We start from the raw sequence: 54639 nt of genomic DNA, 5'->3' as shown, positions 1-54639 counted from the left end.
AGGGAGATGAGCAGAAAAGATCGTTACGACCACTCCCCAAACCTACATACTCAAAGCCCCTGCAATCGCGGGGGCTTTTTATTTCTTCAACGACTTCCCTATTCGCTTAAAACGCCATCCGATACCTGGCACCACTGACTTGCACATACTGAATTAATATTAGAGAGCATCCTTAACCAATCAATATCACATTGGCTCCTCAAATCTATAAATTATATTGATAACAATAGACAGAAATAAAGGGCGATGGTATAATAATAAAAGCCACTAAAAGTAAGTGTCAGAAGATCAACTCAAGGCATTCATTGCCAAAGTTCAAGCCGATACTTCACTGCAGGAACAGCTCAAGGCAGAAGGCGCTGATGTTGTAGCTATTGCTAAGGCTGCTGGGTTCACGATTACCACAGAAGACCTAAACTCTCAAAGCCAAGACCTGTCTGATGAAGAGCTGGAATCCGCTAGCGGCGGAATATTTTTGACGATGTCCCCTTTTAAAATAGGAAGGTGCGGGCCAAACTATACAGGTAGGTCAGGCCCACTTAAAAACATAAGGTTATGTTGAATAACAACCCACAGGCTACACACGCAAAGCCCTCAGGGGGTTTTTTATTTCTTTAAACGCCTCAAAATTTGCTCAAAACGACATTTGATACCTAGTACTTTAAACTTACAAACAACAACCAATCTCTAAACCAATGAGCGAAGATCAACTCAAGGCATTCATTGCCAAAGTTCAAGGCGATACTTCACTGCAGGAACAGCTCAAAGCAGAAGGAGCTGATGTTGTTGCTATTGCAAAGGCTGCTGGGTTCACGATTACCACAGAAGACCTAAACTCTGATCGCCAACAAAATCTGTCTGAATTAGAGCTGGAAGCTGTGGCTGGGGCAGGCTGGGTGTACCGCACAAACAAGTGTACTGCTGCGCCAATTTGTTCTGCTGTTGCTGATGATGGTCGGATTGTCTGTGGGGCAGGCTGGTATGCGAACCAATGCAATTACGCGACGAAAAATATACCTTCAGCATGACACAGCCTACACACTCAAAGCCCTTGCATTAGCAGGGGCTTTTTATTTCTTCAATCACCCCAAAAGCCCATCAATCAGCCTCCAATACCTGGCAATAATTAATACTTAGCCCCGCCACGAGCGAGGTTTTTTAATGGCTTTGGTGTCTGCAGTTAAGTCTCTTACTGGGATCTGAGCAGTTCACCAGAAGCTCACCAGAACCTCTTGGGGTCTACACCAGAGCTGTGTAGTGGAGATCACCAGAAAGGCTGAGATCTTGTAGGAGTCGAGGGGAAACAACCCAACACAACTCACACACTTATCACCTTTAAAACAATGACTACTATCAACACTGACTACAACAACACTGAACTGCTCGATCAAGAGCTGACTACAGCTGAACTATCAGAAGTATCTGGAGGCTGGTGGAACAATTATAATAGATCTTCCAGGTTCACCAAAGCACTCTTTAACTGGGATCTGAGCGGTTTGACTACAAACCAGTCACGAACCTAGACTACAACAACACTGAACTGCTAGATCAAGAGCTGACTACAGCTGAACTATCAGAAGTATCTGGAGGCTGGTGGAACAATTGGCCTGGAATCCCATGGGCGACGCGGAAATATATGACTACAATAGGGAGGCTGGGAGTCATAGGATGTGAGGGTCTACAACCTCAGGTGACCGCACCAGCCTAAAACACACGCAAAGCCCCTGATAATGCAGGGGCTTTTTATTTCTTTAACCACTTCCATATTCGCTTAAAACGACATCCGATACCTATAAAGAACTATCAATGTTCTTCTTACCATCTACTAGCTGTGGATTCCTTTCCCTACTAGTTTGATCTAAGAAATAGCAAGTCTGGCTCCACCCTAACCAGACCTGCTAAAAGCAATAACACCCTAAGGTGTTGGAGGTAGAGCTTTTAAAGACATTCATACCATTGGTCTAACAGTTAACGCTGTACCTTTAGACATACTTGGTTATTACTGCTAACGCAACACGGAGCGGAACGAAGTGGAGCGGAGTCTAAGCTAACCCTTATGTCTTCTTTACTACTTCATTGGAGTAGTTAGTTAGAAGTAATTGAAAGATGGGTGCTCTCGAACTTCGTTCGTTCGCCAACCCATAGGTAAATTAAGCTAACAGTAGTTTTGTGTCTTATGTCGCTACTACTCTTTCTAGTCTGTTGAGTGTTTTGTTTTGTAGAAGATAGATTTGTCGTATCTTTGTCTGATTGTCGTGAAGTTCAGCCTCTTCAATCATCTTATCCATTACGATAAGACGGTCTAAAAGTGTTTGACAGACAAGATCTCTAGCTAATTCTGTTGAGTGATTTTGCATGTGAGTTTGAAATGTTTGTCTCTCCTACTACGTAGTAGAGAGGTGTGAGCATAATTTCAGTAATAGCAATGCTTCTCAGAGCAGGTCGTCAAAGAATCCTTCTATCCGGTATCTACGTAGTTGAGCTTTTATGATCTCCTCTCTTCTCTCATCTATATCCTTTAACTGCTCATCCATAGACCTTCCTTTGTATTTAAGTGGGTGAGGTATTTTACGATTACTTTTGGCAGGTTTATTCTTTTCGTACTCATGTTTTTCCATCAACATCTCTTCTAACTCTCTTTCTAGCTGCTCAGTCTCCTCCTCAGTCAAAGGTGTCTCTTCTTTTAGTTCAATTTCAGCTGCTTGCCTCGCTTCTTCATCTGTTAGATCCCAGCCGCTTAATTGATAACGTAGTATCTTCTCCTCAAGTTTATTAAGTGACTCTTTCTCTACCTCTTGACTTATAAGTTGTTCTAGTGCGTCATGCTGATCTAATCCTTCTTCTAAATCTATTCTAGCTGCTTCCCAGCTCAAGCCAGGATTACATTTAAGGTACTCTCTTATGTTTTTGTTTCTGATTTCAGTGTCCCTGCGTCTCTCATCTCGCTCTTGCTCCGCCTTTTCTATTCCCTTTTGCTGAGCAATTAGTAATGGCTTAATACTAGATTCCTTGTTTGGGTTAGATCTAGACCAATCCCTCATCACCTTTAGTTCACTTACGTTTTTGGTATTGGTTAGTTTGATTGAATCATCATTTAGACCCAAGCTTACCGTTATAACAGCTAGTCTAATTAATTCCTTATCTGTAATCTCTAATTGTTTAGCAGTTTTCTGTGCTAGTTCCTTCTCTGCTTTAGGTAGAGATAGCGTGCCTTTCCTATCACGACTTGTATGCCCTTGCTCTTTGCTGGTTGATTTAGCATATACATAGCATTTATCTAGAGCAGCCTTTGGGTCCAAGCACAGTTCATGGAGAGCAACACGTAAGGCTTCACGTTTGTCGCATTGGAGATGATTTGACAGTCCTACAACTATCAACTCCTCCTGCTGACTGAACATAGTAACCATCCGATTAGAGCAAGCTTCCTTTGATTTCATTACTGGATGCTTACTTACATCTTTACGGGCTGCTCTGAATGGCCAATTACTTAGTGCACTGGTGCTCTTATTAAACTTTTGTCTATTCTTATCTATAGGGTTGTTTTTCATAGGTTGTTATTGCTTTTGTTAGTGGACTCTGCATGCCCTTGTACCACGTCCTTGCGGTGCTTTGGTGGGATTGGATCCTTGAGGTGGTTTAAGGACGATTACAGAGCCTTCTAGAGGCCTTTGGAGGGCATATATGCATAATGTAGCTATCAATTGAACATAATCAAGAGCTAATCTTTATTGATTGATCCATTCACAAAAAAAATACCAGCCTTACGACTGATAAGTAATTTCAGAAGAGAAACCCGAATGATGAAGTGGCAATCAGGACATAAGTCAATGCCTGCTTTTCCTCCTGTAGTGCTTGTATCAATTTGGCTTTACTTGAGAGCTGCTCATCTTGGAGTGAGATGAATTCTTTAGCTGCCTCGATGATTGCTGCTTTAGTACTTGCTTCGTTGATTACTTGCTTAGGTGAATGGGTGTGTGTTGATGACATGGTGGGTTTAAAGGGCTTCCTCAGTAGAAGCCAAAGCCATTAGTTGGGTATGATCCAATAGAAAAGCTTACTTCTAATGGCGGTTATTGATTAATTTGAAATGCTTTGGTGAAGGCTAGAGGGTCTCGATAGCCTGACCAAGCACATAATAACCCATTGGAAGCCTATAGACACCTTTAATGATGCATATCTTCACAAAAAGACCCTAAAAACCTGCATTTCTGCGTGCTTTTAGGTGTATTGGTGTATGGGTTGCAGTTATGAGAGTGAATTAATTGCTAAACAGTTCAACCTTTATATCTTGTTTCTTAGTTTTGCCAAATGGTAAAGCCGTCAATTCTTCTGCTCGCTCCCTAATGTCCAGACGTTCGTAATGTTTAAGCAACACTTTTGCATCATGACCACATATTCTTGATAATAGAAACAGGTCGCAGCCTTCTAGTAGTTTATTCTCGACGAATGTAGAACGTAGTGAATATAGAGTGTAGTTGTGATTGCTGAATTTGTGTCCCTTTAACCTGTCTTCTGCATTACTTCTAATAGTAGCCCAACTTATAACATATGATTTCTTGTTGTATTCTTTACCATCATTATTGACGTTCCCAAATACCAAATCATTACCAGACACCTGCTTATTAAACTTATGCTGCTCATAATATTGGTTTAGATAATCACGCCACCTGATAAAAGCATATCCTATGCTGGTAGGTATTTCCCTTGATTGTCCTGTTTTGCCAGATGTGACATTTACATAAGCTATCAATCTTTCTTCACGACCTAATGCTTCTGGATTAGTAGCCCAAGCATAGTTATCATCGTTACCGTCATCAATAACCTCAATGCCTTCTGCCTCTAATTCTTCTATCTCTTCCTGCTTTTTCCTAGCTGAGATTCTTCCAACATCCCTTATCTCAACATCTTTCCATCGTAGCTTTCGTAATTCCTCCCCTCTTGCACCTGTGTTTTTAGCTATGAGTGTGTAATGCCAAAACAATGTTCTCCATAGGTGCACCCGATGATTGGGATGTGAAGCACCATGTGATACCCATGCTCTGATTTCCTTATTGATAACAGTCCAATCGTCTGCATTTATAGCAGGATTAGCCATTAAGTCATCCTGACGTATCTTAATTGTTGGGAAGAGGTTCTTGTCTGCTACGACCTCAGGTTCAATCAACCTATGTTTCAACAACCAGTTAGATAGAAAATCCTTAATTATCACTATTTCAGCTTTCCACGTTAGCTTCTTCATTCCTTTACGGTATATCAAGTAGTTTTGGAATGTCATCTCATTAATCTGCCTTGTCTTAGTTATGCCTTCTTCTTGTAAGTAGTTTAATAGATGCTTTCTTAGCGTTACTTCCTTGTGTTCATAGGTTGCACGTTTGATAATATCACTTTCTGCTCTTTTCTTTTGATAGTTAAGATAAGACTCAATTGCCTTCTCTATTGCCTGTGTCTTTAGAGTTCTATCTATTGCATCTTGTTCTTTCTTATTTGCAGATGTAGTTTTACCAGCAAACTGAAATGCTACCTCTAATGCTAGCGTTTTTGCATCTTCTATGTTCCTAGCACCTTCTAATCTCTTGCTTCTGTATGCTCGACGCTCCTTTATCCACTCTCTATACACATAAATACTTGGCTGATGCTTATAAGCAACAACCTCACCTCTTCCGTCTAGGACCTTCTCTTTGATGATCACGCTAGGCATAACTACCTACCACCTTGATGGCTTGCTAGTTTAATGCCAGTTTAGCAGGGATCCTAAAATGAGAACCTAGTCATTACAACGCTTTTGAACTAGTCATCCTGCTTGTGCGAAGAAAGAGAAAGCTTCGCCGCTGAAGCCTCCGCCCTAGGTTGGCACCTACTGCTAGAGAGTCTCGAACGCTAATCATTTGACAGCTTCTGGCGTCATCCTTGCGACGAACCAATTCTCTGCTTAAAAGGTCTGGGCTTTAACCCTTTTGCAAAAGGCCAGTCCGCGATATCTCTGGTATGTGCCACCCGGCTCAAATGTCATCACCCACCCCCTGAAAGTAACTATCCCAACGGAGAGCTGATGAGCCTTGAAATTGTTGCTGAGTACCCACGTCCGCCAGCTCTTGTGGCCTGCTATGACCACGTCATTGTGGAGGCCCTCGGTACGCGTATCTGTGAAACGCATGACTGCCTGCGTGTGCTGGAGACATTCCATCCGCCCACCTACTATCTTCCTCCAAAGGCGATGCGGAAGGATCTACTGATACGCAGTCGACGCAGCAGTTTCTGCGAATGGAAGGGAATCGCCAACTACTGGGATCTGGTGATCTCAGACAAACGTCTCGAGGGAGCAATCTGGTCGTATCCAGATCCCACCCCAACATTCAGGGCCCTTACGGGCTGGTATGCGCTATACCCCGGACGCATGGATCATTGCAGCGTCAATGGAGAGACAGTGATCCCCCAACCCGGACAGTTCTATGGAGGATGGATCACATCCCAAGTGGTCGGTCCATTCAAAGGTGATCCTGCACATCCGCAATTAATTTGATCCATGAGAGCACCTCAAAAGAAATCGAGGCTGAGTGCAACCATGGTGACTCTGCATCTAAGTCAGCAGCAACTACTCCCTAGGCATTGATAGTGATCCACCATTGCAGTAGCGAGTTGCCCACAACTTCGAAACCAACTGTGGATCCGTTGGGAAAGTCCTGCGGTCCCAACGAAAGGACTCTTGAAAACATCCATTCCATCGGGCTGCCTGCCTGGAGATTGGAACAAGTGACCAGGCAATCACGATAAAGCTAACAGTACATAAAGTAGCCAAAACTACATATGAGTGAGATCCAAACCCTTCAATCGGATTGAGGTTCTGTCCTTTACGGTCGGGGTCTTGCATCGATGCAGAGACGTTGTCTGAGACAGGTTTTTGAACGGTCATCGGTGGATGCCAACTATCACTCATTGCTCTAATCGAGACATCGGATAAAGTTATATACTTAAAATATGGCTAGACAACAGCTTACAACCCGTAGGTTTCTGCTCTGTTAAATGATTTCTATGAAACGTATAGCATACTGTCTGCTTCCTTGCCTTTTCATAACGCTCATCGCCATTCACAGTAATCCTGCCATGGCATTCACTGGAGAAGGAACGTTATCCGAATGTGCAGTTAACACGAACTGTGTGCTTGTTGAATGGGAATTCAACAACGTCAAAGAGATGCATGAACAAATTGTAGACGTTGCATCTCATCTGCCAAGGACGAAAGCAATTGAACAAACTGACAATTATTGGCATGCAGTAGTCAGAAGTTTAATCTTTCGTTTTCCAGACGACCTAGAGATCTTGCAAATACCAAGCAAAGGTATTATCCAAGTTCGCTCCGCATCAAGAGTAGGAGTTTCAGACCTAGGGGTCAATAGAAAAAGAGTTGACACTCTATTCTCTAGATTAACTAAGGATTAGAGCAGCAAGCAATCCCGCTACAAATATCGAGAGGAATAGTAAAGACTTATTATTAATCAAAACAGGTCTAAACAAAAATCATTCATTAAGCCTATACACCCCATTCTCCAACCACTACAAGCGATCGAAACGGGCTAGGCCTCGAAGAACACACTGTCAAGACTGAAGATCTTGAATAGCTCTTTGGCCGCTAGTCATCACACTGATCTTTAGGAATGCTGATGCGTCGTTCAATAATAAGGTCTCCTTTTTCAATTCGCTCCACGCACTCCAGGCAACTCCCACCAGCAATCAGCGCCTCGACCTCCCATTCATATGTCGACGATATGGGCATTCCACAGTATCGGCATCTGATAATACTAGTCATAGGCCTCGATGAATACACCTCCCTTCTAGCCAGAGATCGCTGGTTCAACAGTTGATCAAAACGAACAACTTGAGAACCTTGCCTGTAAAGAGCATGCCCCCTCAAGATAGGTGCTGGACAGGTAGAAAGCCATCAAAACCATCAACGCTGTTTATCAAGCATTGAAATGCAATCAGAAGGTAGGCTTTTAAAAGAAAATAAGCAGAAACTCGTCAAAGCATTTGAAGAACAGCATGAGAGGCAATCAAGCTGATCAGAGGAAGTGCTAGCAAGGCACTATTCAAGGAGCTTTTGCTATCAGTGCGTCTGGCAGGGGCAGGGGCAGGGGAAGATCGCCAGGGGAATCATCTGTTTAGCAAAATTCGGTCTGAGACGAACCAATCCATGGCTGGACAGATGGATAGCACTGGGTGCAACAAGAGGCGAGTCGAGCAGAGCCTATGAGCACCGCAACGGAAAACCACCAAAAGCTACGACGGTTAGAAACAGTTCAGACACAACCAAGAGTTTCCTGCCTAATCATGGGTATCGAACTCCGTAAGCCATGGCCTCGCCAGTCGAACAGGCACTATCTCTCTTATCGACAATCAAGCATCCCGTGGAAGGGATGGCCTACCTCTTCTATTTGGCTCTAATCGTTCGCTGGAGGTGGCCAAAGGCTTGGAATAAATTCCTTGATCGATGTAAGGCACGTGAAGAGTTCAAATCCCTATAGATAGCCATGCCATCAATACTGAGCTAATTTCTATCATCTGAAAACTCTAGCTGCTACACCTATCAATAACTGGAAGAAAAAAGGTTGCCGGCCTATTGATATCTAAGCATTTGTCAGATTAAAATACTTAGCACTTAAAATATGATCTTCCAAAACAAGTGGGGTTTTCAATTAATCAGCAAATCTGCCTAACAGACGAACTAGAGGGGCAAAATAATCAATACTTTTGAATAATACTTTTGAATAGCATCTTATGGCAAAGCATGAGTGAGTAAGCCCTATCAATACTGTTACAGAGCAGAATTACATTGGTACTTATAGAGGATATCTCTTGGGCTAAGGTTTTTTCGGATAGAGACTGGCTATCTTTTTTGCTCTCATCTCATCCTGATAGGCTTTGCTGCTTTTATCTGGGTTAAAATCATCACTTTTAATCAAAAAGAACGGAATACAAAAGGTAAAGACAACGCCAAAAGTCAAAAGTGCGATACCCCAAGGAGAGAAGGGATCTAAGCCATTTGAAAGATCAGGCACAAGCAAGCTTGATTGAATCAGGCAACAATTCTAGCCGTGAATCTGCTTGAACAACATCGCTGTGAATCGGCAGCCAAGACCCATCAGGAATGGGTAAAAACCCCTATATGCTATAAAGGCCTCCATCTCAGGACATGAAATGCAGTCAACAGGTTCACTGTCTGAAGCCTCTCTGAAGGAACGTATCACCGCTTTTGGAAATCAGAGATGGGAACGCCTTACTGATCCCCAAAAGGCTTACGCCAAAAAGGCGTGGGGGGTCCTGACCTTCAAATGGCGTTGGCAAATCGCGATGAACATTCCCTACCTGGCTATTTTTATTCTGGATCGCACCATTCCAGCAGTCCACAAGTTCAATATGGATCTTCTTTCTTCGCTCATGGCTAGGCTGCCCATCCCGGAATTCTTATCTTCAATGGTGGCAGCTGGCTAGAGGGTAAGAAAAGCCAATACAAAATCACAATAATTGCAAGCAAGTAAACACTTAAAAGCTCACCTTAACTAAACCATGATCTAATAACTTCATCCAGTATTGCATGATGCTCATAGAGACTCGGATCAAATAGACTCAAAAGTCTGTATTGTTCATTGATGGCATCTATCACACCATCGCCAGAAAAAGTAACGTTACTTGGATTAGAATAACTAGTCAAAGGAACTCACTCAATTTAGACCCAAGCAGAGCTCTAAAGATTCTCTTGATGGCTAAGACTTTCCCCCTAAAATCTATGTAAAACTCATGCCTATTAAAAAGTTGAGTGCTGCCCCCCCACGATAAGAAATCATACGCCATCTCCTCTCAGAGAAGCCAAGTCAAGCAACTCCCCTGATCGCAAATAGATGAAGAGCAATGATATGCAATACTCGCTCTGATTTGCAAAATGCTTCATGGCTAAGGGTTACTGGCTTATCAATAGCACCGTTACGAACCCTGAAGGCTTTGCTGAATATGCAAAAGCAGTTGTGCCTTGGATTAATTCAGTAGGCGGCCGCATCATTGCTAAAGACTTAGAATCTGATATCCGTGAAGGCCTCGGTGGACAATTGGGAGTAATCATCGAGTTCCCTTCTAAACAAGATGCTCAAAAGGCTTATGAAGCTCCTGAGTACCAAGAAGTCATGAAGCTCCGCTTGTCCAATTCCTCAGGCACCACTCTCTCGATTATTGAAGGCCTGATCTAACTCAAAGGTTGATCCTTTCCGGATCAGAAAGGTGATGTGCCTGCTGCGCTAAATACTAAGACTGACCAAAAGGCAGCATCTAATCAAAAGGGGTATAGACGATGCATGATCTGACCTTTACTACAGAACAAGGAAACTTAAACAACCATAGCAATAGACCTATGCATCAACTTAGATGATTCTTATGCCTCCATAGATTTTAATTGCAAAAATAAAGATTAGAGGCCGATGTCAACCCATTAAAACAAATCTTAGACGAACAGAATCTGTTACCAAAACAACTACAAGCTTAAATCAGCCGAGTGACTAACTTTATTTATTCTGCAGCAATCATTCCTTCTTCACAAAACAGAGCCACTAAAATCTACACGCCCTCTGCATGCATCCTTCAAACAGCCAGGATTAGGAATAGCCCTAAAATCATTTCATAATATATGATTAAAGCAACAAAAAAAGATCCTGGCTGATGCTCCCTCGCGAGTTGTGACGATCACATCCAAAGCAATCTCCCCAACTAAAGAGGCACGCTCAATTCCTGCAACTTAAGCCATAAACAGTGAGATTGCGTTTACTTCCTTGGCATTGGTAGTGAACCACCATTGCAGTAGCGAGTCGCCCACAACTTCGAAATCGGTATGGACTCCTTTGGGAAGTCCCTACGTTGCCAGCGTAAGGATTCCTCAAAACATCCGTTCCAGCGGGCTGCCTGTCTAGAGATTGGAATAAGCGACCAGGCGATCACAATGATGCTGATAGTACTTAAAGCAGCCAAGACGGGAAAAGCATGGGCTCTAACCATTTCGCGTAGGGGCAGTTTCTTTCCTTCCTGGTAGGGGGCACTCATCGATGCAAGGGAAACATCACTAGCAGTATCAACCTTGAGTGGCACCAATCAGGCCTCCTTGTCAACGACATCGGCTCCTGAGCCAACATCATCCCCAGAAGTGGCACTGCCTGGTCGCCAACCACTGGACCAGATCGCTCTGGTCTTGGCATTAAGGGCTTCACGGTCAAGCCCCCAACTCTTAACCACCTTTGTCAGATCTTCCTGCAAGTCCATCGCACCTGGGAAACCGTCGTAACGGTTGAGAAGCATCGCTGCCGTGGTGAGCTGGTCTTCGTTGGGATGACCCTTGTGCCCTAAGAGAGCATCAACTCGATCACGATCACTCGCATAGAGGGGGTGGTTTTGATCTGGAGCTGAAGTCTGCGCTTGTTTTTTCTTTTCCATACCAACAGGCTATTTGGATGGGCCTTTGCAAAAGCCTGATTTGTATTGATCCATCTCTAGTTAGTAGGCCTAAAGCAGTTAACGCAATAGAGATTAGGATTGCTTGAGGTTGAGTCCAAGATGGTCAGATCAGATCAACCTTGATGTGATCGGGAGTTTAATCAGTCTTTGGAGGCTACTGGGGCCTTTGATTTTTTGTTCGATGAGATTCGAAAAAACATCTAGTAGCAGAATCTCTGCATAGCAAATCAGTTCAGAGGTGAATTGCGATGACCACAATTTCCTGTTGCTACAAGGGCAATCTGCGCTGTGAAGCCCTACATAACCCCTCTGGGGATCGTCTTACCACCGATGCCCCTATCGATCACGAAGGTAAGGGCGAGGCCTTCTCGCCTACAGACCTAGTCGCAACAGCTCTTGGTACCTGCGTGCTCACCGTGATGGGCATCACTGCCCGACGCAAGGGCTGGAACATCGAGGGTGCAGCAGTTGAGGTCGAGAAGATCATGACCAGTGAAGGCCCGCGCAGTATCGAAGCCCTGAAACTTCGAATTGCCATGCCGCCTGAACTGAGCGATGAACAGGTACAGCTGCTTCAAAGGGTGGTTGATACCTGCCCGGTAAAACGGAGCCTCGAAGAAGGTATCGCAATGGACTTCAGCTGGAGCTGATTGACGTCCCTAGTACTACAAGCCTGTCTAAAGCAGTTGCAAGCATTGGATCCACTGCTGCGACTTCACTGCACTCCCATATAAGTCTTCCGTGAAACTCCACAGGCAAGGTTCTTCGACGCATATGTGCAAGCCTCAAACCTTACTGATGTTGTGAAGCCTCGAAGTTGAGCAGCTTCACATCCTGATGAGCCTGAATTTGAGCAGTATTGAGCAGTACTGCTTACATCACCACCAAACAGATCACAACCTGGTCATAGGAGGGCGGCACAAGCTCACTCTGCTCATCACCCTTGTGGTCGCTAGAGCACCAGAGGGTGCATCATCAAGACCAGCAATGGGAGCTCTGTCATTACCCGTCTGCAACTAGCAGCGAATGATCTTGCAGCATTCTTCACTGCACCAAGAAAACTGAATACAATGTGCTCTAGGAAGCGACTAGATCGATGAGCCGTCGCCGTCCAACATTTCTCGATCGATTCATGCATCAGTGGCGACGCGTTCGACGGCATGAGTTGACTCGTACCCTGCGTCACATGCATTACCAACAAAAGCGAGCTGCTTACGTAATGACCTATGTGGAGAAATCCTTGAGCTCACTAGATCGAGCAGAGGGCAAAATTCAAGCCGATCAGCAGGACTCCCTAGCGGATCAGGACTACTTCGACGAATGGTCCTAACCAAGTTGTTAAAGGAGTGATGGAGAAACTAAGCCGCAGAGAAAATGACTTTAGCTATTTATCTAAACAAAAACATTAAAAAGCAACAACCTGCCCTAGGCATCATTGCATTACTACAATGAAAAAAGAGAATGATATCTTAGAGAGTTAATCTCAAAGAAGACATATGAAAACGTCTAATGAAGATCAACGATCAACTGAATGATACCATCCAACGGTGTCTTCATTAGGCCTACCCTCAAAAGGATCGACCTTGACAGGAAGGCCAATGGGAAAAGGCTTATTTACTCAGCTCAGAATAAATTCTTTTATGCCATCTTACCAAGAGCCTTCCAAAGGTATGCAGAAAAAATACCAATCTCAGCCGACAAGCTCAAGAACTTGTTCTTAAGTCTAAATTCATAGAAATAACAACAGAGCCATAGCATTTAAGAAGGTGATTGATCGCAGATAGAAAGCTGCTCATAGGCTACATTTTTCTGCATCTGATCTTCCAATGTGCTCAAGGCTGCCTTAATTGCTTCTAATTCACGCTCCATACGTTCACGTCATTAGAGCAATACCCCAAGGCGTTTTTTCAAATCCAGATGACGAATCTCACGGTAGTCAGCTTTAAGGGAATAGTTTGTTGAATAACAACCTGATTTTCTTGGTTTTAGTTCATTATCTGAGCTTTGGATTGCCATTGCTTAACTCCAACCGTTTTAAGCGGGGGCCCACAAAGTAGGCCCCTAAAGCCATACAGGACCGACCTCTCCATCCATCACCCTGCCCTTGGCTCTAATTAAGTTTTAGTCAGTAGCAAAACGAACGTCATGAGTGGATGCGCTGGAGTGTTTACACCCCCCCAGGCACCACCGATGGTGTTTTGGCGGGCTGGACGGGTTATAAAAAAGCATGCGCTCAAAGCCGACTAAGGCAGATTCAACACATCCATGGCTAAAGCACCCGACCAGATGAGGACGATAGGGGCATAGCGATAGGAACGTGTTGCCGAGCACACCCATAATGCAAAGGCCTGGAACTAACCATTTGCGCCTCATTCAAGGGATTTTTAGCAGACCTAAAAAAGTCGTCGCCCTGCAACGGATCGACCTTTCACGCAATGCTGACCCAATTCAGTCTTTGCAAGCTCGACTAGAGAGCCTCGAGCGGCAAATCGGCGAAACCAGCCGAGCACTCATTCAAGCTCAAGCGGTCAGTGTGCGCTCAATGTTCTCTGGCTCCTCAGATTTCTTGGGGGGTGTGCAGAAAAAGATCGTTGAATCATCAGCTCGCAACTCAGTCTCCTGGCATCAGACCCGTCTGCTGGAAATGACTCAGGAGCGGAGGGAGCTACAGGATCAGCTGGATCGACTGACCGGGCAAGTATGGCCGAAAAGGGTGCGTCGCTGGTTACTTTGGGCTGGAATCGGAGCCGCTCTGATTGTTGCCTGCACTATTTTCATAATGGGGCTTTTCACCGCTCTGTATTTATTACCAATCTGGGGAACACTGTTGTTGGTATTGTTCTTATTCCAAAGGAAGCGGTGATGAAGCTGTAAAGCATACACAAATAGAAGAATATTAGCTCTGAACAGATTGAGATCTCGCCGATTTAGATCATCAAGACTTGATAAGTTCATCTTAGCAGGATCTATAACTGACAAGTCGTCCTCTTCTCAGATATTAGAGAACACTCCGAAAGCTTGCTCCCTATAGATGTCGAACTGATGTTTGCTTGCATCCAAGCGTTTACGATGAGGTGAGGGCGGGGAGGGATCTGATTAGCGCCAAACCACAGTAACAATATTCCAAAAGCTAGCTCTAAAAGAGCACAAAGATGATCTAAGACTACTTAGCTCAAGATTAATCGATAGCTAGAGCATATCAACAAGTCCAGGACTACTCTGATAGGTCAGCCAAACTCAAAGAGCTCTGCAATGAAGGCCCAATGCGAAGGCAATAGTACTAATTATAAATTCTCTACAAGCATGATTCCATTAGCCTGTTAGGTAAGCATTCATTTAAGTCAGTTCGTGGCAGGGAAGGCAACAAAACATCTGCAGTAGACAATAAAATATCAGCAAGGCGGTAATTCAAGATAATTAAATAGCAAAAGATAGAATAGTTTTGAGTAAAAGCTTCGTCACCTTTCAGAGTGATGACTTCCACCGATCGTGGTAGTTGCTTAAAAGATCTCCAATACTCATTCCAATATTCACATAGTCTTGATCTGGTAGATTTGCCAACGATATTCTAATAGTCATTGTTGGCGCATCGAATCCACCTCCATCCATCAGAACAATACCCTTCTCCTCAGCTAAGCGCCATATAAAATCAATCGGTTCGTGATTCTCTACGATCCATTTTGAGAAATCACTACCATATCGTTCAGAAGCAAGACGAGGAACATCAATCGTGGTGTAATAATGTGCATTATGAGGTATATCAGGGCTCGAAATACCTAAAGCTGAATACAAGTCATGAAATCTTTTAGTTACAATATCCTGTGTACTCTGCTTGTAATTACCCTCTGTATCCACTAGGCAAGAAAGAGACAGCAATGTCATAAAGACCTGCTGTGGGGTTGATAGTCCGGCAGTATGGTGAAGTGCTACGGTACGACTATCGGAAACCATACGATCAATAAATTTTGCCTCTTTGGGGTCTAGAAATACTTTGTGATAACGATCCGAGAGAGCTTGCTGATCAGGCCTAGGAAGTGCTGAAATTGCCGTATCGAAGATATTGTTTTGAGCAAGTCCTATAACTCCTAACCGCCAACCAGTAGCGCCAAAATATTTAGAATAGGAATAGACGAGAATCGTATTAGTAGGGGCAACAGTTGCTAAGGATTGAAACCCATTGACAAAGGTACCGTAAACATCATCAGTCAAAATGATAAGATCGGCACGTCGAGTGGCAATCATCTTGTGGATAGCTTTTAATGATTCCGGGTGTATAGCAACTGAAGTTGGATTAGAAGGATTTACCACAAAAAAAGCTTTTATATCAGGGTCAGCGAGTTTTTCAATCTGCTGGGGTGAATACTGCCAGCCACGATCTTGCTCCTGCATAAGCTCTATTTCAACAAGCTCGAAGTCGTTCAGAAGCGGAATCTCCATATACGGAGAGAAGATCGGTGTTCCCAATGCGATCTTGTCTCCTTTGGTCAAAAGCTTATTCTCAATCAAACTATTAAAGACATAACTCATCGCAGCCGTGCCACCTTCGGTAGCGAAGAGGTCAAATGCCTCAATAGAAGGCTTACCACTCCCCATCTCCATTACGAGGTAGTCACGCACGATCTGTTCACTACAACGAAGCATCCGATCAGGAACGGGGTAATGATCACCCAGAATTCCATCGACCATCTCAAGTAAAAAATCAGCCGGGTCAATATCCATCTCGTCCTGCACAAGCGCAAGACTTTTCTTAAGCAGAGAAATCCCTGGTTCTAGGGAGCGTTTAACGAGAAAATCATCAAATCGAGAAGCGATCCCAACACCATTCGGGATGGTTCCAATCCCGGGTCGAATCAGATGTCGTTCTGACTCCGCTAAGGCAAAATGACCTAGCTGAAAAAAAGCGTATCTAGGTTCTAAGGCGACCCAATTTGGATTGCCTCGTCCAGCATTAAGCATCCTCTTTTCGTTTCTAGAAGAGGCCAGTTCAATTAACTTGTTCTTGAGCTCAAAAGGGCTGAGGCCTTCGTAGAGTTTTTCATCCTGACTGGTCACGTGCTAATCCAGGGATAGATACATTCAGATTAATAGCTTCCATGATCAAAGGGCTGGCCAAATTACTGGCATAGTCACCTTAATAACGAATGAGGCTATCGAAAGTGTTCATTCCATACTGGAAACAGGCAGACTTACCATCAAAAAAGATTTCGTATCCTTAGAGAGGTCCCCTAGAAATTAGTCGAGACAAATACAAAGGTGGGCCTTGAATACTCGTTGTAATTAAACTGAAAAGTATTGCCCCCCTTGAAACAGCAGTGGGGACAATCAGAAAGATAATAAATTTACTTTATTGATATGATTTACTATGTAGCAAAAACTAATAACAATGAATAGATGATTGAATATAAAGGGACTATACGTATAGCATTGAATGCGAAGCGAGTTTCTGCATGCATACATTCTCGAACAACAAATAAGACTAGAATGTTATAATGGCGAATCTCAAGAGAATCGCATTGTGAAAATCTCAAGGGATCAACCTTGGCGTGTTTGGGCATTTGTCATTGGTCTGAACTTAGTTGGATTTATTGGCTGGTATTTGATACAGGGGTATGATCTACATCAATAACCAACACAAGCCCCGTAGCGATAGCAGATGCGAAGGATTGAAGGCTTGAGAGAAAGTAGATGAGCAGGACACCAAGGCTGTTTCATCCACTGGGCCAGAAACCTCTAAATCACAATTTCTGCAGTTGATAGGGCCGTCTGTTATCGAAAAAAGAAGCTCAGTAATTCTGTGGTAGAGACAATCAAATCATCATCCCAAAAACAATGGCGTATCGTTATGGTTGCTAACTCCGCGAAGACAAAAATACTTATCTCTAATCGAGATAGTTGAAGGGACTAACTGGGCTAACAAGACTGACACCTCTAGAGAAGGTAAACTTAACCTAGAGTTTATTGGAGGAAACAGATTGCTGATACTATCTACACAAAGCTGCGTCGACTTATAACCAACAGCCCAATACTTTTGGCATTATATACAAAAATCACGCAGACAGAAGCAGGAATAGGCAAGCTGTTCCTAGCAAGTATCGAGTTGCAAATTTATCATTTGACTAACAAAGGTAGTGTTGATTGGATTAATATCAAAAACTAACATCAGCTCAACCAATTCACCATCATCTGTGCCAATATCATCCTTGTACTTAAGACACATATCAGAGCAAACATGAAAGTCGGTTTCGTTACCATTATTGTTCTCGCCGCTGGGGTGATGCTTTTTTTATTTTTCACTAGTTACCGTTCAGCCTTTGAAGCAGACCAAGCCTGCCACTTCATGAAATGGGAATCCTACAAGGAAAGCCTTGAATTTGGCTGTGATCATGACATAGAAACGAACCAATGGATCCTCTATCAAGAGGGTTCTAACCATCAACCAGCAAAAGTAGTTAAACGCTTCCGCTATTAACAAGAGCGTTAAGATTTTAAGGATTAATATTTTACTAAAAAGCTTAACATTATAGATTCAACTTCATCAAGGAGCCTCAAAAGAACTCTAGGGATGATGAGCTAGTAATTGATAATGATTGACACAATTGCAGGCATGAATAAGGACTACAAGTGAAAGACATTAACCTTTCTTAAGAGCTAACTATTGAAATTTAACTCTTAGCGCTCCATCAAACAACTCAACAGTTCCTCTGGGTTCAGGTCGGTATTCCAAACCACGCTCATGCCGTCTTCCCTGATATAAACCCCGTTGTGACGACAAACACCATCGCCACCATAGTGGTAACCGATAGCACATACATAATGGTCATGATGATGTTTTACGGCTGCGGATATCAGCAATCAGACGAAAACAAATGTTTTAGCCAAGGCAGATGTCAGGAGTTTGATCATTTCCATTCGTTGTCCAAAAAGGTTGGCGATGCAACTGTTCAGAGGGATGGTAATATTGTCAAAAGAATACTAGAATTATAGAAATTAACTGCTGACACTTTGAAAATTAGATGGTTATTGATCCCTCGGATATCAGATAACCATGAAACAGTTAAATCATTGTCATGATGCTAAACGAAGCGGAATTACTACTAGCATCTGTATACAAGTCTACTCTGAAACAATCAGGTTATCGATGGTCGGGGAGATTAACCTTCAAAACCTGACCAGCTCTGCACCCATCAAGCAGACTAGAAGCAACTGATATTCGAAATCTCGGTAAGATTCATTTGTTGTAGTTATGTGATGGCAATTTTTCAAACCATCAACAAGGAAGATCACCGATGACTCTTCACTCATTGGAGCTAAAGACATCTTCGGGAACAGCGTGCCTGCACAAACCAGTCGAGAAAGACGGATTGAAGATTTGGTCATGAGGCCCCTAAATACATTCGGTTTATAATTGATATGTGAATGCATTAACGGAGTAATCGGCGATCCAGTATCACCAGCGCAATTGGGAATACTGGACGATTGTATGTTCCAAATCAGACTGGTGGCCCCCTAGCTAGGATGGGAGAGATCCAGTTCTATAAAATAGCGAAAACGTCGGGCATCGAACTAAAGGTGATGTACTACGGCGCGTTTCTTGCTATAAGCATGATCACTCCGGACCAGCATTAGCGAAAGATCGAGATGAGGGCACCCATCCATTTCTACCAGATGCATTCTGGAATCACAGAAATAATGACGGTCACCGACAAAGGGAGAACAAGGATACCTTGGAGATCATTTCAATAATGCGCCTATTCGTTCAGGTTGACTTCGGAGTTGATACGCAACAATCAGCAAGTATCATTGATCTAAAGCTTACATTATCAGGTGCATCTGTGAAGCAAAATCGTAAGGATTTTAGGTCTTGACAAAAGAACTGGGTGGCAATGAAAAGACTCAGATCCTTATGTCTTACAATTAAAGAAATCCAGATTTTTTCCTGAATAGACAAAATGACGTTCAAAGCGACTACTCACAAAGGTTGAAATAAGCTAAAAGGAAGCATGACCAAAGAAACAACCCCGGACTTTTTCGAAGACCGACGACGCCTGGCGATGGAGCTCCGCGATGCCTTGGAGAGCCTGCGCTCTTTATTTGTCGCGGCTGTCTCACTGGTGATCACCATTGCAGGATGGAGGCCACGATCAGAAGCGTCTAAATCAACGACTAGCAACGATTACCAGATCCCTCAAATGCAAGCAATTCCTGCCTCTTCATATCCAATCCACACCTCTCAATCGAGTCATGACTCACAGCCAAGATCTAACTCGCAAACAAAACTCAAATCAGATCTAATCCCTACCTCGCAACCGCGATTTGACTGGAAGGCAATTGAGGCTTCCCCAAAATTCGTCCAGCCAGAGCGTCGAAAAGTCAACAACCGTGAAATTGCCAAAGATCTCGCCTACACAGTGATGGCGGCAATCAGCACGATCGCCCTAGTCGTTGGTGTCTCAAGGCTTGAGCCGATTGCTGAAAGGCTTGAGCCGATCGCTCGTTGGGCTAAATCACAGAATGAATGTATTGAATCTACTTCCAATAGTGATGGAATGAATAAAGCTAATCTTCCGATAAAAGTGATGAGTTGTAATGGTGGCCACGAATAAATGTGAAATCAACTATCTATCTGTACAGAATAAGCATTCCTCAATAGAAAGGCTAAAACTACAATAAACTACTTACAGATTGATTAGGCAAAGCAATGCACTACGCCCAAATCGAGACTCATACCAGAGAGAGTCCAGATCAGCCATTGGTTATCAACTAAATTTAAATTCAAGGTCTCCTTTTGAATCAGTTTAGCTAAAAAGCTTGATTATTATATCTACAAGAGAAGCCTTCATGAGGTGACCATATAAACGGAAACTATCCATTAATTGTTTTGAATCTCAGCATTTATTTCTGAGGTTTTAAGATTGGAATAGATTATATGCAGGCTAAATGAGGAAGACTATGAGAATCTCACTATTAATAAAAGCAAGCAATGGAAAGAGTATTATCTCTGGACATCATGTGCGCATCCATCTCCCTCATACAAATCACTGTCGTAATATCCATTTCTAGTTCCAAAATAAAGCGTTATCAATACAAATGGGAGAGAAACCCATAGAAGCACTGTTGACAAGTCCATGGCGTTAACGAATGGCTGGTTCCGTATCAGACGATATTAAACGAATCCGAGCTGTGGTGCCTAATACTTATAACGCAACAAATTGCTCTTATGGCAAGCCCTCCTTCCGCGTACTGTCAGCAATAGAACACAAACAAACAATTTGAGGGTATCTCCTCAGGTTAATGATGGGCTAGTAAATAACCTTAATTGGGGAATAGAGATGCTTGATTTCATTTTCCTATCTTCAAGACAGGCATGAAAGTCTCGTCTCTCTAACCCAAAAGATACTTGTTAATAAAGTGATCGAAGCACTGCCCGCTACCCAGTAAGCAGGACTAATTGGATTTCCACTTCCCTGAATCAACCAGGTCGCTATTAAGGGTGTTGTGCCACCAAAAATTCCCATAGAAGTGTTGTAGGCAAAGGCCAGGCCGGTACATCGAACCGACTTAGGCATTAGCTCCACATTCGCGACATTTAATCCTCCGGAAAGAGTTGCGAGTGCAATCACAAATCCAAGCTGCCCGAAGAAAATTCGTAAAGGATCAGTGGTGTGAATCAATTGAAAAAATGGAATCGAGCCAAACATCAACATGCCACCACCAGCGACCAACAAGGGCTTACGTCCAATGCGGTCTGAAAGCCAAGCGGTTAATGGATAAAGTATTAAAAGTATTGCCATAGAAACTGTATTTATATTCAGAGCTATTCGTTCGGGCACCATATCTATTTCCTTGACGTAACTCACAACATACACAAAAGCTGCATAGAAGCCAACACCGCCACCAATATTAAGCAAGAACAAGCGTAATACCTGCATACGGTATTGTCCGAAAACCTGTTGTACTGGGTCTATGGCCTCTTCAGTACATACATCAGTGACAAGACCACGTCGTATTAAAAGTCCTATTAATGCGACAAGTGAACCGAGTGCAAAAGGCACTCTCCAACCCCAGATGTCTAGCTGTTGAGGGTCAAGAATATTGGCAAGCAAACTGGCTATGGCAGAAGCCAAGAGGATTCCCAATACTGCTCCCCATAGACCCCAAATAGCAAAGAAGCCTCGTCGTTGATCAGGGGCATTCTCAACGAGATAAACAATTGATGTTGTGTACTCGCCGCCGACTGATAATCCTTGGATAATACGCAACAAAACGATTATAATCGGAGCTGCTATGCCAATCCTGCTGTAGTTGGGCATACAGGCCATCAGCACTGTTGGAATAGCCATCGCCAGCAAGGTAAGGATAAGCGCCTGTTTTCGTCCCAGCAAATCAGCAATACGTCCGAACAAAAGCCCTCCGAAAGGACGAACTAGAAAGCCGACAGCAAACGCTCCGAAAGCAGCAATTAGAGAGACTGAAGGATTACTAGAGGGAAAGAACTGTTGCCCAATAACGCTGGCAAAGTATCCATACAAAGCGAAGTCATACCATTCGATCACGTTGCCAACGAGACCAGCGAGTATCACACGTAAGTTTGATGTCTCTTGGGCCTTTACGGTCATGCCAAAGAACCAAAGCAATGCTGTGTCAAGGTGAATCTCTAGTCATTAATAAGCAAGTAATTCTGATCTAAGACTCAATCATAAATGGTGCAATTGAGATTCAAAAGACAGCAAAGGTGCTGCCCATAAGTCGCTACAAAAAAATCGTTCAATGTACTCTTCGTATCCTACTTAAACATATCCGCAAGCGCTGACGTCTCTTAACTCTGTGTTCAAATCATAATTCAATCATTGATGACAACCAAAGCTCTAAAAAGGTAAAGACCTGAAATTGATCAGAAAAAAGTTTTTTGGTATCAATGTTCATTTTCGTTGATCCAATCAAGGGAATGATGTGATTTTCACACACCAAATCCTCAAAGGAATGTATTGCTATATATTGAGATAGTGTTGATTCATGAACTGCTTGAGATAGTTCTGTATCTAACTTTCAGAACAGTTCTGTGTGCTCTCATGATGCAGTAAAGCTATAAGAGCTCCTTCTACATCGCGAGAGAATCAAATTTTCTCAACTTGTCAAAATGAATTGAAGAGTTCGATCTCAATGGATGTGTTCCAAGAAACCTTAGAAGAATGAAAAAGAAATCGGGCAGAGAAAGGCTCTACCCGATCAGCAATTTATGTTCAGGCGTCTGCTGGATCGTTAACGGCCAACCAGAAGAAGAAAGCAAAACCAAGAATGCCAAGGACTCCAAGGATCGCAGCTGAAGGAATCATTTGAATTAGAATGCAAAGCCGGTTAATTATACACTATAAAATCCACCCTTAAGCAGCATTTCTACCATATTTTGAAATCTGTTTGGTTCCATAAGCCCTAAACGCTTAAGGCATTAGGTGAGATGCGCATAATCGATTGGTTGTAAGTAGTGAGGCAGGAAGCCTTCTCGGTCAATCTAAAAAAAATAATACCCAAAATGAACCCTGCCTCGCTAGCTCATTCTCTGTCAAAAGTCCCCATCGAAAAAAAATGCGCTCACAGAGCTGCGATCAAAAAACAATCCAAATCATCTAGAAAAGCACATGCCATGGCATTGCTTATAAACAGCGCCTCACCAACCTGCTAGCAAGATTAATCTGATAAATTTAGGCCTGCAGATGGAGCATCACAAGCAATGAAGAGTAACTTCAACTTTGCAATCAGATAATTCTAATTCGCCCAAGAAATGCTAGAACTATATGGTCTTCGCTCAACCCTGGAATTATGGGACGAAATGTAGGTGATCCAATTGACCCACTCGACGGTGCTCCCAAGTGGATGCAGCGGTGGCTGGCTCCACCTATTATTTGGTGGCGTGGTGTAGAGGATCAACAAGTTGGTGCCATTCATGCACTTTTGCTTGGTGGGCCTGCTTTATTTGTAATGGTCCTTTGGTTCTTTGGCGTAAATGCTGATCCCAATGGCATTGGATCCGTTGCAAGTTGCCCGGCAGAATGGAAATGCCTAGGGCTAGGCTGGCTTTTAAATTTCAGTGGTGCCTGATACCAAGAGAATCCACGATAAGCCCTAATGAATTTAAAATTCAAATAGGTCCAATAAAACCCTGGAGTAAGTCCAGGGTTTTTTTTGGCAAAAAATTATCAAGCCATCTCTCCACAAGGAAATAAAGTTACGCCCACACCAATAAGAAGAAGAGGCAAGGTAGATCAAGCCATAATCAATAAAACGAGTCCAATCCTATATTCATGCCGATATCTGACAGAACCCGTTTGAAAATGCTTTTTCTTAGATGTGTTCTTTTTAGCTTGAGAGTATAGCGATTCATAAAACTGGGTCTGGCAAAACCATAGCTAGTATTTCTTTGCGACCATTTAGTTCTGCTCTTGATAGATAGCTGAGATCAGCTTAAAGAAATCTGCAAAGACGTAGAAAGGAGTATTCAATCAGACTATTTTTAAACAAAAAAAAACCTGCACATTACGTGCAGGGTTTAATTGAATTACTGAGAACAGATCAGTTCAGAGTAATTGTTGCACTGTCGGCATTGCCGATTGCATTGGAAACTCTCTTGAAATCAAATCCTAGAGCTCTGAGGGAATGCCACAGATGACCTTGGATATAGAAGAATCCCAAGTAGTAGTGGATGTTGGTCAGCCAAGCACGTGATGTGTAGGTTCCTTCAGGAAGATTTGCAGTGTCAACCCAATAAGGGGAGATACTGAACTTAAGATCAAGAACTTCACCGAAGAAGGTATCTGGATAAATGGTTGTATTTGTTGCACACCAGAAAGCAGCAACAAGAGCCATCCAACCTACACCTGCAAGGCACCAAGACAACTGAGCTTCAGCGCTAAGGATGCCTTTTCCTTTAAATGTGGTGTATTCACCAGCTTGCTTGGTAACAATGTGCCAAAGGCCACCTGTCATCATGAACAATGCGAGGAAGGCATGGCCACCCATCACATCTTCCAAGCTATTAATTGAAAGGAAATTGAACTGAGCATTCCAGACCATCGCAATGTTGAGGTTTGGAACAACAGTGCGTACTACACCTTCTGCATTGTCGTAAAGACCATAGTACTTAGCCCATTCAACAAATTGAACGTTGCCAAGGCCTAAAAGGAATAGGTGATGACCAAGGATGAAAGTCAGCTTGTCGGGATCATCCCACTTAAAGTCAAACTTTCTAGCCCACTTAACTCCCATTTGACCAATGTCTCCATTGAATAGGAGGGAGTGCATCAGTCCGCCTGCGGCATAAACCATGGATAGAACCAGGTGCAGGACTGCCGTCACAACAATTGGGTATGTATCGGTTATGACGCCACCATCACCAACTCCTATTCCAAGAGTTGCCAGATGAGGGAGGGCAACCAAAGGCTGATGGCCCATGGGGATTGAGGGGTCATAACGGGAAAGTTCAAACAAGGTGAACGATCCTGCCCAGAAGGCCATCAAACCTGTGTGGGCAATATGCGCTGCCAGGAATTTTCCTGATCGATTTACTGTTCCAGCATTTCCTGCCCACCACCCATAGGTGGGGTTAGGATTTCCATAAGTTTGCACGAGAACGGAGCAAGAGAAACGCCAGCAGCATTATGAACCTTTACTAAGGGATTCACCTAGAAGCTGTAACAACACTCCACTTCAGCGATTCAATGGCGTAAAATACCTAGGCATTTATACTAAAATAATCGATTTTTTAGGTATAATTGCTTATTATCGGTCAATTTACTGGCACACTCTGTTACCAAGCAGGGGCAAGTCTTGCTAATGGCCACATATCGCACAATCCACTCAGAAAGCCTGCCATGGTTCAGGCAAGACCAAGTCCTGAGGAATGAGGTCTTGCAGGTCGAGAAAACAAGGTGCGTGTTTTGCTAGAGATTCAGTTCATACCTTTTGCAGAGGTGCCAAACACTCGCTGGAAATCGATTCCCCAATCGTTTGAGAATCAGCTTTTGTCATCAGTCACTTTCTATGCGTGTCTTGACAACGCTATAAAGAAACATCTGATCTGATTCCGAAAAAATCCACTAGTGGCACTTCAATAACCTGTTGAATACAGCCAAGCTAATGAGCCTCAAAGAGTTCATGGTGGATCTTTCGCTAAATAAAGATAAAAACAATTCATCCGCTTTCAGCTCATCAAGGAAAACCCCTTCAGATTCTGAGATGGACAATTCCAGCTCATCAGCTAAGATCAATATAAAATCGATCTTGCCATAGTGACTTACTAGTAAGAGGACTCAAGTTACAAAGTTGTCTGCATAGTTGTGAAGGGGTAAATCTCTTGGATAGCAAGGGGAAAGCCAAAGGGATCCATTCAGGTCCTTTGCTTGGATGTTTCTTTTAAAAATAATCAAGTCAATAAACATGATCAGAAAACCAATATTAGTCCCTATTCCAATAGGGACTCTCACTAGGCAAAGACAAGAAAAAGTGTATGAATTATTTATTCTCAACACTCACCTTATTTCACCAAGCAAGGTTATTTTTCACCTTTGGTGAGGAGAGTTATCAATGCGCCAAACAACCAACTTGAAGTAAGGATAGCAAGCACAACTGCGGCAATAGTCAGGGTGCTTGGTCCACCCGCTTCGTTCAATAAGTGCATTTCATTTAAGCTCCGGTCGATTTCGAATGGCTTTGCTCAACATGACAGCAATAAACGGAATGTGAATTGCATACTTCTGCAATTTATTCTCTCCTCCAGACTTACTACTTCCCCAGTGGCTACGCGATCAATGATTTCCTTGACCCGATTAAGGGTAACTGTAGTAAGCGAGCGAACAGCCATTGCTTTAATGAGGTGTACACCACTACACAAATCTCGCCACAAATCCCCTAAATCGCAACCAAGTCTCAACAAAAAGATGGGCTCAGAAGCACCAAGACTCGCTTACGGGCTAGCAATGAATCACGGAACCAGATCCGCATCCACTTGAAACTAACCAAACACGATGCTGATAAAATCAATCTGAGGGGCTCATAAGAGATCTCTCAACGTAAGCTAAGCCTCCTCAACAGACCAAAGCGCAATTAGGCCAAGAATCAGCCCTACTCCTTTGCGGTAAAGAGCACAGTTCAAACAACTCTCAGGACAAAGATTCACGAATGCATTGTCCGAATTTCTCCCACTGAAGATCGGTCATGTTGTCGGTGCCAAATGGGATGCCAATTTGCTTTGAACAAAGAACTCTGCGCGACTCTGCATTAGCGTTCATCTGTTGGGGATATTGGTCCTGAATGCATATTCCCATGGCCATCAAAAGGCATGTGATGGCGAGCTTTGATTTCATCTTTTGGATAGAGTGAGGGCTCTATGCCCGGTGTCTACCAGCCTGGTTTCATTAAGTAGAAGAAGCCTTGCTTCCTCTCACTCATCTGCGTGATCTTGCTCACATGATGGGTTCAACAAGAAGCATGCAAGGTCTCCCCTTTGAGAGATCTTTTGAAAACCCCTTCTCAAGGCAAATTATCTCCTGCAAAAGCTTTGCTCTTTGATCATGATTAGAATACCAAAAAACATGAGGAGTCATTTACTTTTAGTGGAATTTGTAAACCTTTGAGGCATTGCTACGAAGACTTCAGATCTCTAGCAGTCAAGCGCATCATTCTTCTACCACTCCTGCTTAAAATTATTTTCACCTATACGCTGATATTGATCTTGCATGGATTAGCAAAATCCGCAGAGAAACTACTCGCGGAGCAAACTATTTGAGTATCTCTCTCGAAATTATTTTCAGGTAGTTCCATTAATCCAATAAGTCTCAATGATCAGTTAAACAACACACCGGAGGCACGTATCGCAAAGATCCTTTTGAACTGAAGAACCAAAGCTATCGGGAGCGAAGGAGCAACACAGTATTTGATCATTGAGTCTTCAAACTAGAGATGGATACACCAACAGCCATAAGCATGGATTTATCAGCAGGAGATAAGGGAGCAGTAGTGGTTCTGCAATCCGCAGCAATGGCCCCTGGAAAGCTCACTCTGACTGTCAGTCATTAGGGTATTTGAGATAGCACTGAAAGCAAGTTCACAATTTATCTTGAGCCGGCTCATAATCTTTCATGTCAAGAAAGAGAAGCTTTCTTAAGGTGGGTCCTGCTCAGCACCTGCCAACCAGCCAGTTCTCGCCTTTGCCTATCAAGCAGCCTAGAAGTCTGCTAATTATTGATTTCCGACATGCTATTTAGTACTTTAGCGAGCCAAGCCAAAGCCAACAAGATCAACTGCTAAAAACCTCACCGCTAACCTCAATATATGGCAGGCGCTTAAATCTTTAATCGTCAATTGTTATATTTTTCCACAGCTTAAATCATTACGCAAAGATCAACGCAGAAAAAGTTTATTCAAGGAACTAATTATGCCAAATCTAAGGGCAAAAGCCATACAGATAAAGCGTATGCAAGACCTTGAAATCTATTGAAATTTCAGGCTATTCCCAGTTGCAAGTAATCTTCTCAGTCCCGCCCTTAGACGGTTCTTTCTAATGTATGAATCACTGCTAATGCAGAACATAAATCTACGTTGCACTCCCTAGAGCTTCTGATTTGCTGTCAGCGCCAGATTTTTCCTTGTTTGACAATGACTACAGAAAACCCAACCCCATAAACTGGAATAATGGCCACACAAGCCCCTGGAACCATTGGATCACCTTGGGGCATCATTCTCACAGCAAAGAGATGCAAATAAGGCTCAACAAATCAATCAGATCTATCGAAGTGGATCCAGACTCAAAGCTGAGCACAGTTCCGCATAACTCATGCCTATAACAGTGAGGATTGACAAGAAACAGCTATAGGTCATTTGGCTGACTCTTTCGCCTTGGATTTTCTAGCCGACTTGCTTTCTAACAGTTCCAGTAGAGCTTCCAACTGGGCCATAGCAGCTCGAACATCACCAGGCTCAGGGAGCACTGTTTCTTCAAGCACCCCTGCATGCATTACCCGCAAGGCCTTGCGGAGGCCCTGAAGCTTGGCCTTGACCTCTTCACGTTTCTCACTCGCTGTAGACATCGAAAAGCTCTGTTTCGATAAGACCTATGCACTTTGTCGGAAAGTGTGTCATCTAACACTCATGAGCACAAATACGCAACAGAGTGCATTTGTCCACTAGAACCGAGAACTGGATTGAAAAACGAGCTCCACCATGGGTCGGTAAAAGGCGAAAGAAGCTATTCCCTGGGCTATGACGTTGAAATAGCCATTGACCCCGACAAGCCAATCAAAGAAGAAGTGGCAAGAACCTTCGAAGAGGCGACGCAACTCAAGCCAGTCCTCATCGAAAATCCACTCGTAGCAATCGACGCATCAAGCTGGAGCTGGGTCGTCGAAGATGACGAAGACAGTGACGAATTCCTAGTGGTCTTCAAGAAAGTCGCTCAGGAGTGACTAGGCACGCACGGTTTTTGCAAGCTGATCAAAACAATCTCAACAAAACCACCATCACACCGTTCAAACACAAAAGGGCCAAAACTTTTTGGCCCTAGACCCTTGGTGTCATTGAGATGGGTCGTCTGCGATTCGAACGCAAAGCCAGCCGGTTTAAAAAGCCGGATGAAAACCCTGAGATGCACTGCTACAACTAAAGAGTATTACAAAACTTACACGTCCATTTACACGAAGCGATCCCCTGCCCATCAACCAAAGGGGTTTATCCCGTTGCCTTAGGTATTCCGAAGCTGCTTAAGCCAGGTATTTGAACCTATCAAAATTTTGGGGCTTGGGATATGGCACTCAATCCCGGGGAGCTAAAGACCAGAGTGGATGTGAGTAAGAGCCGAGAACTGGATCAACAAACGGGGCAAGGATGATCGAAAAAATCAAATGACTCAACTCCCAGGACTATGACGTTGAAATAGCCATTGACCCCGACAAGCCAGTCAAAGCAGAAGTGGCAAGAACCTTCGAAGATGCGACTCAACTGATCCAGTCCTCATCGAGAATCCACGAGTAGCTCTCGACGCATAAAGCAAAGCTGTAGCTAGGTCATCGAAGATGACGAAGACAGTGGCGAATTCCTAGTGGTCTTTGAAAATTCTCTCAGGAATGTCAGGTCATGAGTTTTACTTCTTCGACTTCTTCGCTGACTTGGGTTCAAGTACTTCAAGCAGCTCTTCCAATTTGGTCATCGAGTCACGCACCTCGCCGGGTTCGGGCATCGTGCTTTCCTCCATCACTTTCAAATGGATCTCCCGCAATTCCTTGCGCAGGATCTGGAGCTTGCTTTTGATGTCCTCACGTTTTTCAGCGGCTGTCGCCATTGTTCCTTTTGATACGACTTTGCCCCTCAAGCTAAGGGTTGATTCTTCCTATCCCCTGCCTAAGTCCATATCGCAATGCGCGATATGAGCCGATTCCCAACGAAGCCCTCCGAAGTCTTTGATGGCTCTTCAGGGCAAGAAAAAGCAAGTCAGCAAGGGCATTTTCGCCGAAACTGACTGGCCTGACTGAAGTGGGTCGCCTGCGATTCGAACGCAGGACCAGTCGGTTAAAAGCCGAATGCTCTACCGCTGAGCTAGCGACCCGCCCTTTGGGCATGCCGTTCAGGCACGCATGAAAATTATCATGCAGCGTATCGAGCAAAAAAGACACCTTGGCAAAGTATCCATGCCGCCACCGCATCAACTGAAGATTAAGGACCTAAAGTGATTGATGAAAATTCGATCAGCTGCTGAGGCCAAGCATGCTTGGCCTTATGTAAGTCCGTAGAATCGGTTCTCTGCAAAATCCACTAAGCGATCAGCCCCCTCATGATTCTCATCGTTCTCCTCCCTATTTTACTTGCCGCCACCTGGGCCTTTATCAACATCCGCGGTGCTGCTTTAAGGCAACAGGGCTTGGGGCTAGTCAGCAAAAACAAAGGCTAAAAATCCCCAATGGCCATCCCCAATGGCCACTGCCTAGGCTCGAGTTCAGGCCAAATGCCGAATGACCTGAACTCTTGAGTTCCCTCCCTACTGTGCTTGTCATAGGAGCCGGTCTGGCTGGTTCGGAAGCTGCTTGGCAAATAGCACAAGCAGGCGTGCCTGTCAGGCTGATAGAGATGCGGCCGATCAAGCACTCACCGGCTCACTACAGCAGCGAATTCGCAGAGCTGGTCTGCAGTAATAGCTTTGGCGCTCTGAGTAGCGATCGTGCTGCCGGCCTACTCAAGGAAGAGCTACGCCGTCTGGGCTCAATCGTGATCCGCACCGCCGACAGCCACGCCGTACCTGCTGGTGGTGCACTAGCTGTCAATAGGGCCTCATTTAGTGCATCGCTTACCAAAGAACTCTCTGCCCATCCACTAATCACGATCGAGCGCCACGAGCAGGAACACCTTCCAGGTGAAGGACAAATCACTGTGCTGGCAACGGGTCCTCTGACCAGTGAATTGCTTGCAGAAAACCTACGCACCTTCACCGGCCGTAGCGAATGCCACTTCTTTGATGCCGCCAGTCCAATTGTCGAAGGCGAAAGTATCGATCTCACGCTGGCATTTCGGGCAAGCCGCTACGACAAAGGTGACGCTGACTACATGAATTGCCCGATGGACAAAGGGCAATACCTTGCCTTTCGGGAGGCACTGCTCAATGCTGAGCAAGCCGAACTCAAAGAGTTCGATAAGGAATCTGCCAAGTTTTTCGAGGGCTGCCTACCAATCGAAGAGCTTGCTCGCCGCGGCGAAGACACAATGCGCTACGGCCCACTCAAACCAATCGGACTCTGGGATCCCCGTTGGGGCGATCTCAATGATCGAGACGTGCGTCGCTCCAAGCGGGCTTATGCAGTTGTGCAACTGCGCAAAGAAGATCACGAGGGTCGTCTCTGGAATCTGGTGGGCTTTCAGACCAATCTCAAATGGAGCGAACAAAAGCGAGTCCTAAAAATGATTCCAGGCCTGCACCAGGCTGAATTCGTGCGTTTTGGGGTCATGCACCGCAATACCTTTCTCGAAGCCCCGCAGCTACTTGAACCAACCCTGCAGTTCAGCAAACGATCCAACCTCCTCGCTGCTGGACAGATCACCGGCACAGAGGGTTATACCGCTGCAGTAGCTGGAGGCTGGCTTGCTGGAAACAATGCAGCGAGATTGGCAATGGGCCTCAACACCATTACGCTTCCTTCCACAACAATGATCGGTGCCCTTACACACTTTGTGAGCGACAGCGACTGCTTTAGGGGCCGCAAAGGTGAGTTCCAGCCGATGCCCGCAAATTTCGGCCTTCTTCCAGAACTTGCAGAGCGAATCCACGCTAAACGCGCACGCTACGGTGCCTACCGCGATAGGGCGCTCACGATGCTTGAGGAAGCCCAGCAAGAATGGGGCACGAGTAAGGCCCCTATCCAGATAGGGAGTTCATAATCGTCTCAAGCAGAGCAAGCATCAAACTGATTCTTTAATCTCTCCAGGACAGCTGCCGCAAACTTCACAGTCAGAGTGGACGGGGTCAGAGTTGCATGCAAGCCCTTAGCGTCAAGCTGTTGAGACCATGCCATGGAACCTATCCGCATCGAAAAAGACGCAACACAGCCTTGGGATGCTGTGGTTATCGGTTCGGGCATCGGCGGCCTGGTCACCGCCAGTCAGCTGGCTGTCAAAGGTGCCAAGGTTCTTGTTCTGGAGAGCTACACAATCCCAGGTGGTAGTAGCGGCTCATTCCAGCGAGAGGGCTACACCTTTGATGTAGGTGCATCAATGATCTTCGGGTTCGGAGAGAAGGGATACACCAACCTGCTCACCCGAGCCTTGGCCGATGTGGGAGAGCACTGTGACACCTTGCCAGACCCCGCCCAACTCGCCTACCACCTTCCTGGAGGATTAGAGCTCGCAGTTGATCGGAAATACGAGCAGTTCATTGCTGATCTCACCGCACGCTTCCCACACGAAGCGAAGGGGATACGTCACTTTTACGACATCTGTTGGCAAGTGTTCAACTGCCTGGATGCAATGCCACTGCTATCGATCGAGGATCCTACTTATCTGGCCAAAGTTTTTTTCAAGTCCCCCCTGGCCTGTCTCGGTCTTGCGCGCTGGTTGCCCGTCAACGTGGGTGATGTAGCCAGGCGTCACATCAAAGACCCAGAACTGTTGCGGTTCATCGACATTGAATGCTTCTGCTGGTCAGTGATGCCGGCCGACCGCACACCGATGATCAATGCTGGCATGGTGTTTTCAGATCGCCATGCCGGTGGCATCAACTACCCCAGAGGAGGCGTTGGTGTGATAGCCCAAAAGCTCGTCAACGGCATGCAACGTCATGGTGGTGAGATCCGCTACAAGGCACGGGTCACACGAGTGGTGCTGAAAGATAATCGTGCTGTTGGTGTACAGCTAGCCAATGGAGAAATCATCCACGCCCGGAGGGTGATTTCCAACGCCACTCGCTGGGACACATTCAGCGGTGAGGGGTCCAAACAGGCCCTGGTGGATGCAGAACACACACCCGCAGCGGAGCAGACCTGGCGACGCCGCTATGTGCCCTCGCCATCCTTCCTCTCTCTTCACCTTGGGGTTCGTAACGAGGCCATTCCAGCCAACAGCCACTGCCACCATCTGCTCCTAGAAAGCTGGGATGAAATGGAGAGTGAACAGGGTGTCGCATTCGTCTCTATGCCCACTCTCCTGGATCCATCCCTGGCGCCAGAGGGGCATCACATCGTCCACGCCTTCACACCATCCTCAATGCAGGCATGGCAAGACCTAAGCCCTGCGACCTACAACAGCAAAAAGCAAGCTGATGCTGATCGTCTAATCAGGAAACTCGAAAAAATCCTGCCTGGCTTAAGTCAAGCCATCGTTCACCGAGAGGTGGGCACTCCTCGTAGCCATCGACGTTTCCTAGGACGATTTCAGGGTAGCTATGGGCCAATCCCCTCAAGTCGTTTACCAGGCCTTCTCACCATGCCCTTTAACCGCACTGGACTCAAAGGGCTTTATTGCGTCGGCGACTCTTGTTTCCCTGGCCAAGGCCTAAATGCAGTTGCTTTTAGTGGCTTTGCCTGCTCCCATCTCATCGGTGCCGATTTAGGGATCAACCCCTGGGCCCTGCCCAATTGAGCCATCTTCTAGAGATCTTCATAGAAGACAGTCGTTGCCAGAACGAACTTGAAGTACAAGACAGCAGCAGAAATTGTTCCGCGGTATGGCTAGCACATCTCAAATGATGTCATCAGGGAATTAGCGCGGAAGCTCAAACTCAAAAATCTCTACAAGCAAACACTCCCCCATGACAACAGCAACCACCCGATTAGCGGATTACAGGCCATATCCCTTCCAGATTCCTAACATTGAACTGGATGTTGTTGTCGAAGAACAGCACATCGTGATCTCCAGCTCCATGCAGATCGAGCCTGCCTTGACAACCAAAGTTCCGTTAGTCCTTCAGGGGTTAGAGCTGGAGTTGGACTCCATTGTTATAAACGGCAGTTCTGTACCAACGGATGCCTACAGCCTATCGAGCCGTGAGTTAGTTCTCCATCAGCCACCAATTCATCCTTTTGAGTTGAAGATCATCTGCCGAATTGATCCCTTCAACAACACCTCACTAGAAGGGCTTTATGCCAGCGAGAGCATGCTCACAAGCCAATGCGAGGCAGAAGGCTTTCGTCGCATCTGCTTCCATCCCGATCGTCCTGATGTGCTCAGTCGCTATCGAGTACGAATTGAGGCGAATCGGACGCGCTATCCAGTGTTGCTCTCTAACGGAAATCTTGTTAGCACAGGGCCTTTAGCTAAAGATCCAATGCGGCATGAGGCAATTTGGGACGATCCCTATCCCAAGCCTGCCTATCTCTTTGCTTTGGTTGCAGGAGCACTTCAAGAAGTTCAGGCTCATTTCACAACCAAATCTGGACGCTCAGTTCTATTGCGCTTGCATGTTGAGAACGGAGACGAATCCTATACCTCTCACGCCTTGAATTCTCTGAAGAAAGCCATGGCCTGGGATGAAAAGATCTATGGGCTGGAATACGACCTTGATGAATATAACATTGTGGCAGTGCGTCACTTCAACATGGGCGCAATGGAAAATAAGAGCTTAAATATATTCAACTCAAAACTTGTATTGGCTGATGCCGAATGTGCCACAGATGGTGAGCTTGAACGAATCGAAAGTGTTGTTGCTCATGAATACTTTCATAACTGGACTGGCAACCGTATTACCTGCAGGGACTGGTTTCAGCTCTCCCTAAAAGAAGGTCTCACTGTATTTCGGGATCAGAGCTTCACAGCTGATCTGCATTCAGAAGCAGTGAAACGCATCGAGGATGTATCAATGCTGCGAAACACCCAATTTCGTGAAGATTCAGGCCCTACATCTCATCCAGTCAAGCCTAGTGAATACAAGGCAATTGATAACTTCTACACCACAACTATTTATGAAAAAGGTGCAGAGTTAATCCGCATGCTTCACACCCTGCTTGGGCAGCAACGCTTCATGGCAGGAATGGCGTTATATGTGCAGCGTTTTGATGGCACTGCAGCTACTACAGACGATTTTATTCACTCCATTGCTGAAGGAGCCTGCGCAAATGGGGAAAAACTTGGTTTTGATCTTGATCAATTTCAGCGTTGGTATCACCAAAGCGGAACTCCTCAAGTATGCGTAAAACGCCACTGGGATTCTCAAGTCGGAACACTCACACTTGAGGTCAACCAGTTCACACCACCAACTCCTGGTCAACCCTCAAAAGAACCTCTAGTCATTCCGATGGTCCTCGCCGTGATCGGCCCAAATGGACGAGTCGGCGAGGAGAAACTGGTTGTTTTGGACCGAGACACACAGAACGTCTCACTAAGTGATCTACCTAGGCAAGCGAAGCCTCCTGCCCTATCGATATTTCGTCGTTTTTCAGCTCCGGTCACGTTGCAGATGGACGTCTCAGTCGAAGAATCGTTGCAGCTACTTGCTCTTGATGATGATCCCGTTGCTCGATGGGAAGCAGGCCAGAGATTATGGAGAAAGATCCTTTTAGCAAGGGCTCGCAAACAAGCTGACAATCCACTTGAAGAACGTTTAGCTCTAGCGCTAAATCAACTGATCACCAGTGGAGGCGAAAGTGATCCCTCTTTTCTGGCGATGTTATTTGGCATGCCAGGACTAGCTGAACTGGAGGCCGCCCAGGATGTCGCCGATCCATTGATGCTCTATCAGGTCTATCAATCACTCAAGTCATGGTTGGGAGTCAAGCTCTCAGATCCGCTCCAACATCTGCTTGAACGCAGTCGATTGAATTGGGGGGCTCAATGGCCAGCAGGACAAGGTGAACGCATGCTCACAGGACTGACCTGGAGCTGGTTAGCTGCTGCTGGTGATTGCGAAGTTCGCAAGGAAGCACTTGAAGCAGTCAACGGACCCTCGATGTCTTTGGCTCGAGCGGCCCTTCGGGCACTACAACCCGTTGAATGTCCTGAGCGAGACGAAGCTCTCAAAAGCTTTTACGAGCGCTGGCAAGATCGGCCAGTGATCCTAGATACCTGGTTTGCTCTGGAGGCATCCACTCCACGGTCAGATGGGCTTGAACGAATAAAACAGTTACTAGATCATCCCCGCTTTGACCCAATGGCACCCAACGCGATAAGGGCTGTCCTTGGTGGTCTCGCTTCAAATCCACCTGTATTTCACTCTGTTGATGGAAGTGGTTACAACTTCATGGCTGATCAGCTCATCGCCATTGATCAACGCAACCCAATCACTGCTTCACGAATGGTGAAAGTGTTCAGCCGTTGGCAAACTTATGCTCCATCAAGGAAAGAGGCGATGCACCGGGCCATCGATCAACTGGCCAGTGCAGAGCTATCTGCAAACACCAGAGAAGTGGTAATGCTCATGCGGCCAGAGCACTAGGAACAAACCTATTCTTTCTTCTCATGCAATTGCTTGAACTGTCTGAGGCGCTGAATTCCACCCTCTATCCCAGCGTGCTGTCCCCAGAGCCCCTCCCAATAAAAATAAATCACGCCATGGCCGCGCTCAGCTGCCAGTCGAACCTTTTCAACCAAAACCGGCATGGGCGTGGTGCGTTTGCCGAATCCTGCCAGCACGCCAATATGCACAGGGACACCCCATTGACGTGCTTTGCGTAAGGCCGGCTGGTCGAGATCCTTCGCAAATCCCTTGAGTGAGTAGGCGTAGTTCTGCACAACCAACTCGTCTATCAATTTGCCTACAGTCCAAAGCTCCCAGTCTTGAAGCCAATTGTTGTAAGCAAATCTGAAAGGCCCAGGGGCAAGGCTGATATTGACAGGCAGCTTTTCCTTCCCCAATGCTTGCCTCAGTTCTCTAAGCAACCCGGTAAGTTTCCGCCTTCTCCATTGCATCCAAAAGCGGTCGCTGTAGTCCCGGGGCGGTGAGGAACCAGTTTCTTGTTGATAAAGAGCCACGGTGTAAGGGTCATAACCAAGCTGCACCGGCCAAGCAAAATGATCATCAAGCTGAACGCCATCCATCTTGCAGCGCTTCATGACCTCAATCACTAAGCCAATGAATCGCGCACGAACCTCTGGATGGGCTGGATTAAGCCAAACCCGCTTGTGATTCCCATGCATCTTCACAACTGGGTTGCCATCAGCCCTGGCAAGAACCCAGTCGGGATGGAGCTTGACAACCTCTGCATCATCTGGCTCCATCAGCCCGTATTCAAACCATGGCACCACCTTCATGCCGCGGGCATGACCTTCTCTACTCAGGGTGCAAATAGGGTCGAGAGCCAAGCCTGCTTTCTGAAGAGGCACTTCTACAGGGGCATAGTTGCTGCGATGGAAGGTGGACCCCCTACTCCAAACATTGAGATAGAGCGCCGTGAAGCCTGCGCTATAGAGATCTTTCACAGCCTTATGCATCAAGTTGCGGCTGTAATAAAGAGGGCTCGGACTATTAGTCATCCAAACACCAACAATCGGCAAGTGATCACTTAAATGACGCAAGCCTGATTGGGCCACTGATGGCGAAGTTGATGCCTGCGCTGAAATTGCGCATGGTTGAGAAGTCATCAATAACACAACCACTAACACTCTCAAGTAGGGATAGCGCCCCCAAAAGCTGAGTGCTGGCATCGTGTCATCAGGGCATGGCATACTTCTTGGCATGACGATAGTTTCAGCCAAAAATAGGATTTAAGCAAAGTGTGGTGAAGGGTTGAAGTTGTAGCAAAGGTATCTGGTACTGAAAGATGGACATAAATAGTCTGCTTGCCAGCAAAGAAACAAAAGAGATGAAAGAACGAAGCCGATCGTACTTAACCGGTACTGATCCCCTGAATATCCTTGCCAACACTCAGACCACAGTGCAATCCAAAAAGCATTGATCGCAACAAGTGTTGTTGTCTCGCTATATGGGCAAAGGGCCACCTGAAGACCACGGTCAAACTTAGTCATGCTTTGCAGTGCTTCTAGTCAGATTTTTCCACGTGCATCCGCGCAAGATAAAGAGGTCAACTTTTGGAGTTCTCGATGAACTTTTCAATACGTTCCAAGGCCCTTTGGCTGATTCCTTGTTTTGCCCTTGCTGGCTCAGCCTTTGTCGTCAACGATGCTGAAGCCAACAAAAGTGGCCAAAGTTTTGGGGTCAAACTTAGCGAAGCTCAGCAACAGAAGCTGTTTGAGACCCGCAAAGAATGGGAACTAAGTAGTGCAGACAATCGGATTTCCATCATCAACGATTCCCACAACTGTATTAATGCTGCCCAAACACCAGAAGCTTTTCGAAACTGTAAGCAGAAAGGGCGGCAATCTCATAGAGCCTTAAAAGAGCAACGCCGCAAAAAGATCAATACCACCCTAAAGAGCATGGGGTTAGAGCCTATGCAATCAAACCTTAAGCATGGCCATCGCAAAGGCAGAGGTAACAATCAAAGAATTGGAGCTAAGCTGAGGCCAAATCAAGTTTAAAGGCTCAAAATTGGCTTCTTATTTACACCATTAGATCAGTTAACAGAAGATAGCTCCAACTCTCTGAAATCTATGAGAGTTGGAGCTATACAAGCCACTTGCTTTTCCACGAAGATGTTCCGGCAGGAAAATACTGAGTCTCTGACCAGACTTCTCTAATCAAAGCAAGCAAGCGATTCATTCAACATTGCAAGATTCATTGCTCGAACAAAAACAACTGTCAATGCAGCAACCATTTAACTAGCATACCTTCGTAAAAGTACTCAAAGAAAAAACTTCACTTCAACAAGAGTCACATTACTGGAAAGCCTGCTTGGAGATATTCAACTGCTCTTGGCCTAAACTTAGGCAATATCTAACTAAAAAACTATACAGACAAGCTTTCTTCATGGCTGTGTTACCTACTTCCTAGAACTGTGTTCCATCTGCCGTTGTCTTTCAGCAAAACGAATACGGTCCGTATCACTAAATTGATCCACGCAGTGGCGACACTGAACACCAGGCACATAACTGTTCATCGTCTGATCCTCAGGGGTGAGGGGCATTCCACAGGCATGACAAAGACTATGAACACCAGGTAAAAGCTTATGATTCAAAGCCACACGTTGATCAAAAACAAAACACTCTCCTTGCCAGCGACTTTCAGCTTGAGATACCTCCTCAAAATAACGAAGGATGCCACCACGAAGATGATTGACGTTAGTAAAGCCCTTCTCAATCAGATAAGACGTAGCCTTCTCACAGCGAATGCCTCCTGTGCAATACATGGCTATTCGTGCTGAATTTTGTGCTTTAACCATTGAACGCAAATGCTGTTCAACCCAAGCAGGAAAGTCGCGGAAGCACTTCGTTTGGGGGTTTATTGCTCCTTTAAATTCCCCAATCGCAATCTCATAGTCATTTCGCGTATCGATCAAGAGAGTATCTGGATCATCAATTAGATCATTCCATTCATGAGCATCCACATAAGTCCCCACCGTCTTTGATGGATTCAGCCCGGCAAGACCCATGGTCACAATCTCTGCCTTCCGGCGAACCTTGAAGCGACGAAAAACCTGCTCAGGCGCCCAGCTAATTTTCAGCTCAAACAAACCCTCGATTAAATCGCGTTCTAACCTCTCAAGCAAAGCGCTAACACCATCAACCGATCCACAAATCGTTCCATTCACCCCTTCCTCTGCTAAAAGCACAGTTCCCATCAGTTGATGTTCATCCCCAATGCTCAGCAGATCCTGCAATAAGCAGGCAATAGTGACCTCAGGCCAAGAAGTAAAGGAATAGAAAGTCGCTACCTGAAATAGATCTGCAGAGGTCTGATCATCTTGCAGATTCATTCGTCACCCTCCTCCCAACTCGCATGAACTCCTGCCTGAGAGAGAAGTTCGCGATCAGTTTTTACATCAGGATTGCTGGTAGTTAGCAAACTATCGCCGTAAAAGATCGAATCAGCTCCCGCTTGGAGACAAAGGATCTGAGCCTCTCGACCAAGCTGCTCACGCCCTGCGCTTAGACGCACACGACTGCGAGGCATCAGAATTCGCGCCGTAGCAACCATGCGCACCATCTCTAAAGGATCCACCGCAGGGAGGTCCTGCAATGGCGTGCCCTCCACTGCCACCAGAGCATTAATAGGAACACTCTCAGGATGAGGGTTGATATTGGCTAGTACACAAAGAAGAGAGGCTCGATCCACCGTTGATTCCCCCATACCGATGATGCCCCCACAGCAAAGAGTGATGCCAGCTGAACGAACCTTCTGAAGGGTTTCGATTCGCTCCTGATATGTGCGCGTTGTGATGATCTGGTCGTAGTACTCAGGGCTGGTGTCGAGATTGTGGTTGTAGGCAGTCAATCCCGCATCTGCCAACCGAGAAGCCTGCTTTTCAGTCAGCATGCCGGCAGTAACACAGGCCTCTAGTCCCAACTCCCGTACACCACTCACCATCGCAAGCATGGCTTCAAACTGGGCACCATCTCTGATCTCCCGCCAAGCCCATCCCATGCAGAAGCGATCCGCACCAGCATCTTTGGCGGCCCGTGCGCGCTCCAGCACTGTTTGGATCTGAACCACTAGATCGGGCTGCCCTTCAATATCACTACTGTTGTGCATGGACTGGGGGCAATAAGCGCAATCCTCCTGGCATCCTCCCGTCTTCACGCTTAGCAAAGAAGCCAGCTGAACCCGATAGCCAGGATTTGCCTTCCGATGCACAAGCTGGGCCTGCCAGAGCAAATCCATAAGTGGTCGCTCTAATAGTTCCCGCACCTCATGCAATGTCCAGTCATAACGATGAACAACAGGTTCAAAGGTCAGAGCCTTGTCAGTAAGCACGGTCATGGAACGACTGAAGCCAACGGTCAAGATCCCAGATGATTCGCTGCGATTGGATCCAAACCGCCGAAACGACGACAGCGTGACTGGTAATCAAAAAGAGCCTGTGTCAAAGCTACTTCATCAAAATCAGGCCAGCACACATCGGTGACGTGAATTTCTGCATAGGCGAGTTGCCAGAGCAGAAAATTACTGATCCGTCGTTCACCACTGGTGCGGATCAGAAGGTCTGGATCAACCTCACCAGCCGTGAGCAACTCAGCCTCAAAACTGTTCTCATCAATCAAAGTTGGATCAAGATCCCCTCTTGCAGCACGTTGTGCAAGTTTCTGTGCCGCCAAAACCAGTTCACGTCGGCCACCGTAATTGGTGCAAACATTGAAGTGAATGCCATTGTTCCTAACAGTGAGCTCGGTAGCCTCACTGATCAACTCCTGCAGACCTAATGGGAGACCCTCAAGGTCTCCCAGGAAACGAATCCGTACCTTTTCACGCTCAAGTGACTCCAACTCCCTCTGAAGCACACGCTCAAACAGAGTCATCAAGAAATTCACCTCATCTCCAGGCCGGGACCAATTCTCCGTAGAAAAGGCATAAGCCGTAAGAGCGCCAATGCCCCAGTCACTGCAAAGACGAAGGGTTCTCTTGAGAGCTTCTACGCCAGCGCGATGGCCGACCATCCTAGGCAGGCCCCTGGCCTTGGCCCAGCGTCCATTCCCATCCATAATCACAGCCACATGGTTAGGCAGCCGATAGGGATCAAGCCCCGAGGGACATGCACAGACCTTTGGATGGCCTGAACTAGTGGCCGAACGGCGGCTCACGGGAGTGGTTCCTCGCTAGAGCTGCTCACGCTAAGCCTGGATGAAGCTTGCGTAGCAACAGCCGAAGCTTTGACTGGACTAGAGGCCCCCTTCGTCGCCGTTGCTCCTAATGAGGAACCGATCAACTCCTTAAGCAAATCCTGCAGACGACTACTGGTGATGGGCCGTTCAAGCCGGCCCTGGCTTGCAAGAGACAATGTTCCAGTCTCTTCGGAAACCACCACACAAATACAGCGGTCAAAACGTTCTGTTATCCCCAAGGCTGCTAAATGTCTCGTGCCATAACGGCTGATGCCCTGCCGCGAGAGGGGCAGAATGACACCAGCAGAAACGATCCGATTACCCTTCACAAGTACTGCCCCGTCATGGAGGGGCGTATCAGATGCAAAAAGATTCAGCAGCAGCTCACTACTTAGCTGGGCATCGATCAGCACACCAGGGTTAAGGAAGTCTTCTGGACGAAGATCACTACCCATATCAACAACAACCAATGCTCCACGGCGGCTCTGAGACAAGCGTCCAGCCGCCTCAGTAAGCTGGGCAACGGTGCTGGCGGTGCCCCGTAGCTCGTTCTGAGGATTGCCGAGGAGTACAGCCAGGCGACCTGTTCCCAATAATTCCATCAGACGTCTCAGTTCTCCCTGCCAAAGGATCGCTAATGACAAAGAACAAGCCAAAACCAGCGCATCCACCAACTTTGAAGTGAGCGGAAGATTTTCAAAGCGCTGCACAAACCAGGCCAAGGCAACCAAAAAGAGGTAACCCCTCAACAACCACAGGGTGCGCCGCTCATTGACCCTAGAAAAAAGCAAGACGCCAAGGGCCGAAGCAAACAAAACATCGAGCAGGCGCGGATCTACCACCCCCCACAAGTTCACTCCCACTCCCCAGCCTTGCCTTCTCAGCCTAACGCTACAAATCGTTCCGGCATAACGTCATATCGCAGAAGATCTTCTGGCTGCTCCCGCCGCTGCACCAACTCCGAGTGACCTGAATGAACAAGTACCGCTGCAGGTCGTGGGATGCGGTTGTAGTTAGAACTCATAGAGACGTTGTAAGCCCCTGTAGCAAACACGACCAAGACTTCTCCACTGCTGGCATATGGCAAGGCAAGGTCCTTAAGCAGAACATCCCCAGATTCACAATGTTTGCCAACCAGAGTGATCGTCTCGTCTGGCGAGGCCAAAGGGCGGTCAGCAAGGCAAGCCGTATAGAGAGATTGATAAGTGATTGGGCGGGGGTTATCACTCATCCCTCCATCGACAGAAAGATAGGTGCGCAGCCCTGGGATGGTCTTGCGTGATCCGACCCGATAAAGGGTGACTCCGGCAGCAGCGACCAGAGAGCGACCCGGCTCACACATCAACCGGGGCAAGTCCAGGTTGCGAGAACGACAGGCTTGATTCACTGCCTCGGCAACCACCTTGACCCAGTTGTCAATTGAAGGTGGATCATCAGAGCTGACATATCTGACACCTAGGCCTCCTCCAACGTTGAGATCCACAACTGGATGACCCAGGCGCCTAGCCAGTTGCAGAGCACCAGCCATCACATCTGCCAGATCCTGATGAGGTTCCAATTCAAAGATCTGCGATCCAATATGAGCGTGGAGTCCCGTTAACCGTGCCCAACGACAGCCGAGTAACTGATTCAGAACCGATTCAAGCTGATCTGGATCAAAACCAAACTTGCTATCAAGATGGCCGGTGCGGATGTACTCATGGGTATGGCATTCGATGCCCGGAGTGAAACGCAACATCAACTTTGCGGGATCTGCCCCAACCGGCACCAGTTGTGAGAGGCGATCAAGATCATGCTGATTATCAGCAACGATTGTGACGCCATTGCGATAGGCAAGCAGCAGCTCCTCATCAGATTTGTTGTTGCCATGAAGCACAATGCAATCGCCTGGGACACCTCCCTTCAAAGCGGTAAGCAACTCACCTGCTGAGACCACATCAAGCCCAAAACCTTCTGAAGCCACCAGGCTGCTCATCATCAATGAGCTATTGGCCTTAGAGGCATAGATAGGAAGAGATGAACCTGGATAGTGACGCTGTAATGCCCCACGGTAAGACTGACAAGCTGCCCTCAAAGTGGCTTCATCAAGCACATAGAGAGGGGTGCCATAGCACTCAGCCAATTCGCTCAGTTGACAGCCTCCTACGCTCAAGCGTGATTGCGCATCAAGTTCGGCTGTAATCGGCGCGAGGTTGCAATTGGGGCTAAGGGGATCCCGCCCAGGCTCATAGGGGCTGGATGAAATCATGGCAATGGACGAGGAAACTAGTTAGAGGGATCAATGTAGGGATCAGTCCCCCCAAGGAGGGGGTTAGGCATGTTTAAGCACGACATCGAAGCAATTGAAGTAACCCATCTCGGGCCAGAACAGATCAATGCGTGCATGGAGCTGAATCAACTCGCACTCAATGGATTGTGGAGCAAACAGCAATGGAGTCAGGAATTGATCAATTCCCGCAGTCTCTGCATGGGAGTGCTCAAGTCTTCAACACTGCTGGCTTTGGCCTGTGGCTGGTTAGTGGTGGACGAACTTCATCTCACCGCAATAGGAGTACATCCTCAACATCGCAGACAGGGCCTAGCCCGTCTGCTGTTATCAAAGTTGCTCGAGCAAGGCCAACTAACCGGCGCCATCCACGCCACACTCGAAGTTGCCAGAAACAATTCAGCGGCCATAGGGCTTTACGAAAGCTGCGGATTCAAGACAGCAGGATGTCGTCATCACTATTACAGCAACGGCCAAGATGCTCTAATTCAGTGGCGAAGCTTGGAGAGGAAGGCTGCACCAAGACAAAAGATTTAAATAAGTACGGATTACCGTCCGGAAAATACAACGAAGACAAACATCTTAGCCACTTCATTGTTACTATTGAAACTACTAATTCCCTTGCAGCAAAGGGAGTAGGCCAAATAATCCAACAGCTCACATTCCAACACCAACCCTGATAAGTTAGAGATAGATTCAAGTGCCCCGGACCATGTTCGAGCGGTTTACCGAGAAGGCCATCAAGGTGATCATGCTGGCCCAGGAAGAGGCCCGGCGCCTTGGTCATAATTTCGTGGGCACCGAGCAGATCCTTTTGGGATTGATCGGTGAGGGCACAGGTGTGGCAGCGAAGGTGCTCAAGTCAATGAGCGTGAACCTTAAAGACGCCCGCGTTGAAGTTGAAAAGATCATTGGCCGTGGTTCAGGCTTCGTCGCCGTAGAAATTCCCTTCACTCCCAGAGCAAAGCGTGTACTGGAACTCTCTCTAGAAGAAGCCCGACAACTGGGCCACAATTACATTGGTACAGAACATTTACTGCTTGGTCTCATCCGAGAGGGTGAGGGTGTAGCAGCCCGAGTACTCGAAAACCTTGGTGTAGACCTAGCAAAGGTGCGCACCCAAGTGATCCGCATGCTCGGCGAAACCGCCGAGGTAACTGCAGGCGGAGGTGGAGGCAAAGGCTCAACGAAGACAGCCACCCTCGATGAATTCGGCAGCAACCTGACCCAGCTAGCCAACGAGTCCAAGCTTGATCCTGTTGTCGGGCGACAAAATGAAATCGAACGCGTAATTCAGATCCTCGGGAGACGCACAAAGAACAACCCTGTCCTGATTGGAGAGCCTGGAGTTGGGAAAACAGCAATTGCTGAAGGCCTCGCTCAACGCATCCAACAGGGAGATATTCCCGACATCCTTGAAGAAAAGAGGGTGCTCACCCTCGACATCGGCCTGCTAGTTGCTGGAACCAAATACCGCGGAGAGTTCGAAGAACGGCTCAAAAAGATCATGGAAGAGATCAAATCCGCTGGCAACGTGATCCTGGTCATCGATGAAGTTCACACCCTGATTGGAGCAGGTGCTGCAGAAGGTGCAATCGATGCCGCCAACATTCTCAAACCAGCGCTAGCTAGAGGAGAACTGCAGTGCATTGGTGCTACCACTCTTGACGAATATCGGAAACATATCGAACGGGATGCTGCCCTAGAACGCCGATTTCAGCCGGTCATGGTTGGCGAGCCATCGATCGCTGAAACCATTGAGATACTGCAAGGGTTAAGGGAGCGCTACGAACAGCATCACCGTCTAAAAATTACAGACGAAGCCCTAGATGCCGCCGCAAACCTAGGCGATCGCTACATCTCCGACCGCTTCCTGCCGGATAAGGCCATCGACTTAATTGATGAAGCTGGCAGCCGTGTGCGTTTGCTGAACTCCAAACTTCCACCTGCGGCAAAAGAAGTTGACAAAGAATTACGCAAGGTTCAAAAGGAAAAAGAAGATGCCGTTCGTGATCAGGACTTCGCCAAAGCCGGGGAATTGCGTGAAAAAGAAGTTGAGCTAAGAGAAAAGATCCGTACTCTGCTTCAAAGCAGTCGCCAAGACAGCGAGGAGTCATCGCCCACCGAGGCCGCGACTGCTGAAGATTCCACCCAGGAGACTCCAACGCCTCAACCTGAAAAAGACACAACAGCACCATCAACGCCTCATCTCACTACTCCCTTGGTGACAGAAGAAGACATTGCCAACATCGTTGCGGCTTGGACCGGCGTACCTGTACAGAAGCTCACCGAAAGTGAATCAGTGAAGCTCCTGAACATGGAGGAGACCCTCCACCAGAGGCTGATTGGCCAAGACGAAGCTGTCAAAGCGGTCTCGAAAGCCATCCGTCGAGCCAGGGTGGGCCTCAAAAACCCCAATCGCCCCATTGCCAGCTTCATCTTTTCGGGACCAACCGGAGTCGGCAAAACCGAACTCACCAAAGCTCTCGCCACCTACTTCTTTGGTAGCGAAGAAGCCATGATCCGACTAGACATGTCGGAATTCATGGAGCGGCATACGGTCAGCAAACTGATCGGCTCTCCTCCTGGCTATGTGGGGTTCAACGAAGGGGGGCAACTCACCGAAGCGGTGCGGCGTAGGCCTTATACCGTTGTGCTCTTCGACGAAATCGAGAAGGCACACCCAGATGTTTTCAACCTGTTACTCCAATTGCTCGAAGACGGTCGACTAACTGACTCCAAAGGAAGAACAGTGGACTTCAAGAACACCTTGATCATCATGACCTCAAATATCGGCTCAAAGGTCATTGAGAAAGGAGGCGGTGGACTCGGCTTTGAATTCTCCGGTGAGAATGCCGAAGAGAGTCAATACAACCGAATCAAATCCCTGGTCAACGAAGAACTAAAACAATACTTCCGTCCTGAATTTCTGAATCGTCTCGATGAAATTATCGTCTTCCGCCAACTCAGCAGAGATGAGGTGAAAGAAATCGCTGAGATCATGCTCAAAGAAGTGTTCTCTCGCATGCAAGACAAAGGAATCACTCTCACTGTTTCAGATGCATTCAAGGAGCGACTAGTAGAAGAGGGATACAACCCCTCTTATGGAGCGAGGCCGCTGCGAAGGGCTGTCATGCGACTCATGGAAGACAGTCTTGCCGAGGAAGTACTTACTGGCCGCATCAAGGATGGTGATGCTGCGGAGATGGACGTGGATGACAACAAGCAAATCGTTGTACGCCATGTCAGCAAAACTACCGCCACACCGGAACTCGCTGGAGCAGGCGTCTGACACCTCTCCAAATCAATGAACAAAAATAATTTGCCTGAGGCGTTCTCTCACTGCTCTCACTCCATTGCCCCCGCAAAGGTTGTTAGGGGAGAAAGGGCGTGGGAAGAAAGCCATCAACTCATTGCCTCGATTTGCCGCTCACCTTTACTTCTTGGTCGCAGCAACGCCACGGCTGAGTTACGCCAGGGATTACTCAACAACCTCCAGAGCCTTGGACTCAACACAGTTTCTGCTGAGCTCAAGCACGATTGTTGCGAGATCGATCTCAAGCGGATCAATGCTCTTGCCTTGGACAACTCCTGCGACGGTGTGATTGCCGCAGGTGGGGGCAAGGTGCTAGATGCCGGGAAGCTTCTGGCCCACCGGCTGAGCATCCCATGCATCACAGTTCCCCTTAGTGCAGCAACCTGTGCCGGTTGGACCGCCCTCGCCAATATCTATTCATCAACAGGTGCTTTTCAACGGGATGAAGTTCTAGCTCGATGCCCACAACTGATGATCTTTGATCATGGTCTCGTGCGTCAGGCTCCTCCCCGGACTCTCGCCAGCGGCATCGCAGATGCCATCGCCAAGTGGTACGAAGCGTCTATCAGCAGTGGCTCCAGCAACGATGGATTGATTCAACAAGCTGTGCAGATGGCAAGGGTCTTGCGCGATCAGCTGCTGCTGGATGGGCCTGAAGCGCTGAAAAATCAAAACAGCCTTGCCTGGATCAGGGTTGCCGAAGCCTGTGCAATGACTGCAGGGCTGATCGGAGGAATTGGCGGTTCTCGCTGCCGTACTGCCGCCGCCCACGCAGTGCACAACGCACTGACGCAATTAAAAGACTGCCATGAGGCCCTTCATGGGGAAAAGGTGGGTTACGGGATCCTCGTACAGTTGCGACTTGAGGAGATCATTGGGGGCCATCAACTGGCCGGACAAGCAAGGCGACAGCTGATTCCATTCTTCAAAGGACTTGATCTACCTGTAAACCTTGAGGATCTGGGCCTATCGAACGTGAGTCTTATCGAACTGCATGAAGTCTGCCAATTTGCCTGTCAACAAGGCTCTGACCTGCATCAACTGCCGTTTCCCGTCAACTCCAGCGCCCTACTAGAAGCACTCGTCGGTGCTAGCGGCAATAGCCCGGTCCCTGTCAAATCCATAGTCACCAAGCGAATAGCAGCCTCTTGAACCTCAAAACTGGAATAGCAGCCCAAACAATCACCTCCTCAGAAGCCCTTTTACGTCAGCTCACTCCACAACTTCTGGATCCATTAGCCCGTGACCTGGCCAATCAAGTTCAGTGGTGGTCTTTACCGGGGCTTGTCCCATGCTCGACCTCAGAGCCTGAGTCCTACCCAGTAGCCATCACTGGCGAGGGGGCTCCAGTGCTGCTGCTGCATGGGTTTGATAGCAGCTTCCTTGAATTCCGACGCCTAGCGCCGTTATTAAGCCCTCACCATCAACTTGTGATTCCGGATTTGTATGGTTTTGGCTTCTCTCCCCGTCCCCCTGAAGCTGACTATGGACAAGAGGCGCTCATCCGTCACCTCGATGAACTACTAGCCCATCTGCCCTCTAATTCTCCAGTGGGAGTCATCGGAGCATCAATGGGAGGTGCTATTGCCATGGAGCTTGCTCGACGTCATCCAAAACAAATCAACCGCTTGCTCTTACTTTCGCCTGCAGGATTAACAGGACGGCCAAAACCTATCCCTCCAGGCCTAGATCAACTGGGCGCATGGATCCTTAGTCAACCAGCCGTGCGACGCAGCATCTGCCGACAAGCCTTCGCTGATCCCAAAAACTCTGTCGGAGATGCTGAGGAACAAATCGCTTCCCTTCATCTACAGGTATCAGGCTGGAGGAGCTCACTGGCTGCCTTTGCCCGCAGTGGAGGAATCGCCAATTGCGGAACACCGCTACCCCAGCAACCACTTCATGTGATCTGGGGTGCCAACGACCGTATTCTGAATGGACCTCAGAGACGGGAAGCCCTCACCCTGCTGGGGTCTCATGTGGAAGAACTTGACAACTGCGGCCATTTACCACACCTCGACCATCCCAAGATTGTCGCCCAACGCTGGCTACAAGCTTTTTCCTAGCCATGGGAGATTCTTCATCCACCAGTACAGGCCCTTTCCTGCAACTCCTCGCCAATGGTCTAAAGATTTGGGTCCGCCGACAATGCGATGCCGTTGGTGAACTGAAGCTTGAACTGCACGGATCTGCTCTGGAACTATTGAGAGGTCGTCTTTCAGGAGTCAGTCTCATGGCCAAGGAGGTGATCTTTCAAGGCCTGCCATTGCATTACGCCGAATTAAAAAGCGGCCCCCTCAGGCTGAACATGAACCTCGGCAAATCAGTCCAGGCTTTGACTCTCGAGCAAAGCTTCGATCTTCAGGGCACTGTATCAATCACGGACAAAGACCTCAATCAGGTCCTGCTATCAGATCCATGGAGATGGCTTGGCGATTGGCTAGCAGAAGAGCTCATTGGCATAACGCCTCTTGGCGGACTTCAAATCAACAACGACACCTTGGAATTACAGGCTCCAGTGATTGGTCAACAAGAACCGGCAAGACGGCGTTTTCTAATCAGAGCGGATAAAGGAACCGTGCTGATTAGACACCAGGATGTGGATTTAGAAGCTTCACTACCCATGGATCCGGCTATTCACATTGAAGAAGCCGTTCTGAACGGTGGACAACTTCACCTCAAGGGTCGCGCATCAGTAACACCCTGATCGCATTAACTCATGACAGGCAAAATCAGCGTTACTGCGTAATACACCACTGCAGGAGTGAAGAGATAGCTATCAATTCGATCAAGGATGCCGCCATGACCAGGCAGCGCATCACCAGAATCCTTAAGACCCGCATCTCGTTTCATCATCGACTCGATCAGATCTCCAACCAGAGCAAATAATGCAACCAAAACTCCAAGCAGTACGCCCAGCAAAAAACCCAATGGCCAAGCCAAAAGCTCACCGGCTACTGCCCCTATCGTCATTGCGCAAAACAGACCTCCGACAGCACCTTCCACAGTCTTGCCAGGAGAAATAGAAGATAAAGGTAGGCGTCCAAAACGACGTCCTAATTCATAAGAGCCAATATCACTCGCGACGATCATCAGGCAAGCCACCAAAGTGATCGCCATCCCAGAAGTCAACCAGCCTGCACACCAGCCAGGAAGCTGACCCAGCCCAGGAGCAAGATCGAGAGCACTCAAATTGCGCAATCGCAACCAATGACTGGGTAAAAACCCCAGGTAAAACAACCCAAAGATCGAGGCAGCGATATCGGCAATGGAGCCGGTGATCGGCTGAAGCAACAACCAACCGCAAATGGCTGCTCCAGAGAGAGGCAGTACTGCCGCAGCAAGATCCGATGGCAACCCGCCAACCACTCCCCACTGTGTACTGATCAGCAACAACTGACAGGCCACAAGAGTAGTTTTCGTCGCTGGCCTGATTCCGGTGAACTTCGCCATGCGGAAAAACTCAAGCAACGCAAGGTGCACGATCACACCCAAACCAACCGTGAACCACCACCCCCCTAAAGCCACCACCACCAAACCGAACGCTCCGGCAGCCAGACCACTGCTAATCCGCTGGCTGGAAGAACCGGCTGCAACCAATCTCCATCGAAAGGCCTTTGCTCTCACGCCCACACCATTGATGGTCTTACAAGGCCAGAACTTTTACCGTACCAGCGATCTGCTCGGGCCAAAGGTTCTGCTGCTCTAAAAGCCAGTCCACACGCCTGTGATCCAGCTTCTCACCCGGCACTAGCAAGGGAATCCCTGGAGGATAGGGACAGATTAACTCCGCCGCGACTCTCCCTACCGCATCAGCAATCGAGACGCTCCGACTTTGAGCGCGCCAAGCCAAGCCACAAGCAATTGCTGGTGCTGTAATGCGCGGCAGTGGCGGGGGCGTAAAGGCTGGCAAGGGTAGGCCCTTACCTTGGGCCGCAAGGAGTCCCCGCCAGCGACGATGCATCAGCCTGACCAATCCACGCTGGGGCGCCAAGCCAAGACAGAACGTTAGGCAGCCTGGTTCTGGAAGTTCGCCCACCAGTCCCCTGGCCATCAGCCAAGCATCTGCTTCAAGTCCGCTGATACCCTCTGCAGCTGTATGCAAGATCAGCCGCAAGGGATCCTGATTTTCAAGCAAAGGCAATCCCAACTGACGAAGTTGAACCGCCAATTTGCGAGCAACCTTGAGGCGCGTTCTCAGCTTGTGCAAGCCTGCAGGCTTGCACAAGTCAGTCAGCGACGCTTCACAAGAAGCCAGCAAGAGTGCGCTTGGACTGGTGGTTTGCAACCAGCCGAGACTGCGCTCGACAGCTTTGGGATCAACGCGATCCCCTTGACTCCAAAGCACTGCCGTCTGAGTCAAACCTGCAGCAGATTTGTGCAATGAGTGGACGATTAAGTCAGCACCTGCTGTGATCGCAGAATCAGGCAAAGATGCATCCACCCGACTGGCGAAATGAGCACCATGAGCCTCATCCACTAACACCGGCCAACCCCGAGCATGAAGCTCAACAACCATGGGCTTGAGATCCGTCGCATAGCCCTGATAAGTGGGATGCACCAACACAGCTGCAGCGATCTCAACACCAGCGATGGGAAGTTCATTCAAAACGTCCTGCAACCAAGGTCCATCAGGGGGAAACACATGACCCCGATCAACCATGAAAGGCAGGTCAAACAAGACAGGCGTGAGATCGCCCAAAACACAAGCCTGAATGAGGCTGCGATGGACATTGCGAGGCATCAACACAGCCTGACCAGGCCTTGCTATTGCCAAGAGAGCAGCCTGCAAGAGGCCTGTCGCGCCATTGACGCCATACCAACCCCGCTCAGCCCCAATAGCAATCGCTGCCTGCCTTTGACTCTCAGCCACCGCACCCTGCTGTATCAATGGCCCACCCAACTCAGGAAGTTCCGGCAAATCCCAGATGCCAGCTCGATGGCGCAACATTGCGCGAAGATCATCAGGCAAGCCAGCTCCACGACCATGAGCGGGGAGATGCAAGCTGCGACCACGGTCGCGAGTCAACAGGGGAAGAAAGCCCATGAAGGTGAATCGCCGTTTCTAAAGTCTGATGATCAACGTGCCCGTGCGGTCTGTTGAACACCTCCAATCCATCGTCCGCTTCAGCATCACGCAAAGCCCCGATGCGTTACGACGCGAATCAGGATCTGCTCTGGTTGCTAGCCAGGCCCTGGGTGTGGATACCTCGATTAATTCATGTGCTCACCTCACTGATCACACTGGCGGTGACAGTGCTATCTCAGGGCTCTAGCAACGACGAAGACGAACAAAAAAAGCTCGCAAAAAGACTGCTCATCACGCTCACCAACCTCGGGCCTTGCTTTATCAAGGTGGGCCAAGCCCTTTCCACCCGACCAGACCTAATCAAGCGTGAATGGCTCGAGGAACTCACCAGCCTCCAAGACAATCTGCCCGCCTTCAACCATGCCACGGCCCTCGCCACGTTGGCAGAAGATCTTGGTGCTCCAGCTAGTCAACTCTTTGAAGAGTTTCCTGGTGAGCCAATTGCTGCAGCCAGCCTTGGCCAAGTCTACAAAGCTCGACTACACGGTAATCAATGGGTAGCCGTGAAAGTACAACGTCCTCAACTGGCGTTCATCTTGCGCCGCGATCTCGTGATCATCCGCCTTCTCGGTGTGCTGTCAGCACCAGTACTGCCGCTCAACCTGGGATTTGGGCTAGGCAACATCATTGATGAATTCGGTCGCAGCCTATTTGAGGAGATTGATTACGAACAAGAAGCTAACAATGCTGAACGATTTGCGGCTCTTTTCGCCAAAGACCCAACGGTGACGGTCCCGAGGGTGGAGCGATTGCTGTCATCCCGCCGTGTATTAACCACAAGCTGGATCGAGGGCACGAAACTACGAGACCGCAAGGAATTAAAAGCCCAACTTCTTAATCCAACAGCACTTATCAGGACGGCCGTCATCAGCGGGCTTCAGCAACTTTTTGAGTTCGGCTATTTCCATGCTGATCCTCACCCAGGCAACATTTTTGCCCTTAGTGGTCAAAGTAAAAGGATGGGTCATCTTGCCTACTGCGATTTCGGCATGATGGATTCAATTAGTGATGACGATCGTCTCACTCTTACCGGAGCAGTAGTTCACCTAATTAACAACGATTTCAATGCTCTAGCTAACGACTTTCAAAAGCTGGGTTTCCTTAGTCTAAAAAGTGATCTGACATCAATCATACCGGCACTAGAAGAAGTGCTTGGTGGCTCTCTTGGTGAATCGGTGGAGTCCTTCAACTTCAAGGCAATCACCGATCGTTTCTCAGAACTGATGTTCGATTACCCATTCAGAGTCCCGGCGAGATTTGCCTTGATCATCCGAGCTGTTGTTAGTCAAGAAGGTCTTGCATTAAGGCTAGATCCAGAGTTCAAGATCATCGGAATTGCCTACCCATATGTGGCCAAACGTCTACTAGCAGGAGACTCAATGGAGATGCGAGAGAAACTGATGGAGGTGATTTTCGATAATAATGGGCACCTACGCCTGGAGCGAATTGAAAGTTTGCTGAAAGTGATAAGCCAAGACGCTGTGGCACCAGATGCAGAACTAATCCCTGTCGCAGGAGCAGGCCTAAAACTGCTACTTGGCCCAGATGGATCCACTTTGCGTAGCCGCCTACTGATGACATTGATCAAAGATGAGCGTTTAAGCGCATCTGACATCAAGGCCTTAATGAGCCTGCTACGGCGAACCTTCAGTCCTCGCAAGGTCGCAAATGGCATGTTGCAAAACCTTAATCCACGGACCACCTAAACATGGGCATAAAGAATAACAATCTCTAGAGAGAAAAGAAGCTACTCAACAATACAAGTCTCTGCCATTATTCGACGTCTACTTCTACAAGAATTATCTATCGACTGGCACAGAGATTTAGCCATATTCCAACTAGGTGATATGCATCTCATGCTGAATAGGCACTGAAAAAGTAAAGAGAATATGCAACTGATACTGATGAGAGTTTGATGAATTGTTCTAGGAATAATTCTAGGAATAATTCATCAAACTTTGATTGGTTTGTCGACTCTCAGAAAACCAAAAGGCAAATCTCAAACCACCATATAAGCCTCAAGTTCAAACGAGGAGGTTCGCATCAATGCCAAGCCTTCCCTCTCCAAACGGCGAGTTCGATCGCGACTCATTCCTAAAGCCTTAGCAATCCCGGTGAGGTTCATTGGCTCTCCGCCGTCTATCCCATATCGCATCCGCAGCACACGACCCTGCAGCTCGGGCAACTTTTCTAGCAAGCTACGTAAATCGCCTTTCATGCAATCCACTTCCACCTGCTCACTCGGTAACTCCTCTTCCCCGGCAAGCAACTCAAGCAACTCCGTTTCATCCCCATCTCCCACCTTCATCTCCAAACTCACCGGCTGACGTGCACGGCACATCAGATCCTTCACCTCCTCCTCGGGCAACT

Annotated in this window: 47 protein-coding genes and 1 tRNA gene; 25 read left to right on the top strand and 23 right to left on the bottom strand. The window is 47.2% G+C overall.

Features of this window, described 5'->3' with window-relative positions:
* Positions 1-277: 277 nt before the first annotated feature.
* The 3 genes from EV12_RS00255 (at position 278) to EV12_RS13815 (ending at position 1523) form a co-directional block, all read left to right on the top strand.
* Positions 278-562, top strand: coding sequence for a Nif11-like leader peptide family natural product precursor (locus tag EV12_RS00255; RefSeq protein ID WP_052039494.1), 285 nt, complete (start codon positions 278-280; stop codon positions 560-562).
* Positions 563-695: 133 nt separating this feature from the next.
* A complete protein-coding gene (locus EV12_RS13360) occupies positions 696-1028 on the top strand; it encodes a Nif11-like leader peptide family natural product precursor (RefSeq protein WP_081939890.1) in 333 nt (110 codons plus the stop codon).
* A 315-nt stretch (positions 1029-1343) separates the two neighbouring features.
* Positions 1344-1523 carry a hypothetical protein gene (locus tag EV12_RS13815; RefSeq protein ID WP_152562332.1) on the top strand — a complete coding sequence of 60 codons (180 nt, stop codon included), beginning with the start codon at positions 1344-1346 and terminating at the stop codon, positions 1521-1523.
* A 909-nt stretch (positions 1524-2432) separates the two neighbouring features.
* Here EV12_RS13815 and EV12_RS00245 read toward each other — a convergent pair.
* From EV12_RS00245 to EV12_RS00235, 3 genes are all read right to left on the bottom strand, one after another.
* On the bottom strand, positions 2433-3548 hold the full coding sequence (locus EV12_RS00245; protein ID WP_036910622.1) for a hypothetical protein: 1116 nt from the start codon (positions 3546-3548) through the stop codon (positions 2433-2435).
* Positions 3549-3780: 232 nt separating this feature from the next.
* Positions 3781-3987, bottom strand: coding sequence for a hypothetical protein (locus EV12_RS00240; RefSeq protein WP_036910620.1), 207 nt, complete (start codon positions 3985-3987; stop codon positions 3781-3783).
* Positions 3988-4258: 271 nt separating this feature from the next.
* Positions 4259-5698: a hypothetical protein gene (locus EV12_RS00235; RefSeq protein WP_036910618.1), complete on the bottom strand. Its 1440-nt coding sequence runs from the start codon at positions 5696-5698 to the stop codon at positions 4259-4261.
* A gap of 351 nt (positions 5699-6049) precedes the next feature.
* Here EV12_RS00235 and EV12_RS00230 point away from each other — a divergent pair, with 351 nt between their 5' ends.
* The gene (locus EV12_RS00230; protein WP_036910616.1) at positions 6050-6520 is read left to right on the top strand and encodes a DUF427 domain-containing protein; all 471 of its coding nucleotides are present in this window, start codon (positions 6050-6052) and stop codon (positions 6518-6520) included.
* A gap of 581 nt (positions 6521-7101) precedes the next feature.
* Positions 7102-7437 carry a DUF1499 domain-containing protein gene (locus EV12_RS00225; protein WP_036910635.1) on the top strand — a complete coding sequence of 112 codons (336 nt, stop codon included), beginning with the start codon at positions 7102-7104 and terminating at the stop codon, positions 7435-7437.
* Between the two features lie 190 nt (positions 7438-7627).
* Here the strand turns inward: EV12_RS00225 and EV12_RS13810 are convergent, their stop codons facing one another.
* Together EV12_RS13810 and EV12_RS00220 are read right to left on the bottom strand one after the other, a co-directional pair.
* A complete protein-coding gene (locus tag EV12_RS13810; protein ID WP_193742087.1) occupies positions 7628-7771 on the bottom strand; it encodes a hypothetical protein in 144 nt (47 codons plus the stop codon).
* Positions 7772-8855: 1084 nt separating this feature from the next.
* Complete coding sequence (locus EV12_RS00220) at positions 8856-9059, bottom strand: hypothetical protein (RefSeq protein WP_036910614.1); 204 nt, start codon at positions 9057-9059, stop codon at positions 8856-8858.
* A gap of 133 nt (positions 9060-9192) precedes the next feature.
* On the opposite strand from EV12_RS00220, the gene EV12_RS00215 reads away from it, so the two are divergent.
* Both EV12_RS00215 and EV12_RS00210 read left to right on the top strand, forming a co-directional pair.
* Positions 9193-9486 (top strand): hypothetical protein, encoded by a 294-nt coding sequence (locus EV12_RS00215; RefSeq protein ID WP_052039495.1) that lies wholly within the window; start codon positions 9193-9195, stop codon positions 9484-9486.
* 455 nt (positions 9487-9941) lie between these two features.
* Positions 9942-10235 carry a DUF1330 domain-containing protein gene (locus EV12_RS00210; protein WP_036910612.1) on the top strand — a complete coding sequence of 98 codons (294 nt, stop codon included), beginning with the start codon at positions 9942-9944 and terminating at the stop codon, positions 10233-10235.
* A gap of 568 nt (positions 10236-10803) precedes the next feature.
* Here the strand turns inward: EV12_RS00210 and EV12_RS12825 are convergent.
* Positions 10804-11079 (bottom strand): hypothetical protein, encoded by a 276-nt coding sequence (locus tag EV12_RS12825; RefSeq protein WP_052039496.1) that lies wholly within the window; start codon positions 11077-11079, stop codon positions 10804-10806.
* 48 nt (positions 11080-11127) lie between these two features.
* The gene (locus EV12_RS00200; protein WP_036910609.1) at positions 11128-11466 is read right to left on the bottom strand and encodes a DUF3288 family protein; all 339 of its coding nucleotides are present in this window, start codon (positions 11464-11466) and stop codon (positions 11128-11130) included.
* A gap of 263 nt (positions 11467-11729) precedes the next feature.
* Between EV12_RS00200 and EV12_RS00195 the strand changes: the two genes are divergently transcribed.
* From EV12_RS00195 to EV12_RS00175, 4 genes are all read left to right on the top strand, one after another.
* Positions 11730-12137: an OsmC family protein gene (locus EV12_RS00195; protein ID WP_036910607.1), complete on the top strand. Its 408-nt coding sequence runs from the start codon at positions 11730-11732 to the stop codon at positions 12135-12137.
* A 187-nt stretch (positions 12138-12324) separates the two neighbouring features.
* Complete coding sequence (locus tag EV12_RS13520) at positions 12325-12507, top strand: hypothetical protein (protein WP_152562333.1); 183 nt, start codon at positions 12325-12327, stop codon at positions 12505-12507.
* 76 nt (positions 12508-12583) lie between these two features.
* Complete coding sequence (locus tag EV12_RS00190; protein WP_036910606.1) at positions 12584-12817, top strand: hypothetical protein; 234 nt, start codon at positions 12584-12586, stop codon at positions 12815-12817.
* A 990-nt stretch (positions 12818-13807) separates the two neighbouring features.
* Entirely contained in the window at positions 13808-14350 is a 543-nt protein-coding gene (locus tag EV12_RS00175) for a Sema domain-containing protein (protein WP_241466996.1), read from the top strand.
* Positions 14351-14952: 602 nt separating this feature from the next.
* Here EV12_RS00175 and EV12_RS00170 read toward each other — a convergent pair.
* Complete coding sequence (locus EV12_RS00170; RefSeq protein ID WP_036910601.1) at positions 14953-16539, bottom strand: bifunctional aspartate transaminase/aspartate 4-decarboxylase; 1587 nt, start codon at positions 16537-16539, stop codon at positions 14953-14955.
* Between the two features lie 1177 nt (positions 16540-17716).
* On the opposite strand from EV12_RS00170, the gene EV12_RS00160 reads away from it, so the two are divergent.
* A complete protein-coding gene (locus EV12_RS00160) occupies positions 17717-17956 on the top strand; it encodes a hypothetical protein (RefSeq protein WP_036910597.1) in 240 nt (79 codons plus the stop codon).
* 200 nt (positions 17957-18156) lie between these two features.
* On the opposite strand, the gene EV12_RS13515 is transcribed toward EV12_RS00160, so the two are convergent.
* Entirely contained in the window at positions 18157-18339 is a 183-nt protein-coding gene (locus EV12_RS13515) for a hypothetical protein (RefSeq protein ID WP_152562334.1), read from the bottom strand.
* A gap of 1148 nt (positions 18340-19487) precedes the next feature.
* On the opposite strand from EV12_RS13515, the gene EV12_RS00150 reads away from it, so the two are divergent.
* Positions 19488-20090 (top strand): hypothetical protein, encoded by a 603-nt coding sequence (locus tag EV12_RS00150; RefSeq protein ID WP_036910593.1) that lies wholly within the window; start codon positions 19488-19490, stop codon positions 20088-20090.
* Between the two features lie 750 nt (positions 20091-20840).
* Here EV12_RS00150 and EV12_RS00145 read toward each other — a convergent pair.
* Positions 20841-22103 carry an MFS transporter gene (locus EV12_RS00145; RefSeq protein ID WP_036910591.1) on the bottom strand — a complete coding sequence of 421 codons (1263 nt, stop codon included), beginning with the start codon at positions 22101-22103 and terminating at the stop codon, positions 20841-20843.
* A 1201-nt stretch (positions 22104-23304) separates the two neighbouring features.
* On the opposite strand from EV12_RS00145, the gene EV12_RS00140 reads away from it, so the two are divergent.
* Positions 23305-23583 carry a hypothetical protein gene (locus EV12_RS00140; protein ID WP_011825668.1) on the top strand — a complete coding sequence of 93 codons (279 nt, stop codon included), beginning with the start codon at positions 23305-23307 and terminating at the stop codon, positions 23581-23583.
* Positions 23584-24054: 471 nt separating this feature from the next.
* On the opposite strand, the gene EV12_RS00135 is transcribed toward EV12_RS00140, so the two are convergent.
* Together EV12_RS00135 and EV12_RS00125 are read right to left on the bottom strand one after the other, a co-directional pair.
* A complete protein-coding gene (locus EV12_RS00135; RefSeq protein ID WP_036910588.1) occupies positions 24055-25107 on the bottom strand; it encodes a chlorophyll a/b binding light-harvesting protein in 1053 nt (350 codons plus the stop codon).
* 3245 nt (positions 25108-28352) lie between these two features.
* Positions 28353-28565, bottom strand: a complete 213-nt coding sequence (locus EV12_RS00125; RefSeq protein ID WP_036910584.1) for a hypothetical protein — start codon at positions 28563-28565, stop codon at positions 28353-28355.
* Positions 28566-28679: 114 nt separating this feature from the next.
* On the opposite strand from EV12_RS00125, the gene EV12_RS00120 reads away from it, so the two are divergent.
* Positions 28680-28940, top strand: coding sequence for a hypothetical protein (locus tag EV12_RS00120; RefSeq protein ID WP_011825659.1), 261 nt, complete (start codon positions 28680-28682; stop codon positions 28938-28940).
* Positions 28941-29614: 674 nt separating this feature from the next.
* Here EV12_RS00120 and EV12_RS00110 read toward each other — a convergent pair.
* Positions 29615-29812 carry a hypothetical protein gene (locus EV12_RS00110; protein ID WP_036910578.1) on the bottom strand — a complete coding sequence of 66 codons (198 nt, stop codon included), beginning with the start codon at positions 29810-29812 and terminating at the stop codon, positions 29615-29617.
* 192 nt (positions 29813-30004) lie between these two features.
* A tRNA-Lys gene (locus EV12_RS00105) sits at positions 30005-30076 on the bottom strand.
* Between the two features lie 225 nt (positions 30077-30301).
* Between EV12_RS00105 and EV12_RS00100 the strand changes: the two genes are divergently transcribed.
* The 4 genes from EV12_RS00100 to pepN all read left to right on the top strand — a co-directional run bounded on the left by EV12_RS00100 (position 30302) and on the right by pepN (position 36379).
* Complete coding sequence (locus EV12_RS00100) at positions 30302-30418, top strand: photosystem II protein Y (RefSeq protein ID WP_036910576.1); 117 nt, start codon at positions 30302-30304, stop codon at positions 30416-30418.
* Between the two features lie 74 nt (positions 30419-30492).
* Positions 30493-31896 (top strand): FADH(2)-oxidizing methylenetetrahydrofolate--tRNA-(uracil(54)-C(5))-methyltransferase TrmFO, encoded by a 1404-nt coding sequence (trmFO, locus tag EV12_RS00095; protein ID WP_036910573.1) that lies wholly within the window; start codon positions 30493-30495, stop codon positions 31894-31896.
* A 132-nt stretch (positions 31897-32028) separates the two neighbouring features.
* Entirely contained in the window at positions 32029-33591 is a 1563-nt protein-coding gene (crtH, locus tag EV12_RS00090; RefSeq protein WP_036910571.1) for a carotenoid isomerase, read from the top strand.
* 169 nt (positions 33592-33760) lie between these two features.
* Positions 33761-36379, top strand: a complete 2619-nt coding sequence (gene pepN, locus EV12_RS00085) for an aminopeptidase N (protein ID WP_036910569.1) — start codon at positions 33761-33763, stop codon at positions 36377-36379.
* Between the two features lie 8 nt (positions 36380-36387).
* Here pepN and EV12_RS00080 read toward each other — a convergent pair whose 3' ends face one another.
* From EV12_RS00080 to lysA, 6 genes are all read right to left on the bottom strand, one after another.
* Positions 36388-37620 (bottom strand): glycoside hydrolase family 10 protein, encoded by a 1233-nt coding sequence (locus EV12_RS00080; RefSeq protein WP_036910567.1) that lies wholly within the window; start codon positions 37618-37620, stop codon positions 36388-36390.
* Between the two features lie 1202 nt (positions 37621-38822).
* Positions 38823-39755, bottom strand: coding sequence for an oxygen-dependent tRNA uridine(34) hydroxylase TrhO (gene trhO / locus EV12_RS00070; protein ID WP_036910563.1), 933 nt, complete (start codon positions 39753-39755; stop codon positions 38823-38825).
* On the bottom strand, positions 39752-40759 hold the full coding sequence (bioB, locus tag EV12_RS00065; protein WP_036910629.1) for a biotin synthase BioB: 1008 nt from the start codon (positions 40757-40759) through the stop codon (positions 39752-39754). The genes trhO and bioB overlap by 4 nt, the downstream gene beginning before the upstream one ends.
* A 20-nt stretch (positions 40760-40779) precedes the next feature.
* Positions 40780-41577, bottom strand: a complete 798-nt coding sequence (gene uppS / locus EV12_RS00060; RefSeq protein WP_036910561.1) for a polyprenyl diphosphate synthase — start codon at positions 41575-41577, stop codon at positions 40780-40782.
* Positions 41574-42455, bottom strand: coding sequence for a diadenylate cyclase CdaA (gene cdaA, locus EV12_RS00055; RefSeq protein WP_036910627.1), 882 nt, complete (start codon positions 42453-42455; stop codon positions 41574-41576). Before cdaA ends, uppS begins: the two co-directional genes overlap by 4 nt.
* Before the next feature lie 23 nt (positions 42456-42478).
* The gene (lysA, locus tag EV12_RS00050; RefSeq protein ID WP_036910559.1) at positions 42479-43846 is read right to left on the bottom strand and encodes a diaminopimelate decarboxylase; all 1368 of its coding nucleotides are present in this window, start codon (positions 43844-43846) and stop codon (positions 42479-42481) included.
* Positions 43847-43915: 69 nt separating this feature from the next.
* Here lysA and EV12_RS00045 point away from each other — a divergent pair, with 69 nt between their 5' ends.
* The 5 genes from EV12_RS00045 (at position 43916) to EV12_RS00025 (ending at position 49887) form a co-directional block, all read left to right on the top strand.
* Positions 43916-44401: a GNAT family N-acetyltransferase gene (locus tag EV12_RS00045; RefSeq protein WP_036910557.1), complete on the top strand. Its 486-nt coding sequence runs from the start codon at positions 43916-43918 to the stop codon at positions 44399-44401.
* A gap of 175 nt (positions 44402-44576) precedes the next feature.
* A complete protein-coding gene (locus tag EV12_RS00040; protein WP_036910555.1) occupies positions 44577-47156 on the top strand; it encodes an ATP-dependent Clp protease ATP-binding subunit in 2580 nt (859 codons plus the stop codon).
* A 15-nt stretch (positions 47157-47171) separates the two neighbouring features.
* Positions 47172-48332, top strand: a complete 1161-nt coding sequence (locus tag EV12_RS00035) for an iron-containing alcohol dehydrogenase family protein (protein ID WP_036910553.1) — start codon at positions 47172-47174, stop codon at positions 48330-48332.
* Positions 48333-48346: 14 nt separating this feature from the next.
* The gene (locus EV12_RS00030; protein ID WP_036910625.1) at positions 48347-49246 is read left to right on the top strand and encodes an alpha/beta fold hydrolase; all 900 of its coding nucleotides are present in this window, start codon (positions 48347-48349) and stop codon (positions 49244-49246) included.
* A gap of 2 nt (positions 49247-49248) precedes the next feature.
* Complete coding sequence (locus EV12_RS00025) at positions 49249-49887, top strand: LmeA family phospholipid-binding protein (protein WP_036910551.1); 639 nt, start codon at positions 49249-49251, stop codon at positions 49885-49887.
* 5 nt (positions 49888-49892) lie between these two features.
* On the opposite strand, the gene EV12_RS00020 is transcribed toward EV12_RS00025, so the two are convergent.
* A complete protein-coding gene (locus tag EV12_RS00020) occupies positions 49893-50807 on the bottom strand; it encodes a phosphatidate cytidylyltransferase (RefSeq protein ID WP_052039497.1) in 915 nt (304 codons plus the stop codon).
* Between the two features lie 19 nt (positions 50808-50826).
* Positions 50827-52227, bottom strand: a complete 1401-nt coding sequence (locus tag EV12_RS00015; RefSeq protein WP_036910549.1) for an aminotransferase class I/II-fold pyridoxal phosphate-dependent enzyme — start codon at positions 52225-52227, stop codon at positions 50827-50829.
* Between the two features lie 101 nt (positions 52228-52328).
* Here EV12_RS00015 and EV12_RS00010 point away from each other — a divergent pair, with 101 nt between their 5' ends.
* A complete protein-coding gene (locus EV12_RS00010; RefSeq protein WP_036910547.1) occupies positions 52329-53975 on the top strand; it encodes an ABC1 kinase family protein in 1647 nt (548 codons plus the stop codon).
* 293 nt (positions 53976-54268) lie between these two features.
* On the opposite strand, the gene EV12_RS00005 is transcribed toward EV12_RS00010, so the two are convergent.
* Positions 54269-54639 (bottom strand): sigma factor-like helix-turn-helix DNA-binding protein (locus EV12_RS00005; protein ID WP_036910543.1); only part of this gene is annotated, 371 nt, incomplete at its 5' end.

Source organism: Prochlorococcus sp. MIT 0701, assembly GCF_000760295.1.
Lineage (GTDB): Bacteria > Cyanobacteriota > Cyanobacteriia > PCC-6307 > Cyanobiaceae > Prochlorococcus.
This window is presented reverse-complemented; position numbering and strand designations above follow the sequence as displayed.

What these genes read in the sequence shown, in the direction of transcription:
- EV12_RS13360 (WP_081939890.1), top strand. Translation starts at nt 696, where the DNA reads ATGAGCGAAGATCAACTCAAGGCATTCATTGCCAAAGTTCAAGGCGAT.
- EV12_RS13815 (WP_152562332.1), top strand. Translation starts at nt 1,344, where the DNA reads ATGACTACTATCAACACTGACTACAACAACACTGAACTGCTCGATCAA.
- EV12_RS00245 (WP_036910622.1), bottom strand. Translation starts at nt 3,548, where the DNA reads ATGAAAAACAACCCTATAGATAAGAATAGACAAAAGTTTAATAAGAGC.
- EV12_RS00240 (WP_036910620.1), bottom strand. Translation starts at nt 3,987, where the DNA reads ATGTCATCAACACACACCCATTCACCTAAGCAAGTAATCAACGAAGCA.
- EV12_RS00235 (WP_036910618.1), bottom strand. Translation starts at nt 5,698, where the DNA reads ATGCCTAGCGTGATCATCAAAGAGAAGGTCCTAGACGGAAGAGGTGAG.
- EV12_RS00230 (WP_036910616.1), top strand. Translation starts at nt 6,050, where the DNA reads ATGAGCCTTGAAATTGTTGCTGAGTACCCACGTCCGCCAGCTCTTGTG.
- EV12_RS00225 (WP_036910635.1), top strand. Translation starts at nt 7,102, where the DNA reads ATGGCATTCACTGGAGAAGGAACGTTATCCGAATGTGCAGTTAACACG.
- EV12_RS13810 (WP_193742087.1), bottom strand. Translation starts at nt 7,771, where the DNA reads ATGCCCATATCGTCGACATATGAATGGGAGGTCGAGGCGCTGATTGCT.
- EV12_RS00215 (WP_052039495.1), top strand. Translation starts at nt 9,193, where the DNA reads ATGCAGTCAACAGGTTCACTGTCTGAAGCCTCTCTGAAGGAACGTATC.
- EV12_RS00210 (WP_036910612.1), top strand. Translation starts at nt 9,942, where the DNA reads ATGGCTAAGGGTTACTGGCTTATCAATAGCACCGTTACGAACCCTGAA.
- EV12_RS12825 (WP_052039496.1), bottom strand. Translation starts at nt 11,079, where the DNA reads ATGAGTGCCCCCTACCAGGAAGGAAAGAAACTGCCCCTACGCGAAATG.
- EV12_RS00200 (WP_036910609.1), bottom strand. Translation starts at nt 11,466, where the DNA reads ATGGAAAAGAAAAAACAAGCGCAGACTTCAGCTCCAGATCAAAACCAC.
- EV12_RS13520 (WP_152562333.1), top strand. Translation starts at nt 12,325, where the DNA reads ATGAGCCTGAATTTGAGCAGTATTGAGCAGTACTGCTTACATCACCAC.
- EV12_RS00190 (WP_036910606.1), top strand. Translation starts at nt 12,584, where the DNA reads ATGAGCCGTCGCCGTCCAACATTTCTCGATCGATTCATGCATCAGTGG.
- EV12_RS00160 (WP_036910597.1), top strand. Translation starts at nt 17,717, where the DNA reads ATGAAAGTCGGTTTCGTTACCATTATTGTTCTCGCCGCTGGGGTGATG.
- EV12_RS00150 (WP_036910593.1), top strand. Translation starts at nt 19,488, where the DNA reads ATGACCAAAGAAACAACCCCGGACTTTTTCGAAGACCGACGACGCCTG.
- EV12_RS00145 (WP_036910591.1), bottom strand. Translation starts at nt 22,103, where the DNA reads ATGACCGTAAAGGCCCAAGAGACATCAAACTTACGTGTGATACTCGCT.
- EV12_RS00140 (WP_011825668.1), top strand. Translation starts at nt 23,305, where the DNA reads ATGGGACGAAATGTAGGTGATCCAATTGACCCACTCGACGGTGCTCCC.
- EV12_RS00125 (WP_036910584.1), bottom strand. Translation starts at nt 28,565, where the DNA reads ATGTCTACAGCGAGTGAGAAACGTGAAGAGGTCAAGGCCAAGCTTCAG.
- EV12_RS00110 (WP_036910578.1), bottom strand. Translation starts at nt 29,812, where the DNA reads ATGGCGACAGCCGCTGAAAAACGTGAGGACATCAAAAGCAAGCTCCAG.
- EV12_RS00100 (WP_036910576.1), top strand. Translation starts at nt 30,302, where the DNA reads ATGATTCTCATCGTTCTCCTCCCTATTTTACTTGCCGCCACCTGGGCC.
- crtH (WP_036910571.1), top strand. Translation starts at nt 32,029, where the DNA reads ATGGAACCTATCCGCATCGAAAAAGACGCAACACAGCCTTGGGATGCT.
- pepN (WP_036910569.1), top strand. Translation starts at nt 33,761, where the DNA reads ATGACAACAGCAACCACCCGATTAGCGGATTACAGGCCATATCCCTTC.
- EV12_RS00080 (WP_036910567.1), bottom strand. Translation starts at nt 37,620, where the DNA reads ATGCCAAGAAGTATGCCATGCCCTGATGACACGATGCCAGCACTCAGC.
- trhO (WP_036910563.1), bottom strand. Translation starts at nt 39,755, where the DNA reads ATGAATCTGCAAGATGATCAGACCTCTGCAGATCTATTTCAGGTAGCG.
- bioB (WP_036910629.1), bottom strand. Translation starts at nt 40,759, where the DNA reads ATGACCGTGCTTACTGACAAGGCTCTGACCTTTGAACCTGTTGTTCAT.
- lysA (WP_036910559.1), bottom strand. Translation starts at nt 43,846, where the DNA reads ATGATTTCATCCAGCCCCTATGAGCCTGGGCGGGATCCCCTTAGCCCC.
- EV12_RS00045 (WP_036910557.1), top strand. Translation starts at nt 43,916, where the DNA reads ATGTTTAAGCACGACATCGAAGCAATTGAAGTAACCCATCTCGGGCCA.
- EV12_RS00040 (WP_036910555.1), top strand. Translation starts at nt 44,577, where the DNA reads ATGTTCGAGCGGTTTACCGAGAAGGCCATCAAGGTGATCATGCTGGCC.
- EV12_RS00035 (WP_036910553.1), top strand. Translation starts at nt 47,172, where the DNA reads ATGAACAAAAATAATTTGCCTGAGGCGTTCTCTCACTGCTCTCACTCC.
- EV12_RS00025 (WP_036910551.1), top strand. Translation starts at nt 49,249, where the DNA reads ATGGGAGATTCTTCATCCACCAGTACAGGCCCTTTCCTGCAACTCCTC.
- EV12_RS00015 (WP_036910549.1), bottom strand. Translation starts at nt 52,227, where the DNA reads ATGGGCTTTCTTCCCCTGTTGACTCGCGACCGTGGTCGCAGCTTGCAT.
- EV12_RS00010 (WP_036910547.1), top strand. Translation starts at nt 52,329, where the DNA reads ATGCGTTACGACGCGAATCAGGATCTGCTCTGGTTGCTAGCCAGGCCC.